Origin of the sequence: Paracraurococcus lichenis, assembly GCF_030657435.1 — a bacterium.
Taxonomy (GTDB): Bacteria; Pseudomonadota; Alphaproteobacteria; order Acetobacterales; family Acetobacteraceae; genus Paracraurococcus; species Paracraurococcus lichenis.
Map to the genome: position 1 here is coordinate 1 of NZ_JAUTWS010000033.1, position 56,608 is coordinate 56,608.

The following is a 56,608-nucleotide window of genomic DNA, read 5'->3' on the forward strand; positions in this document are numbered from 1 at the left end:
AGCTTGCTCTCGATCATGTCCTGCACCAGCAGGCCGATCGGCTGGAGCATGTTGTTGATCTCGTGCGCGACGCCGCCCATCATGCGGCCGAGCGCCTCCATTTTCTGCCTCTGTCGCTCGGCGTCCTGCTGAGCCTGTAGTTCGAGCTTCGCTCGCTGCATGGCGGCGTCGGCAGCCTTCAGCACGTCGAAATTCGTTCGCTGGTCGACGTTCGCCAACGCGACCAGTGTTGAGACATGGAACGGGTCGCCATCGATCTCGAAAGGGGCGGCGATCGCTTCCCTGAGTCGGCTGCCAAGGTCGCCGGCGGCGGTTTCGTCAAGCCAGCGGCACAGCACGACGAAGTGCTCGCCTCCGAGGCGCGCGACCAGATTGTCCGGCCCGGCGACAGCGACCAGCCTTCGGGCGATCTCGACCAGCAGGGCGTCTCCCTCGGCGTATCCCTTGGTGTCGTTGACGGCCTTGGTCCCCATGATGTCGAGGAACAGCAGGACGGGCGTCTCTCCCCCTTCCGCCACTGCTTCCGCCAGCCGAATCTCCAGCAAGCTGCGGTTGGGAAGTCCGGTGAGGGTGTCGTAGTGGCGGCGCCAGGTGAGGTCCGCCTTCGTCTCCCGCAACTGCCTTTCCTGCTCCGCCTGCGCGGTCACGTCCTCGATGACCGCGATGAACGAGATCTGGTCGACGCGGTGGACCGTGAGCGAGAGGTCCGCGCGGTGCTTGCCGGCCATCACGGTGTAGCGCTCGTGATCGACGACGATGCCGGAATCGATGGTGGCGTCGTTCAGGCGGCGGGCAAGGTCGGGCGCGACCGGGGCGAGAGCATGGTAGGCGTTGGACAGATCTCCGTCCGGCACGAGTGGCGTCAGGAGCTGCGCCACCTTGGGATTCGCCAGATCCACAAGCCCGTTCATGTGAAACCGCATCAGCCCGACGGGGACAATGTATAAAAAATCGGTCAGCAGCTCCAGGTCGTCAGGCTCTTGCGCGGGATCCACTTGCTCACCTCCGCTTCACGAGAAGGTACATTCGCTGGGCGTCAGGTCGCTTGAGCGTGCGGAGCCGAACGGGAGTGCTTTTCATGCGAAGGGTGAAGATGTAATCGATGGTTGCGTCGATCTCCGCTTCCGTCTCGAAGCGCTCGGCGATCATGAAGTTGTTGGTGCGGGGCGCGACCGAGGAGAACATGTGGCGCCTGATGACCCGTTCGGGGGGGGGGGGGGAAGGCGAGCACCCTCGGACTCCGCCTTGTTGTACGCCACTACATTGCTATCCGGCGTCATGCCGATGACACCGAACGGTAGGCTGTCGAGGGCTTCCGGTAAGGCCGCCTGCAGCCATTCGAACAGGTTATGGTCGCCGAAGGCGGGCAGCATGGATACGGGTCCCGTTTGAATTCCCCAAGCGCTTATGATCGGTCTTATTCGTGTCTGCATCGTGGACCACTTCGCCTCTCAACGGGAATTTGGATATCCCGGGCGTTGTTCGCAGAAGAGGCGCTTCATCGAGCCGGCCATAATGCTTTCGGATCCAGCCGAGGGCACGGAACGTCGACGCCGCCGGCCCAACATGGTGGCGCAGTTGCGCCGTGCCGCGCCGTCGGCGCGGGATCACGCGACCCTCGAAGCGCTCCGGCGCAGGGGTCGCTCCGACGGCTGGCTGCCTCAGCCTACGGCGCCGGCAGACGGCAGGCCGACCAGGAAGTGGGCCAGGAATGGAGTGGTCGGTGCCGCGACGACGGTCGGGCGCATCACCAGCAGCGTCTGCAGCACCGCCGCATGCATGTGGGTGCAGCCGGAGAGGTCCACCCTGGGACAGGCGGTCGCCCGCAGCCAATCCAGCAGCGTCTCCGCTTCCTCGATCGCGCAATGGGCGTCGAGGATGGCCAGGTCCCCGTTCATGCTTATCGGCATCAGATCAGCTCCGCCACGTCCAGGATCAGCAGCACCCGGCCATCGCCGAGCAGCGTCGTGCCGGCGAAGCCGCGCAGCCCGGCCAGCACGCCCTCCAGCGGGCGGACGATCGCCTCCATGCGTTCGCGGAAGGCGTCGATGACCAGGCCGACCGTCGCCTGCCCGACCCTGAGCACCAGCACCGGCGCGTCCTCGATGGCCTGCGATGCCGCCGCCTCGCCGGGCAGGTCCAGCAGGCGTGCCAGCCGCAGCAGGGGAACGATCCGGTCCCGCAGGACGAAGGCCTCGCGGTCGCGGATGTGATGCACGGCGGAGGCCGGCAACCGCACGCTCTCGACCACCGCGCCCATCGGGATGCCGAAGAGATGCCCGGCGCATTCGATGGTCATGATGCGCGCCACCGCCATGCTGAGCGGCACCGTCACCTGCACCGTCGTGCCACGCCCCACCTGGCTGTCCACCGCGACCCAGCCGCCGGCCTTCTCGACGGCCGAGCGCACCACGTCCATGCCAACCCCGCGACCCGAGAGGTCGGAGATGGTCTCGGCCGTCGAGAAGCCGGGGGCGAAGATCAGCCTCAGCGCCTCCGCGTCGGGCAGCGCCGCGGCTGCCTCGGCATCCAGCATGCCGCGCTCCACGGCCTTCCGCCGCATCCGATCGGGGTCGATGCCGCGGCCGTCGTCGCCGATGGTGACGATGATGCTCTCGTTGACCTGCGCGGCCGTCAGCCGCACCGTGCCATGCGGCGGCTTGCCCGCGGCGATCCGCTCCTCCGGCGGCTCCAGGCCGTGGTCGAGGCTGTTGCGCACCATGTGGATCAGCGGATCCGCCAGCGCCTCGATCATATTCTTGTCGGCCTCGGTCTCCTCGCCCTCCAGCACCAGCTCCACCTGCTTGCCGAGCTTGCGGGCGACGTCCCGCACGAGGCGCGGGAAGCGCTGGAAGACATGACTGACCGGCAGCATGCGGATCGCCATGATGGCGGCCTGCATGTCCTCCGCCAGCCGGTTGACCACGGCCTGCTGGTCCTTGATGTCGCGGGCCAGCTCGCGCGCGCTCGCGCCGGCCTCCGCCTTCCGGGCCAGGTAGGAGAGGCTGTTCTTGGCGACGATGAGCTCCCCGATCAGGTTCATCATCGTGTCGATCTTGGCCTGATCGACCCGCAGGGTCGCCGTCCCTGCGGGACGGACCTCGACGGCGGGGCGCTCCGGGGCATGGACCGCGCCGCCCGTCTCGGGCGCGGGCGGCGGCCTGATCCGGGACCGTTCGAGCAGCGCTGCCAGCGCCTCGGTCCGGCCCGCAGCGGCCTCCTCGCTGGCCTTGGCTAGGACCGCCTCGTCCACCCGCTGGCCGCAGTGCCGGGCAATGCGGCGCAGCACCTCCGCGACCGCCGCAGCGCGCTCCGCGGCGGCATCGGCCTCGGCAGGCTGCCGCAGCAGCGCGAGCTGCGCGTCGAGCACCTCCTGCACCGTCGCGGCATCCGGCGGCACGGCGCCCGGCGGCGCATAGGCCGCGATCTCGACATCCTCGCAGTAGCGGAAGAGATGGCGCAGCTCCTCCGGCGGCGCCGTGGACAGCAGCCGGAACGACAGGACGCAGTCGAAGGGATCGAAGGTGTCGGCGGAAGGCCAGGCGTCCGGCTGCTGGACCTCCAGGGCGTGCACCTCCGGGACCTGCCGCAGGAGATGCAGCGGGTCCTCGCCGCGGAAGAAGCAGGCGGGATCGGGGCGATAGGCGACGGCCACCAGATCGCGGTCGGCGGCGCGGGCGGCGGCCTCGGCGGCGGCCCGCTGCTCCGGCGCGAAGGCCGCGACCCAGCCGCGCATGCCGGCCACGGCGCCGGCATCGACGGCATCGGCCGTGGCCGGCGAGGCGCCGCCGCCGAGCAGGGCGCGCAGCGCAGCTCCGCGCTCGGCGGCGACCGCGGCCGCATCGGCGGGCAGCGCCTCGCTCGCCTCGTAGGTGGTGAGCCAGGCGCGCGTCTGATCCAGGGCGCCGAGCAGCAGGTCCGTCATGGTCCCGGTCAGGGTGAGGTGCTGCGCGCGCACCGCATCGAGCAGGTCCTCGGCGGCGTGCACCAACGTCGTCAGCGGCGCCACCTCGAACAGGCCGGAGGTGCCCTTCAGCGTATGGACGGCGCGGAAGACGGTGTTCACCATCTCCGCGCCGCCATTGCCGCGTTCCATGCGCAATAGGCCCTCGCTCGCCGTGTCGAGCAGCTCGCGGGCCTCGATAAGGAACTGGTCAAGCAAGGGGTTCATGCCGGCTGCATCCCCAGGAGCACGCGGGTGAAGTTGGTCAGCCGCTCCGGCCGCACCGGCTTCTGCAGGTAGAGATTGGCGCCTGCGGCATAGGCCCGCTCCGCCTGGCCGCCCCCGGCCTCGGTCGTGATCATGATGGTCGGGATGGCGCAGAGCGAAGGCTCGCGGCGCAGGGCGCGCAGCGTGCTGTAGCCGTCGAGGACCGGCATGTTCACGTCCAGCAGGATGAGTTGCGGCGGCCTGACAAGCGCCTTCTCCAGACCCTCGGCCCCGTTCCACGCTTCCTCGACGGCACAGCCCATGCCGCCGAGGATCTGGCGGTAGTAGAGCCGCACCGTCGCGGCATCATCCACGACGAGGACGGCCGGCCCCATCGCCGCTTCCTCAGAACGGACGCTGATAGACGATGGCATCGGGGAACTTCCTGGCTTCGAACAGGGAGGACATGCGGCTCATCGATTCGGAATGGCCGAGGCAGATGAAGCCGCCGGGACGGAGCGAATCGAACAGGGCTTCCGTCGCCCGCCGGCGGGATGCCTCATCGAAGTAGATGAGCAGGTTGCGGCAGAAGATCACATCGATATCGCGGTACTGCTGCACATCGGCCACTTCGGTGATGTTGGCGCGGCGGAATTCGATCGAGCGCCGCAGGTTGGCGATGATCCGCCAGTTGCCGTCCCTGGTCGGCGTGAAGTACCGCCTGACGAGATCCTCCGTCAGGTGCTGCAGCGAGCGTGCCTCGTAGATGCCGGCGCGGGCCTGTTCCAGGACGCGCGTGTCGATGTCGCTGGCGAGGATCCTGACATCCCAGTGGTCTACCTCCGGCCAGGACTCGAGCAGGTGGATGGCGATCGAATAGGGCTCCTCGCCCGTCGAGCAGGGCATCGACCAGATCTGCAGCGGATCCCCGCGCCGCCTTCCCTGCACGAGCTGGGGCAGCAGCGCCTCGCTCAGGCACTGGAACTGGTACTTCTCGCGGTAGAAGTAGGTCTCGTTCACCGTCATCACGTTGATGAGGTTCTGCAATTCCTCCGCATTCGGGTCGCGGAACCGCAGCAGCATCAGGTAGTCCTCGAAGGACTTCGAGCCTGTCGCGCTCATGCGTTCGGTGAGGCGGCGGTCCACGAAGTAGCGCTTCGACTCCCCGAAGACGATGCCGGTCTTCTGGTAGAACATCTCCTGGAAGCGCGCGAACTCGCCTGCCTGGACGGCCGGGGCGGACTGGCTCATGCCTTCGGCTCCCCGAGCAGCCGGTCGCGCACCGCCCGCGCGGCGAAGGCCAGGAACGGCTCCGCCGCGAAGCGCCCGGCGAGGCGGTCGAGCGCCGGCGCGGAGGCCGGGCCGCCGATGCGGTCCAATACCTCGATCGCGGTGGCGCAGACATTCACCTCCGTTTCCTGCTCCAGCCGGGCAATGGTCCAGGCTTCCGCCTCCGGGCAACGCAGCCCGGCCAGCGCCAGCAGCGCGGCCATGCGCAGGTCCGGATCCGCGGCATCGAGCACGGCGCGCACCGGCGCCGCGGCCGGGGCGCCGATCTCCTGCAGGGCCGTGAGCGCGGCATTGCGGAGCCAGGCATCCTCGGCGCGCAGCAATCCGAGCATGGCCGCGACAGCATCGGCCGAGGCGATGTCGGTCAGCGCGGCCAGCAGGGCTTCCTGCACGGGCCGCTTCGTCTCGGCCGACAGCGCCGCGCGCAGGGCGGGCACGGCGGCCGGATGCGCGCCGAGCGCCTGCGCGGCGGCACGGCGCAGGCCGGGATCGGCCGCCGCAAGGTCGGCGAGCAGCGCCGCCTCGGTGGGCCGGGCCCGCCCGGGCCGGCTTGCCATGCGCCGTTCGGCGCGTGCCTTCAGGAGCCCCATCGCCGAACCTCAGCACCCGTCCATTGCAGCAGCCGCGCCGCGATGCGGTCGCAGTTCATCACCTCGGTCGCGCCGCCGCGGCGGATCAGCTCGGCGGGCATGCCGAAGACCGCCGCGGTCTCCTCGCTCTCGGCGATGGTGCGGCCGCCGCGCGCGCGCAGCAGGGCCATCGCCTCCGCGCCGTCATCGCCCATGCCGGTGAGCTGCACGCCGATGAGCGTGCCCGCCTGCGCCACCCCGAGCGCGCTGTGGACCAGGCGGTTCACGCTCGGGTGCCAGAGGCTGTCGTCGGCCCGGACCGAGTTCGCGACCAAGCGCCCGAGCCGCCGTTCCACGACGACATCCGCCTCGCCGCGCCCGATATAGACATGGCCCGGAGCGAGGGGGACCGGCCCGTTCACCTCGGTGACCGTCACCTCGCAGATGCCGTCGAGGCGCCTGGCGAAGGAGGCGGTGAAGCCCGCGGGCATGTGCTGCGCCACGACGATCGCCTGCGGGTAGCTTGCCGGCAGTTCGGGCAGGATCTCCTCGAGCGTGCGCGGCCCACCGGTCGAGACGCCGATGAGGGTCAGGCCGAGAGCGCCGCGCGCCATCGCCTTCGCCGCCGCCGCGGCGCGCCGCTGCTCGGCGGCGGCCCGCTCGGCCCGCAGCGTGTCGCGCAGCCGGAGGGCACGGCGCGGCCGCGCCCGGGCCGCGGCCCGCAGCTTGGCCAGCAACTCGTCCCGCATCCGGTCCAGGCCGACCGACACCGTGCCGTCCGGCTTGGCCATCACGTCCACCGCGCCGAGCGCCAGCGCGCGGACCGCCGCGTCCGAGCCCTGCTCCGTGATGGAGGAGACCATCAGCACCGGCCGCGGGGAGTCCCGCATGATGTGGCCGAGGCAAGTGAGGCCGTCCATCTCCGGCATGTTGACGTCGAGCGTGACGACCTGGGGCTGGAAGGCGGCGATCTGCTCCAGCGCTTCGACGCCATTGCGGGCGAGGGCGACCTCGATGTCGCCCTCGGCCTCCAGCATCCGTCGGAGCTGGCGGCGCATCAGCGCCGAATCCTCGACGATCAGGACCTTCAGCATGGTTGCCGGTTCAGAGCGCGCTGACCGCGCCCTGCTCCTCCGTGCTCAACAGGCGCCCGGCCTCGAGGAGCTGGAGCATCCGCTTCTGGCTCTCGAGATTGGCGACCCGGTCGATCAGCAGATGCTGCTCCGCCGAGAGGCGCGGGGCCGGACCGATGGTGGAGCGGGCCACCTTCAGCACCTCCACCACGCTGTCCACGATGAAGCCGGTGCGCGCCTCGCCGACTGTCAGCACCATGATCCGCTGGCGATCGTTGCGCGCCACCTCGGGCAGGCCGAAGCGGCGGCGCTGATCGACCACCGGCAGCACGACGCCGCGCAGGTTCACCACCCCCTCGATGAAGGCCGGCGTCTTCGGCACCCGCGTGAGCTGCTCCGGAACCCGCACGATCTCCTGCACGGTACCGATCGGGACGCCGTATTCCTCGTTGCCGAGGCGGAAGACGACGAACTGCTCCTCGTCGTCGGCGGCCGCCGCATCCTGGACCTGCTGCGCCATCTCTGCTTCCTCCGACGCCGCCGTGGCGGCGGGCTCGGCGCCGAGCAGGCGCTCCCGTTCGCCCTGCGGGAACATCTTCTCCACCGACAGGATCGTCACCAGCCTGTCGCCGCCGTCGAGGCGGCAGATGGCCTCGAGCTCCGTGCCGCCGCCGCCGGTCGCCAGCAGCTGCGGGACCGCCTCGACCAGCGATCGCGCGACCCGCAGCACCTCCTTGACGGCATCCATGACGATGCCGACCGAGACCCGCTCCGCCCCCGCCCCGCCGCCGCGGAGCGAGACGACGACGATGCGGTTGCTCTCGCCGAGGGGCGCCTGCGGCATGCCGAACATGCGACGCAGCGAGACCAGCGGCAGCAGCCGGTTGCGCAACGTCATCACGCCGATGACATGGGACTCGCTGCGCGGGACCGTATTGATGCGCGGCGGCACCTGCACGATCTCCTGCACGTCCTCGATCGGGAAGGCGTATTCCTGGTTGGCCACCTCGAAGCTGACGAGCTGCAGCTCGTCGCCCGCCGCCTGGCCGGTCACCTCGCCGCGCGCCGTCGCCGGCGCGGCCTCGCCGCCCGGCGCGCCGCGCGCGGCATGGTCCTGCGCCGGCACGGCCGCCCCATTGAGGCTGGCCGGGTCCAGCAGCAGGATCATGCCGTCGTCCCGCTTCACGACGCCCTGCAGCAGCTCGGTTCGGACCGTGCTGCCGATGCTGTCGATCGGCTCGATCTCCTGCGCCTCGGTGGTGATGACGCTCGCCATCCGGTCCACCACGAAGCCCGAGAGCGCGCCGTGGTTGATGACCACGACCCGCGTCGCGTCGTCATGCGGCTCGTCCTCCATGGCGAAGACCCGCCGCAGGCTGGTGATCGGCAGCACCGCGCCGCGCAGGTTGGCGATCCCCTCGAGGTTCGCGGAGGCCATGGGCACCCGGACGACGCCGGGCATCCGGATGATCTCCTGCACCTCGGCAAGCGGAACCCCGAAGATCTCGTCCTGCACCCAGAAGGTGACGAACTGCCGTCCGGCCGCGGAACTGGAAGCGTGCGCTTCGCTCATGGGGCCCCACCTGTCATCGTCGGCTCGCAATCGGTCACGGTGCCGTTCAGGCGGCGCTGTTCTGCAGTTCGTCGGCGAGGGAGGCGATCTCCTCGACGGCGGCCGCCAGTTCCTCGGCGCCCTTGGCTTGTTCGCGCGCCGCCTGCGCCGCCTGGCCAGAGGCCTGCGCCGCCTGGTTCGCGGCGGCGGACACCTGCTCGACGCCCGTCTTCACCTCGACCAGGGCGGTCAGGATATCGTTCGCGCTGGCCACGATCTCCCGGCTGCCTTCGAGGATCACCGCCATGTCCGTCTCGACCGCGGCGAGGTTCGCGGTGATCGCCTTGCTCTTCTCCATCTCGGTCGTGGAGGCGGTGGCGATCTCCTCGAGGTCCCGGCGCACCGCCACGATCTGGTCCTGGACTGCCTTCACCAGGTCCTTGATCCGCTCGGCATTCTCGGAGCTGTCGCGGGCCAGGTTGCGGATGTCGGTCGAGACGACCATGAAGCCCTTGCCGAACTCGCCGGCCCTGGCCGCCTCGATCGAGCCGTTCACCGCCAGCATGTTCGTCTGGATGGAAACGGTGGTGATGGCGTCCACGATCTTGTCGATGCGGCGGGCAACCTGCTCCAGCGCATTGATCTGCTCGCGCGAGCGCGCGTTCTCCTCGACCGATTGCTGCACGCCGGCGATGATCTGTTCCACGGCGGTGCGGTTGACGCCGAGCGCCTCGACCATGGCCTGGCTCGTGCTGCGAGCCGAGGTGGCTCGCTCGGACGCGATCTTGGCGCCGCGTTCGATCTGGGTGACGGCGGCGGCCGATTGCTGGGTGGCGGCCGACTGCTGCTGCGCGCCGCGGCTGATCTGGTCGATCGCCGTCATGATCTGCGCGGCGGCGCGGTTGATCTCCTCGACCGCGGCGGAAAGCTCCTCGGAGGCCGCGGCGACCTCCTCGGCGCTCTTGCCGACGTCGCTGCTGTTCTTCAGCTCGTCGGCCATCTCCGACAGTTCGGATGAGGCCTGCTCGCTCTGGGTCAGGGCGCCGGTCTGCTGGTCGACGGTGCGAAGCGCCTCCTGGCAGGCGGAAGACTGCTCCTCGGCCGCGGCGGAGATGGCCTCGGCGCCCTTCTGCGCCTCCCTCGCCGCTTCGCTGGATTGCTCGGCCGCGACCAGGATCTCGCGGGCGCCGCGCAGGATCTCGACCATATCGGTCCGGATCTGCCCGAGCTGGTTGGTGACGATCTGCCCCTTCTCGACTTCGGAGGTCGCGGCCGCGGCCGAGGCATTGATCCCCTCGGCGATGACCTTCACCTCCCGCTGGATCTGGCCGACCAGTTCCTGGATGTCGCGGGCGCTCTTCTCGCTGGTTTCGGCGAGGTTGCGGACCTCGTCGGCAACGACCGCGAATCCTTTGCCATGCTGGCCGGCACGGGCGGCCTCGATGGCGGCGTTGAGGGCGAGCAGGTTGGTCTGGTCGGCGATGCGGGCGACAGCCTTGACGATGTCGCCGATATTCGCCGCCTGCTTCTCGAGCTCCGCCACCATGGTGACCGAGGCTGCCTGCCGCCGGGCGGCATGGCCGATGCTGGCGATGCTGGCGGCGATCTGGGCGGCGACGTTGGCGATCAGCGTCTGCTGCGCTTCGGATTTGGTCTGCGACAGGTCGGCGTTTTCGCGCTGCTTGCCGATGTTGGTGACGACGCGGCCGACCGCACGCATGGACTGCTCGGCGGCGCTCGAGGCCTGCTCGGCGCCGCTGGCGATCTGCTCCATCGACCGCCGCAGTTCCTCGACGGCGGAGCCTGCCTCGGAGATGCCGCTGGCGACCTGGGTGGTCGCGCTGGCCACTCGCTCCGCGGCCTTCTGCTGCCGGGCGAAGGTACGTGCGCGCTTCTGGGCAGGCGCCCTCGGGACGATGCCGGCGGTCGCGGGAGCCGCGGAAGTTCCACGTGCGGGACGTGGCGACACCGTCACGTCCGAACCTCTCTCGGAGTCCTGACGCAACTCGAAAGACTTCACCAGCGCCATCGTACTCACCTGACCTGCGGGTTTGTGTTTCTATCATAAAGTTGTGTGTTCCGGAGAAAATTCGCGCGGGAGGTGTGCCGCAACTCGAATGGTCTGAGCCTGCCTGACCTGTTCAGGTGCGGATTCCGCCGACCGTAGGGTTATTAGGCGCCGTTCGGCCTTGCGGCTCTCAGGCATGGGTGGCCCTCGGTTGCGGTGACCTGACCGCGACCGGCTGTCCCAGCGCAGCACGCCGCACCACGACGTTGACCGATTGGATGTGTAACCGTAAAGGATTCCGACAGGGCCGTTCCGGGCCTAAAAGGGACCTTTCCCAAGGCAGAGGCCGAACAGCAAAGAATACATGAGGATGTATAATATCCCTGGGCCATGCCTTTTGTCGGGGAACTTTACAGATCGCGCCGTGAATGCCGGCGTCCCGGGCGACGCCGAGCCGTAACTCCCTGATACAAAACGTCCCATCACATTTGGCACAAGGCTTGCTCATGTAGCGACTACGGAACGAATTCCCGGCCTCCGGGAGGTTCCGGTCAACTGGTGATCAGCCGCCAAGAGGTTATGGAAACGATGGTCAGCATGCGTGCGCGACAGGCAGGTGCGAGCCTCCGCGCCAGGGCGCTCGGGGCGACATCGCTCATCGGCGTTGCGATGCTGGCGGCGACGGGTGCGCAGGCCGGTACGATCACGACCAATGCAGGGAATAATTCTACTCTCGCTTTCGGCAACGTCCTCGTCGGCAGCACCAATGCCACCAAGACTGTCACGGCGACCCAGGGCGCTCCGATCGGCAGCCGGCAGGTGACGTCGGCGCTGGGCGGTGCCAATGCCAACCAGTTCTCGCAGAACACCGGCCAGCAGACCCTCAATAGCGGCAATCCGTCCCGTACCTGGACCTACACCTTCGCCCCAACGAGCACCGGAGCGAAGACAGCGACCGCCACGTTGAGTGCCTCGGCCGTTGGATCCGACGCGGCCTTCAGTTCGACGCTCACCTTGACGGGCACGGGCGTGGCACCGGCCGCGACCCTCTCGAAGACGGCAGATGCGGGCAAGGTTCTGGTCGGCCAGAGCGGCACGGGCCAGGTGCAGATCACGAACACCGGCAACGGCAACCTGGCCGGCACCGACCCCGGGGGAAATTTCAGCAAGCAGACCTCGACCAACCTGCGGATGTCGGGCATCACGTCGGGCAACAGCGCCTTCAGCGTGGCGACACCCACCACTGCCAGCCTGACGGATGGCAGCAGCACGACCCGCAACGTCATCTTCAGCCCGACGGCCCGGGGTGCGGCGAGCGCCGTGGTCACCGCCAACTTCAACAACGGCATCGGCAATACGAACGGTTCCGGCACGCGGCAAACCACCGTGAACGGCACCGGCGTGGCGCCCGTCATCGGCCAGACCACCGTGACAGACGCCGGCAATGTCCGCGTCGGCACCGTCGGCAGCGGCACGATCACGGTGACCAATGTCGGCGATGGCAACCAGGCCGGGGCGAATACCTCGAGCTATGCCACCTTTGGTACCGGCTTCGCTTCGAACCTGCTCGGACAGGCCAGCGTGTCGACGGCGGGGGCGGGATTCGCCATCACCGGTCCGGACCTCAGCATCGCCGACGGCAGTTCGGGCAGCACGAGTTTCAGCTTTACGCCGACCGCGCGCGGCGCCGCCACGGCCGATGCAACACTCGACTTCAAGAACGGCAGCAGCGACGGCAGGAACACCGCTTTCCAGACGACCGCGGCGCTCACCGGCACCGGCGTCGGGCCCGAGTTCTATTCCGACTACGGCAATGCGCAGGCTGCCAACGACAATGCGACGCTGGATTTCGGATACATTCTCCAGGGCTACTCATCCAGCCTGACCTTCAGCCTCTACAACGTCACGGACGATCCGGACCTCGGCGACCTCACGAAGCTCACCATCTTCGACTCCAGCGGCATTCTGGGTCTGTCGGGCTCGGTCTTTCAGTTGGCGGCCTTCTCGACCACCGCCCTCAATCCATCGGACGCGATGGATCTGACGCTGACCTTCTCGGGGCTGAGCACCGGCACCTTCGACGACATCCTGACGATCCATACCGACCAGGGCGCCGCCTTCGGAGGCCATGGCCTCGATTTCAAGTTCAACCTGCACGGCGTGATTCTGCAGGCCCCGGACCCCACGCCTGCCGTGCCCGAGCCGATGACCCTGACGCTCTTCGGCACCGGCCTCCTCGGCATGGCTCTGGCGCGTCGGGCATCCCGTCGTCGGGGCTGACCCTGGCAGGGCCGACCCATGCGGAGTCGGCCCTCGCTCCCGTGCCGGCGTTTCCCGCGCTTCGCGCCGGGCGCCCGTCCCGGTCGCCACGGGCCGGGGTGACGTGGTCAAGGCCGGGGCGGCCTGAGGCCCTGCCGGCCCACCCCGTGGTGCAAGTCGCCGCTGCCCTGGTGCGCCTGGTGAGGTTGTGGCCGGTGCCGACCGGCGCCCAGGCCTGCCCGACCTGTCCGAGGCCGCGACGCAGGCAGCATCGGAACCTTCGCGCCCCGTCGCTCCGTCCGAGGACGGGCTCGGCAACCCGCTTGCATAATCCGTAACGGCTGCGCCGCAGGGGCAAGCGCGACGCGGCTCGTTTGGCCGCCCCCCTTCATGCATGGGCGGCACGGCGGCTCCGCCTTTTTTCCGCGTCCCGCCCGAAATCGTCCGCCCCTGTCGGAACGGCAGTCGAGGGGTGCTGTTTGGCCGGCTCGACAGCAGCGCCGCAGGCCCCCTCCCGTGTCACCTTCCCCCTCTGTTTCCGCCGATACCGACAGCGCCGGGTCCCAGGCCGACCGCCCTGGCTTGCCACACCTGCAGAGCCTCGCCCAGGCGGCCATGCCGGACTTCCTGCTGCGCCAGCGCTGGTACCCCGCCAAGGATGCGGGCCGGCCCGAGGTCACCGCGGCGGCGGTGCTGCCCTTCGCGGTGCCGGGCCTGCCGGCCGCGGCGGCGATCTGGCAGGTGGTGCCCCCCGGCCGGGACCCGATGCGGCTCTTCGTTCCCTTTGCCCTGGTGCCGGCGGTCGATGCCGCGGAGCCGCAGGTCATCGCCGCCCTCCAGGCGACGGAGGGCGCCGAGCGGCGGCTGGTGGAGGCCTTCTCCGTCGATGCCTTCGTCCGCACCTGGATCGAGGCGATGCTGCGCCCGGACGCACCGCCGGCCACGGCCGGGGCGGGGCGGCTGCGCACGGGCGGGGCGGAGCGGCTGGCGGCGGCCGGACTCGCGCCCGGCGACGGCTTCGCCATCCGCCGCGGCAGCGCCGAGCAGTCGAACACCTCCATCCGCATCGGCGAGGGCGCGATCCTCAAGGTGATCCGCAAGCTCGAGGAAGGCACCCATCCAGAGCTGGAGGTCGGGCGCTTCCTGACCGGCGAGGCCGGCTTCACCGCGACGCCCGCCATGCTCGGTTGGACCGAGTTGGAACGCGCCGGGGGCGCGGGCACCACGACGCTGTCGGTGCTGCAGGCCTTCATCCCCAACGAGGGCGATGGCTGGTCCTGGGTGCTGGAGCGACTGGCCCGGCCGGAGGGCGGCGCGGCGACGCTCGCCTGGCTGCGCCGGCTCGGCCAGCGGACGGCGGAGATGCACAGTGCCTTCGCGACCGACACCCGCGACCCCGCCTTCCGTGCGGAGCCGGTCGCGCCGCGCGACCGCGAGGCCTGGATCGCGGCGGCCGAGGCCATGGCGCGCCGCGCCCTGGATGGCCTGGCCGCGGCGCGGGACCGGCTGGAGCCGGAGGCGCGGCCCCTTGCCGAGGCGCTGCTCGCCCGGCGCGACCTCCTCGATCAGTGGCTGCGGGCCGGGCTCTCGGGCGCGCCCGGCTTCGCCAAGGTCCGGCACCACGGCGACTACCACCTCGGCCAGGTGCTGGTCGCGGAGGGCGACGCGGTGATCGTGGATTTCGAGGGCGAGCCGCTGCGGCCGCTGGCGGAGCGGCGCGCCAAGCATGCGGCGCTGCGCGACGTCGCCGGCATGCTGCGCTCCCTCGCCTATGCGGCGGCGCAGGCCGGGCGCAGCCATCCGGAAGCGCATGCCGCGGCCTGGGAGGCGGAGGCCTCGCGCGCCTATCTCGACGCCTATCTGGAGGCCGGGGGCGACGGCGCCTTCCTCCCCGCGGGCCGCGCCGGGGCCGAGAAGGTGCTGCGCTTCTTCATGCTGGAGAAGGCGCTCTACGAGGTGGCCTACGAGCTGGCGAACCGGCCGGACTGGGTCGCCATCCCGCTGCGCGGCGTCCTCGCGCTGCTCGATGCGCCGCCGGAGGGGCAGCCCCGCGCCGCGACCGAAGGCACCGCGCTGGACGCGCTGGCCGCGCGGATGGGCATCGAGCCCGAATTCCGCGACGCCCGCGGCAAGCTGGTGCGTGCCTCCACCGGGACCAAGCGCAGCCTGCTCGCCGCCATGGGTGTCGAGGCGGCGGACGAGGCGGCGGCGCGCGCCGCGCTGGAGGCGCTCGAGGCGGCGGAATGGACGCGCCCCCTGCCGCCCGTCGCGGTGCTGCACGCGGGTGTCGCCCCGCTCGCCGTCGAGCTTGCCCTGCCGGCCGGCACCGGCGAACTCGCCTGGCGCCTGGCGCTGGAGGAGGGCGGCGAGGTCACGGGCCGGGCGAGCTTCGGCAGCCTGCCCCTGATCGCCGAGCGGAGCCTCGAGGGCCGTCCATTGCAGCGCCGCCGCCTGGTGCTGCAGGGCGACATCCCCTGGGGCTATCACCGCCTCACCCTCGATCCCGGCGGCGCGGCGACGACCCTGGTGGTCTCGCCCGGGCGCTGCTGGCTGCCGACGGCCATCGCCGAAGGCCGGCGGCTCTGGGGCATCGCGGCGCAGCTCTACCTCCTGCGCTCGGCGACCGACTGGGGCATCGGCGACTATGGCGACCTGCGCAGCCTGGTGGAGCTGAGCGCCGCCCGCGGCGCCGCGGTGATCGGCCTCAACCCGCTGCATGCCATGTTCAACGACAACCCGGAGCATGCGAGCCCCTATTCGCCGGCCAGCCGCCTGCTGCTGAACACGCTGAACATCGACGTTCTCGCCGTGCCGGAGCTGCTGGACTGCCCGGAGATGCGGGATCTCGTCGCCTCCGACGCCTTCCGCGCCCGGCTCGAGGCCTGCCGCGCCGCGCCGCTGGTGAACTATGCCGAGGTCGCGGACATCAAGCTCTCGGTGCTCGGGCGGCTGTTCGAATCCTGCCGCGGCGCCGCTGACGGGCCGCGCTGGCAGGCCTTCGAGGCCTTCCGGCGCGCGCGCGGGCCGGTGCTGGAGCGGAACTGCCTCTTCCTCGCGCTGCGCGAGCATTTCGCCGGCCGCGACCCGGCGCAGGCGGACTGGCATGCCTGGCCGGAGGAGGTCCGCGACCCCGACTCCCCCGCCGTGGCCGCCTTCGCCGCGGCGAACCGCGAGCGGGTCGACTTCCTCGCCTGGCTGCAATGGATCGCCGACACGCAGCTCGAGGCAGCGGCGGAGGCGGCGGCCGCGCGCGGCATGGCGGTCGGCCTCTACCGCGACCTCGCCGTGGGCGCCGACCGCGCCGGCGCCGAGACCTGGGCGGATGCGGCGGCCGTCGTCTCCGGCGCGCAGGTCGGGGCGCCGCCCGACATCTACAACCCCGCCGGCCAGGACTGGGGCCTGCCGCCCTTCCATCCGCGGGCCCTGCGGGAGGAGGGCTACCGCAGCTTCATCGAGCTGGTCCGGGCCAATATGCGCCATGCCGGCGGCCTCCGGATCGACCATGTCATGGGGCTGCAGCACCTCTACTGGGTGCCGCAGGGGAAGACCGCGGCCGAGGGCGCCTATGTCGCCTACCCGATCGAGGACCTGGTCGGGATCCTGGCGCTCGAGAGCCACCGGCAGCGCTGCCTCGTCGTCGGCGAGGACCTCGGGACCGTGCCCAAGGGCTTCCGCGAGCGCATGACGGCGGCGAACATCCTCTCCTACCGCGTGCTCTTCTTCGAGCAGGAGGGCGAGACCGGCGCCTTCCTGCCCGCCGAAGCCTATCCGCCCCTGGCGCTCGCCGTCGTCGGCAGCCACGACCTGCCGACGCTGCGCGGCTGGTGGGAGGGGCGCGACATCGTCCTGAAGGAGCGGCTCGGCCTCTACCCCGAGCCGGCGGAGGCGGGACGCCAGCGCGAGGCGCGGCAGCGCGACAAGGCGCAGCTCCTGGCCGCGCTGCGGCAGGAGGCGCTGCTGCCCGGGGATGCGGAGCCCGACATCCCGCAGCTCGCCCGGGCGGCGCATGCCTTCCTCGCCCGCACGCCCTCCGTCCTCGCCATGGCGCAGATCGACGACCTGACCGACGAGGCCGACCCGGTGAACGTGCCGGCCACCTCGGACGAGCACCCGAACTGGCGCCGCCGCCTTTCGATGACGCTGGAGGAACTCGCGGCGCGTCCGCGCTTCATCGACATCGCCGAGATCTTCCGCGCCGAGCGCGGCGCCCCGCAGCCCGAAGGACCCCCGGACCATGCCTGAAGCCGGCCCGCCGCCGATCCCGCGCGCCACCTACCGCCTGCAATTCCACGAGGGGTTCCGCTTCTCCGACGCGGCGGCGCTCGCGCCCTACCTCGCCCGGCTCGGCATCAGCCATGTCTATGCCTCCCCCTACCTGAAGGCGCGGCCCGGCTCCTCGCATGGCTACGACATCGTCGACCATGGCCGGCTGAACCCCGAGCTGGGGGACGAGGCGGCGTTCCGCGCCATGGTCGCGGCCTTCCGGGAGAACGGCCTCGGCCAGGTGCTCGACTTCGTGCCGAACCACATGGGCGTCGGCGGCGCCGACAATCCCTGGTGGCTCGACGTGCTGGAATGGGGGCCGGACAGCGACTACGCTGGCTGGTTCGACATCGACTGGGACCCGGACCGCCGCTACCTGCAGGGCAAGCTGCTGGTGCCCTTCCTCGGCGAGCAGTACGGCGCGGTGCTGGAGGCCGGCCAGATCGAGCTGCGCTTCGACCCGGAGGAGGGCGGCTTCGCCGTCTGGGCCTACGGCACCCACAAGCTGCCGATCTGCCCGCTGCACTACGAGCGCGTGCTGGGCCACGAGCATCCGGAGCTGGAGCGGCTGGGTGATGCCTTCTCCGGCCTGCCCAACTGGCGCCCGCGCGTGCATGCCCGCGCCCGCGACCTGCAGGCCGAGCTGGCCGGCCTGGTGCGCGAGCGGCAGGACGTGCGGGAGGCGGTGGAGGCCGCCGTCGCGCGGCTGAACGGCCGGCCCGGGCGGCTCGAGACCTGGCGCGACCTCGACGCGCTGATCCGGGAGCAGAACTGGCGCACCGCGCATTTCCGCGTCGCGGCGGACGACATCAACTACCGCCGCTTCTTCAACATCAACGAGCTCGCCGGCCTGCGCATGGAGCTGCCGGAGCTCTTCGACCATGCGCACCGCTTCGTCTTCTCGCTGCTCGAGGACGGGACGCTGGAGGGCCTGCGCATCGACCATGTCGATGGCCTGCTCGACCCGAAAGGCTACCTGCAGCGGCTGCGGGAGGCGGCGCCGCGCCCCTTCTACCTCGTCGTCGAGAAGATCCTGTCGCGGCACGAGGCGCTGCGCGAGGACTGGCCGGTCCAGGGCACCACGGGCTACGAATTCGCCAACCTCGTGCTCGGCCTGCTGGTGGACCCGGCGGGGGAGGAAGGCTTCAGCCGCACCTATGCGGAGTTCATCCGCGGCGCCGAGCCTTTCGCCGAGACGGTGCGCGACTGCAAGCTGCGCATCATGCTGAACGAGATGGCGAGCGAGCTGAACACCCTCGCCCGCGACGCGGCGCGGGTGGGGCGCCAGAACCCGCGCACGGCCGACTTCACCCGCAACATCCTGCAGCGGGCGCTGAAGGAGATCGTCGCCTGCTTCCCGGTCTACCGCACCTATGTGGACGGCACGGTCTCCCCCACCGAGGCCGACCGGCGCGACATCGACTGGGCCATCGCCCAGGCGCGGCGGAACGAGACCGACCTCGACCCCAGCGTCTTCGATTTCCTGCACCGGCTGCTGACGACCGACCTGGTGGCGGAGCCGCGCAGCGGCTTCAGCCGGCACAGCGTGGTGCGCTTCGCCATGCGGGTGCAGCAGTACAGCGGCCCGGTGATGGCCAAGGGCCTCGAGGACACCGCCTTCTACCGCTACAACCGCTTCGTCGCGCTGAACGAGGTGGGCGGGCACCCCGATCATTTCGGCGTCTCCCTGCCCGCCTTCCACAAGGCGAATGCGCAGCGCGCCCAGCGCTGGCCGCATGCCATGCTCGGCACCTCCACCCACGACACCAAGCGCGGCGAGGATACGCGGGCGCGGCTCGCGGTGCTCTCGGAGATGCCGGAGGACTGGGCGCGCCAGGTCCAGACCTGGAGCCGCATCCTGCGCGCCCGCCGCGGCGACGTGGAGGGCACCGCGCCGCCCGACCGCAACGACGAGTACCTCTTCTACCAGCTCCTGCTCGGCGCCTGGCCGGCGGAGCTGACCGGCGCCGGCATGCCGGAGGCCGCGGCGCTGCGCGACTTCGCCGGGCGCATGGAAGGCGCCATGGTGAAGTCGATGCGCGAGGCCAAGCGGCACACCACCTGGGCCGCCCCGAATACCGCCTATGAGGAGGGCATGCTCGGCTTCCTGCGCGAGGCGCTCGACCCCTCCCGCTCCGGCGCCTTCCTCGAAGCCTTCCTGCCCTTCCAGGAACGCGTGGCGCGGCTCGGCTTCCGCAACGGCCTGGTGCAGACGGCGCTGAAGCTGACCCTGCCGGGCATGCCGGACATCTACCAGGGGTGCGAGCTCTGGGACCTCAGCCTGGTCGATCCCGACAATCGCCGTCCCGTGGACTACGATCTCCGGCGCCGGGTGCTCGAGGAGTTGGACACGGCCCTGGCGCGGGACCGGCGCGCGGCGATGCTCGGCATGCTGGAGGGCTGGCATGACGGTCGGGCCAAGCTCGCCCTGACGGCGACGCTGCTGGCGCACCGGCGGGCGCGGCCGGCGCTCTTCGCCGAGGGCGGCTACGAGCCCCTGGCCGCGACGGGCGCGAAGGCCGACCAGCTCTGCGCCTTCCTGCGCAGCAGTGGCGAGGAGCGGCTGCTGGTGGTCGCGTCCCGCTTCCCCGCCCGGCATGAAGCGGATCCGGCCTGGGGCGACACGGCCGTCGATGCGCCGCTGCCGGCGGGCGCCGGCGCCTGGCGCGACCTGCTGACCGGGCGGAGCCTCGGTGGCGGCACGCTCACGGCGGAGGCGGTGCTGGCGGACCTGCCCGTCGCCCTGCTGGTGCCGGAGACGGCGCGCGGCGGCTGAGGCGCGGGCCCGGCCGGGGCCGCCCGGTGCCGGCGCGCCCACGGCGGTGACCTGTCCGCCCGGGCGGGGCGCCAAGCCATCCGGCGCGCGTCACGGCGCGTGCCGGACCGTCCGGCGCGTCAGCGCGCGCGCCAGCCCGGCCATCGCCCGCGCCAGGTGGCGCCGCAGGCGGTCCCGCGCCATCGAGGTCCGGGACGCCGGCCGCAGCATCGCCTGCGCCTCGGCATGGCCGGCCGCCGCGGCCCGTTGCAGCCAGGACCGCGCGGCCTCGGCCTCGCCCGAATCCCGCAGCGCCATGGCATAGGCGAAAGCGTCCGCGGCCTCGCCGCCCTCGCAGCAGCGCGCCAGGGCACGCAGGCGGATCGCCTGGAATTCCGGCTCCGGCGCCTGTTCCAGCGCGCGGGCCATGCTGCGCAGGAAGCCCCGTGTGCCGCCGGCGACCGCGTGGCCGAACCATGTCGCCGCCTCCGCGACGCGTCCCTGCCGGGCGAGGAGGGTCCCGTGGTTGAACTGGCCGCGGAAGTCGCCGCCTTCCGCGGCGCGCCGGTACCAGAGCGCCGCGGCGCCCGGGTCCGGCGGCACCTCCCAGCCTTCCTCAAGGAAGCGCCCGATCAGGTTCGCCGACTTCGCATGCCCCTGCGCCGCGGCGCGCCGGTACCAGAGCAGCGCCTGGCCCCGGTCCTGCGGCAGGCCGGCGCCGCGGGCCAGGAGATTGGCCAGGTTGTACTGCGCCCAGTCGTAGCCGCGTTCCGCCGCGTCGCGGTAGAAGGGCGCCGCCGCGGCGGCGTCGGCCGGGACGCCCCAGCCATTCTCGTGGCAGCGGCCGACCATGTTCGTCGCCTCGACCGATCCGGCCCCGGCCGCGACGGAGAACCAGGCGAAGGCCGCCGTCGCGTCGCGCGCCACGCCGCGTCCGTCCAGCAGCAATTGCGCATAGGCGGTCTGGGCCTCGACGACGCCGTAGCGCGCCGCCGCGCCCAGCCAACGCGCCGCCTCCTGCGGGTCGCCCCTCAGCATGGCGTCGAGGTCGTCCGGCGTCAGGCTGCGGCAGGCCTGGTAGGAGATGTCGGACGGGGCGGCAGGCTCTCGGCGGGGCATCGCGCTCCTCGGGTCTTCGGTCTGTGCAGGGTTGTCCGGCGGCGCGGATGGAGGCGGTCTGCCGCCGGACGGCGGCACGGCGTCCTGACCGGCCGCTCGCCGTCGCGGCGGAATCAGCGGTACATCGCCGCGCCGGGCGCCTGGATGGCACCTCGACCACCGGCAGTCCCGGAGCATCCGCTCGGGGGCAGGTCGTGCAGCGGGCCTGCCGGGTCCCCGATCCGGCGTGCCGGGCCACTCGGGGCACCCGACAGGCCGCCATCCCTCACCGCAGCGCGAAGCGCACCGGGACGGTGAGTTCGATGGTCTCGCCGGCGAGGTCGGCCGGCGGGGCCGGCAGCGGCGAGGCGCGCTGGATCATGGCCAGCACCGCCTCGTCCAGCGCCTGGTCGCCGGCGCTGCGCTCGAGCCGGAAGCCGATGACCGTCCCGTCCCGCCGCATGCGGAAGCGCAGCATGGCGACGCCCTGGGCGCGGCGGCCGCGGGCCTCCTGCGGATAGGCCTTGTGCCGCTCGAGTGCGGCGAAGAGGCGCGAGACGTAGTCGGGCGAGGGCGCCGCCGCGACGGCGGCGGCCGGCGCCGGAGCGGCCGGTGCCGCGGGCATGGCGGGCGCGGCGGGCGCGGCCTCCGCCAGGGCGGGGCGCGGCGGCGCGGGGCGGCGAGGCACGGCGGGCGGATGCGGCGCGGGCGGCGTGGCGACCGGCGGCGGCGGCAGGGGCAGGTCGGCCTCGGCCTGGGGCGGCTCGGGGGACGGCTCGGGTGGGGGCGGCAGCGGCTCGGGCTCCGGCGGAGCGGGCGGCGCCTCGGCCAGCATGGGCTCGGGCGGCGGGGGCGGCGTCTCGGGCTCGGGCGGGGCCGTGACCTCGGGCGGGGGTGGCGCGGCCTCAGCCACGGGCTGCGGCGGTGCCGGCGCCTCGGCCGGCATCGGCGGCTCCGGCGCCGGGGTCGCCGGCTCGGCCGCCGGCATCTCCAGCATGATCACCGGCATGGGCTCCGGCGCCCGGTCCGGCAGGCCGAGCAGCAGCAGGGCGCCGGCGACGAGGTGCAGCCCGGCCGAGCCGGCCCAGGCGAGGCGCCGGGCGGAGGGCGCCCGGCCCGGCGCCGCCGCGGGCGGGGGCGGCTCCATCGGCACGGGGCGGGGCAACGGCTGAGCCACGCTCAGCGCCCCGCGGCCGGCGGCTGGGCGACCAGCGCCACCCGGCTGATGCCGGCGCCCTGCACCAGGGCCATGACCCGCAGCACCTCGCCATATTCGATGCCGCGGTCGGCGCGCAGGTGCAGCGCCCGCTCGGGGGCGCGCGCATGCTCGGCCGAGAGCCGCTCGGCCAGCGCCGCCTCCTCGATCGCCTCCTTGCCGAGGAACAGCCCGCCCTCGCGGGTCAGGCCGAGCTCGAGCGGCGGCTCCGGCGGGGCGAGCCTCGCCGCCGCGGCGCGCGGCAGGTCGACGGGGACGCCCATGCTCAGCATCGGCGCGGTCACCATGAAGATCACCAGCAGCACCAGCATCACGTCGACCAGCGGCGTGACGTTGATGTCGGCGACGGGGCGGGCTTCGTCCCCGTCATCGCCGCCCGGCAGCAGCATCGCCATGGCGGCTACTCCGCCGCGGCCCGGCCGCCGGCGAAGACGCGCGGCTGGCGGGCGAGGCGATGGGCGATGGCGGTGGCGGCGGCCAGTGCCTCCTGCCGGATGCGCGACAGGCGGGTGGCGCAGCGGTTGTAGGCGATGGTCGCCGGGATTGCGGCGACGAGCCCGACGGCGGTGGCGAACAGCGCCTCGGCGATGCCCGGTGCGACGGTGGCCAGGCTGGTGTCGCCCTGGGCTGCGATGCCGGCGAAGCTGTGCATGATGCCCCAGACCGTGCCGAAGAGGCCGATGAAGGGGCTGACCGAGCCGATCGTCGCCAGCAGCGGCAGGCCCGGCTCCGCCCCGCGCAGCCGCGCCGCGACGCTCGCGCGCATGGCGTGCTCGATCCGGGCGCGGAACTCGCCGGCGGTCTCGGCCGCCTCGCGCCCCTCGCGCCATTCCGCCTGACCGGCGCGCATGGCGGCGGCGGCCAGGCCCTCGCCCCCGGGCGGCGGCTGGTCGGGCTGCGCGGCCTGGGCGGCGAGGCGCCGCGCCTCCCGCGCCAGGCCGCGTAGCGCCACGGCCTTCTCCAGGATCACCGCCCAGCCGGCGAGCGAGGCGAGCAGCAGCAGCGCCATCACCCCCTGCACGACCGGGTCGGCCTGCAGGACGAGGGCGAGGGGCGAGAGGTCGGGCGCGTCTGTCATGCGGGCTTGCCTTGCAGGAGGGCGAGGCGGCGGCGGTTGCGCCGGCGGAGCAGCCAGGCCGCGAGGCCGGTGACGAAGAAGAGCGGCATGGCCAGGCCGGAGAGGAAGACCAGGATCCGGCCGGGCCAGCCGAGCAGCGCGCCGCCATGCAGCCAGCGCTGCAGCGCCAGCGCCTCCTCCGCCGGGCCGCGGGTGCGCGGCCCGCGCTCCTGCAGCACGGCGCCGGAGGCGGCGTCGAGGCTCAGCAGGGTCCGGGCGCGCACCTCCGGGTCGGTGCCCGCCGGCCGCAGCGTCACGGTCCAGCCCTGGCCCGGGCGGGCGGGCGGCGAGAGGCCGGTGACCTCCTGCCCCGGCAGATGCGCCAGCGCGGCCGCGACGATCGCATCCGCATCCGGCCCGGCCGGGGCGCGGGGCCGCTCCTGGCCACCGGCCGGTCGGCTGCCGGCGCGCTCGGGTGCCGGGCCGGCAGCGGGACCGAAGCCCGGGCCGGGCGCGGCGATGCCGAGCAGCGGGCGGAACCAGCCGGGGAAGACGATGGCGACGCCGGAGAAGGCGACCACGGCCAGCACCAGGACCGTCCAGACGCCCACCAGCCGGTGCAGGTCGAGGTTCAGCAGCAGCGCCGGCCGGCGGCGCAGCGTGACGAGCGCGCGGCCCAGGCCGCCCTGCCGCGGCCACCAGAGCCAGAGGCCGGTACCGCAGAAGAGCAGCGTCAGCACGCCGAGCCAGCCGACGATCTCCCGCCCGCCCTGCTCGCGCAGCAGCAGCACCTCGTGGAACTGCCGCACGGTGCCGACGAAGCCGGCACGGGTATCCCACTCGCCGAGCAGCGCCCCCGTCGCCGGGTCGTAGGTGCCGGTCAGCCCGCCGCGCGCGCCCCGCGGCGGCGAGACGATCCAGACCGGCCAGACCGCATCGGGCGGGCGGATGCCGCCCACCGGGCGGCCGGCGGCCTCGGCCGCCCGCATGATGGCGGCATAGCCGATCTCCGGGCTGGCCGGCCCGCTGGCGGTGAAGAGCGCCGGGTGCAGCGCCGCGTCGATCTCGCGCTGGAAGGAGAGGATGCTGCCGCTCGCGCCCAGCAACGCGAGCACCAGGCCGAGAACCAGGCCGATCCAGCGATGGCCGAGCAGCAGGGCGCGGCGGGCGGTCATGCGTCCGCCCAGCGGCGCAGCAGATTGTGGTACACCGCGGTCAGCTCCGTCAGCGACCCGTGCCCGGGCAAGAGGTCGGCGCGGGCGCGGTTGATGGCCATGTCGAGGTCGAAGAGCAGGCTGCGCTGGCCGTCGTCGCGCACCATGCTCTGGATCCAGAAGAAGCTGGCGAGGCGCGAGCCGCGGGTGACCGGCGCGACGCGGTGCAGGCTGGTCGAGGGGTAGACCACCGCATCCCCGGCGGCGAGCTTGACGCTGTGCGCGCCATAGCTGTCCTCGACGATCAACTCGCCGCCGTCGTAGCTCTCCGGATCGGCCAGGAACAGCGTGCAGGAGACATCGGTGCGGATGCGCCCGCCGCCGCCGGACAGCAGCCGGATGGCGTTGTCGACATGCGCGCCGAAGGTCATGCCCGCGTCGTAGCGGTTGAACAGCGGCGGGAAGACCTTGAGCGGCAGCACGGCGGTGAGGAACAGCGCCGAGCGTTCGAGCGCGCCGAGCACGAGACCGCCGAGCGCCCGGTGCTCCGGGCTGCCCTCGGGGATCTGCAGGTTGTCCTTCACCTGCGCCGACTGGTGGCCGGCGGTCACCCGCCCGTCCACCCAGGGCGCGCGCGCCAGCAGCGCCTGCGCCTCGGCGAGTTCCGCCGCGTCGAGCAATCCGGCGATGCGGACCAGCATCGGCTCAGTACCTCGCCGCGACGGTGAAGAGGAAGGTGCGGCCGGCGCCCGGCGTCACGTTGCCCTGGTAGACGCCCTCGTAGAACCGCTTGTCCGTGAGGTTGAGGGCATTGACGCGGAGCTGCACCTTCTCGGTGACCGACCAGGCGAGGGCGGCATCGAAGCGGGTATAGGCCGGCACGCGGACGGTATTGGTGTTGTTGCCATAGCGCGCGTCGATGTAGCTGAGGCCGCCGCCGAGCTGGACGCCGTAGGGCAGGTCGTAGCTGGTCCAGAGCGTCGCCGTGTTGCGCGGCGTGTTCAGCAACTGCCTGCCGCGCTCGGCGGGGTTGTTCGACTTGGTGATCTCGCCGTCGATGTAGGTATAGCCGGCGATCACGTTCCAGTCCCGGGTGATGCGGCCGGCGGCCGAGACCTCGAAGCCGTCCGAGCGCTGCTCGCCGTCCAGCACGTTGAGCGTGCCGTTGGTCGGGTCAGGCGTGCGGGCATTGGTCTTCTCGATGCGGAAGAGCGCGCCGCGGATCGCCAGGTCCTGGGTGACGTCCCAGCTCGCCCCCAACTCGAAGGAGCGGTTGCGCTCGGGATCGAGGTTGGCGGTATTGGCCGCCAGCGTCAGCGCCTCGGCCGAGGGGTTGAAGGAGGTGCCGGCGGCGAAGTAGGTGCGCACGCTGGTCCAGGGCTTGAACACCAGGGCGCCGCGCCAACTGAACATGTTGTCGGTGCGGTTGAAGTTGGTGCTTACCCGCGTCGCGGCGGCGAGCTGCGTGTATTCGGCATTGAACATGTCGTAGCGGCCGCCGACCAGCACCTCGAAATACTCGCCGAGCTGCATCTGGTCGACGAGGAAGGCGCCGACCGTATAGGCGGTGGTCTCGGTATTGGTGTTGAGGGTACGGATCTCGGTGAAGGGCTGGTAGAAATCCGGCGCGAAGAGGTTCGCGGCCGGCCGCGCATTGGTGGTGAAGCGGGCAAGCTGCGCGGTCTCGCGCCCGGCCTCGAGCCCGGCGACGATCTGGTGCCGCACCGGCCCGGTATTGGCGACGACGCGCAGCTCGGTCTGGTTCTGCAGGATGGTGTCGACGCCGTTGCGCACCTGCGGCTGCCGGTTGACCAGGACATTGGCGAGGTTGGTCGACGGCGTGACGGTGCCGATCAGCCGCGGCGCGGTCGCGTCGATGTCGCGCGTGTAGTTGCCGTAGCGGGTGGTGTTGCGCAGGCTGATGCCGTCGGCGAAGCGGTGCCGCATGGTCGCCGTCACCACGTCGGTCTCGGTCCGCTCGCGGTCGAGGTTGTTGAGGCCGTAGAAGGCGCCGCGGCTCACCGGCACCGGAAGGCCATTGGCGAAGGGCACGCCGAAATCGGGGACGTTGTCCTCCGACTGGTGCAGGTAGTGCAGCGAGAGCTGGGTATTGGTGCCGAGCCCCCAGGTGGCGGAGGGCGCGACGCCCCAACGCTCGTTGTTCACGCGCGTCCGGCCGCTCTGGTCCTGGGTATGGGCCATGGCATTCAGCCGCACCGCGACATCGCCGGCCGCGAGGTTGACGTCGGCGGTCGAGCGCAGGCCGAAGGGGGTCATCCCGGTCAGCGTCAGCTCCCCGGAATTGCCCTGCTTCGGCATCCGGGTCGTGAGGTTGATGGCGCCGCCGGTCGAGCCGCGGCCAAACATGATGGAGGACGGGCCCTTCAGGACCTCGACGCTGTCGAGGAAGAAGGGATCGCGGGTGTACTGCGCGGAGTCGCGGATGCCGTCGATGAAGAAGTCGTTGCGGGCGGAGAAGCCGCGCAGCGTCAGGTTGTCGCCGGAGAAGCCGCCCTCGCCGGCGGCGAGGCTGATGCCGGTCACGTTGCGCAGCGCTTCCCGCAGGCTGGTCGCGCCGCGCTCCTCGATCAGCGCGCGGGGCACCACGGTGATGCTCTGCGGCGCCTCCCGCACATCGGTGGGCATGCGGACGACGGGCGTCTCGTCGGCACGGTAGCGCGGCGGGGTCGGCGCCTGGACGTTCAACTCGGGCAGGGCAAGCGTGGCCGGCGGGGTCTGCGCCGCGGCGGGCAAGGCGGCCAGCACGCCGAGGCCGGTCAGGCCCAGGCTCGGCTGGAGTGCGGCGGGGGTCGGGCGCAGGGACATAGGCGGGTCGATCCGGCAGTGGGCCTGACCCTGTTACCGCAAGTAAGAATCAGTCGCAATAGCGCCTGCAAATCATTCGCAACCATGCCGTCGATCGCCGGCCCTGTCAGGCCCCCGCCTCCCCCTATCCCGCATGCGCCCCGACGCCTCGGTGCGGCCTGGCAGCGGGCGCGCCGCCCGAGGCGGGACTGCGCCGCATACCAATCGCGGCGGACCGGGACCTCCGGCACCGCCGCGCGCAGCCGCGACATGGGTTGCTGAACGAGGCCGTGCGGGATGCAGGCCCGCCGCGGGGTGGCGGTCGGGACCTGCAGCGCCGAACGGCGCCCAGGAGTGCGATGCCGTCAGGGCCGTGGTCGCGGCGCGCCCACCGGATGCGACGGCCATCGTGTCGCCGGCCCGGCCCTGGCCGCCGGGGCGGTGGCCAGGGCGCGGAGGCCGGCACCGCAATCGATGTCGGTGGAACCGGCGATCCCGATGCGACGCAGCGGTCCGGTCAGGCCACGCTGCCGGCGAGTCGCTCCGCGTATTCGATGGCCTCGATCAGGCTGGTCTCGCTGGCGATCCCCTTGCCGGCGATGTCGAAGGCGGTGCCGTGGTCCACCGAGGTGCGGATCACCGGCAGGCCGAGGGTGATGTTGACACCCGAGAGCGCTTCCCATCGACCCGTCGCAGGATCCACCTGGAAGCCGAGCAGCTTGACCGGGATGTGCCCCTGGTCGTGGTACATCGCCACCACCGCGTCGAACTGCCCGGCGCGCAGCTTGACGAAGACCGTATCGCCCGGCACCGGGCCGGTCACGCGCATCCCCTCGGCCACCGCGGCGGCGATGGTCGGCGCCACCACCTCGATATCCTGCCGGCCGAAGAGGCCGCCCTCCCCGGCATGCGGGTTCAGCGCCGCGACGGCGATGTGCGGCCGCGCGATGCCGAGGCGCCTCAGCGCGTCATGCGTCAGGTCCAGCACCAGCCGGATGCGCTCCGGCGTCACCCGCTTCGGCACCTCCTCCAGGGCGACATGCGTGGTGACGTGGCTGACGCGCATGTTGCCATGCGCCAGCATCATCACGCTGCCGCGGCGGCCGGTCAGCGCCGCCAGCATCTCGGTATGGCCGGCATAGTGGTGGCCGGCATCGTTCAGCGCCTCCTTGTTCAGCGGCGCCGTCACCAGCGCGGCGACGCGGCCGGACTGGGCGAGGCGCACGCCCTGCTCGATCGCGAGATAGGCGAAGCGCCCGGCCTCCGGCGAAAGCTGGCCGGGCGCGATCGGCGCGCGCTCCTCCCCGGCGGGGAGGAAGGCGAGCGGCGGCCAGTCGTCGCCGGCGGCCACCGCGGGGATCTCGACCTCCGGCGCGAAGGCGGCCCGGGCCTGGTGCAGCGCCGTGCCATGGCCGATGACCAGCAGCTTCAGCGCGCCGGCGGCCAGCCGCGGCGCCAGCGCCCGGCAGGCCTTGACGATGATCTCGGGCCCGATCCCGGCAGGATCGCCCATGGTGATGGCAAGATGCGCGGTCATGCGCGGTGGTCCTTCCGGGGCAGGTGGTTGGCGGCCAGCAGGTCGCGCCACAGCGCGGCATCCCCGAAGGCGCCGGATTTCGAGACGACGGGCAGCCCGTCCCAGGCGCCGCCCTGCAGACGGGAGCGCGGGACGCCGGGCCGCACGAGGCCGGTGGCGAGCAGGCCCTGCGCGCCGAGCGCGGCGCAGACGGCGCGCAGCGTCTCACCGCCCGCGACGACGAGCGTGCCGGGACGCGGCAGGGCGCGCAGCAGCGCGGCAAATTCGGCGGCGATGCGCGCGGCGGCCGTATCGCGCGGCAGGCCGGCGGGCAGGGCGAGGCTGACCAGCGCGGCGCCCACCCCGTCCAGGTGCCGCGCCACGCGCGGCGCCTCGGCGGCCTCCGCGAGGGGCAGCCAGGCCTCGCCGCAGGCGGCCAATTGCCGCGCGGTCGCCGCCTGGTCGGAGCCGAAGAGGCCGAGCACCGGCGGCCGCAACGCCGTCTCCGGCACCACGCCGGCGGTGCCGGCCAGGGCGCGGGCGAGGCCGCCGCTGCCGCACCACAGCACCGGCCCCTGGGCCGCGCGGCCGAGCGCGGCGATGCGGGCGAGGTCCGCATCCGTCTCCGCGTCGAACCAGGCGATGCCGGGCGGCAGCGGCGCGTCCGGGCGGCCCGGCCGGACCTCCAGCCCCTCGGCCGCCCAGGCCGGCATGGGGATGGGCGCCCAGCCGCCCTCCGCCGTGCCGGCCAGCGCCTGGCCGCCGCGGGCGATGCGCCGCTGTGCCGGGAAGGCCGGGGCGATGATGGCGTGCCGCCAGGCCCCGCTGGCCCAGCAGGCCGCGAGTTCCGTCGCGACGTTGCCGCGCAGCAGGCTGTCCAGCTTGCGGTAGGCGATGCCCGCGCCCGCCAGCGCCGGCGCCAGGGCCCGCACCGCGGCGATGGCGGCCTCGCGCGGCGCCTCCCGCGTGTCGCTCGAGAGCGCGAGGCTGCCCTCGGCCGGCGCGGCATCCCACCGCACCGGCACCGGGCCGCAGAGCGCGGAGAACTCCGCCGCCGTGTCCAGCGCGCCGGTCAGGTCGTCCGCCAGCAACCGCAGGACCGGCCGGGTCATCGCGGCACCTGCCAAGGGCCGGTCGCCCCGTGCGAGCGGCGGGCCGCCGCCACCTGCGCGCGGGGCGCGGCCAGGTCGCGCGAGGCAAGGCTGGGCCCGAGGCCTGTCCGCGCCAGCCGGACGCGGCGCCCGCCGGGTGCGGCGCGCAGGCTGCCGGGGTCGCGCAGGGTATGGATCAGGTGAAGGGCGGTGCCATGGTCAAGCCCGACGCGCATCGCCGCCTCGGCGACCGTCAAAGCCGGCAGGCCGGGCCCGAAGGCGCCCAGCACGGCGAAGGGCGTGGCGAAGGACCGCACCTGGTTCTTCGGGTTGTCGGCCGGGCGGTCCTCCCGCTTCGGCGCCGTCGCCTCGCCCATGCCCGCCTCGTGATCGGAGTGCGAACACCTGCTCGATGTGCTCGGCACTGCTAAGCCGGCCGCCGCGACGGCGTCAACCGCCCCCCCCTGGCGGATGCGCGCCGTCCGCCCAGGCCCATGCCGTGATGAAGGGCAGACGCCGGCCGGAGATCCCGATCGGCGGCGCGGGCCTGCAGGCGGCGACGGCCGGGGCCGCCAGCCGGGGCCTATGCCTCGACCGGTTCAGATTGCCGGGGGAGGTGCGGCTTCGTCGGGCGACCCCGAAGGACGGTCGGGCGCGCCTTCGCCCGGACCATCTGCGTCCACGGCCGGTCCGCGATGACGGGCGCTTGCCCGTCCCCGGCTTCCACCGCGTCGCCTTCGCCCCCTGCCCGAGCAGCCAGCCCCAACCGGCGGCAGAACCGCACGGCCCCGCGACCGTTCCTCCCCGCAGCCGGCCGCCTCCCCCCCGCATTCCCCCGGGCGGCCAGGACGGGAGACGCTTCATGCACCGGATCAACCGGAGACTGACCCTGCTCGCCGGCGCGGCCCTCGCGGCCGGCCCGGCCCTGGCCCAGACCGAGCAGCAGCGTGCCCAGGCCGTCCAGGGCCAGGTCGGCGGCGCCGGGCAGGCCGGCACGCCCGCGCCGGCCGCCACCGGCGCCCGCGCCGAGGTGGTGACCACGCCGGAGTTCATCCGCCTCGCCACCATGAGCGACCGCTTCGAGATCGCCAGCAGTCGGCTGGCCGGCGAGAAGTCACAGAATGCGCAGGTGAAGGAATTCGCCCAGCACATGATCCGCGACCACGAGAAGACGACGAAGGAGCGGCTGACCCTCGCGCAGCAGATCCCGGGCTCCGGCACCGGCGCTGATGTCCCGCTGCCGAACGGCCGCGAGTCGCAGGGCAATGCGCAGAGCGGCCCGATCACCAATGCCCAGGGCGGCCCGCAGCCCGAGGGGCTGGACCAGCAGCATACCGCGCTGCTGCAGCAGCTCCAGCAGGCGAGCGGCGCGGAGCTCGACCGGCTCTATGCCCGTCAGCAGGTCACGGCGCACCAGCAGGCCGTCGACATGTTCCGCAATTACGGCCAGTCCGGCGACAATCCGCAGCTCAAGCAATGGGTGCAGAAGACCCTGCCGGATCTCGAGCAGCACCTGCAGCTCGCGCAGCGGCTGCAGCAGGGCCTGCAGGGCTGAGCATCCTGCCCGGCGGATGAACCCGCCGGGCATCCGCTTGGCGCGGCGGCGCGGCCGGGCGAGGCTTCCGCCATGCCTCGCTGTCACGCCAGATGAACCCGCCCGCCGCACCGGCCCCTGCGGAGGCCACCCGCACCGCCCTGATCCTCGGCACCGCGCAGACCCTGGCCTGGGCGGTCAGCTACTACCTGCCGGCTGTGGTCGCGCCGGTCGTCGTCGAGGAATCCGGCGGGGACCGGACGCTGGTCTATGGCGCCTTCTCCCTCGCCCTGTTGATCTCGGGACTCTGCGCGCCACGGGTCGGCGCGGCGATCGCGCAGCGGGGCGGCCGGCCGGTGCTGCTCGCCTCCGCCCTGGTGCTGGCCTGCGGCCTCGCGCTGCTCGGCCTGCTGCCCGGGCTCTGGGGCTGGGCGCTGGGCTGGATGGTGCTCGGCCTCGGCATGGCCCTGGGGCTCTACGAGGCCGCCTTCGCCACCCTCGGCGTGCTCTATGGCCGCGCGGCGCGGCGGCCGATCACCACCGTCACCTTGCTCGCCGGCTTCGCCAGCACCCTCGGCTGGCCGATGAGCGCGGCGCTGGTGCCATGGCTGGGCTGGCGGGGCACCTGCCTCGCCTATGCTGCGCTGGTGCTGTTCGTCGTTCTGCCGCTCTACCTGCTGGTGCCGCGCGCGGCGGCGCCGGCCGAGGCTGCGCCGGGCGCGGCGGCGGAGCCCGGGGACCCGCCGCCGCCCGCCGCCTGGGTGCGGCGGAGCTTCCTGCTGCTCGCGGTCTTCTTCACGCTGCGCGCCGTCATCAGCGCCACGCTCTCGGTGCACATCATCGCGGTGCTGGGCGGGCTCGGCCTCTCGGCCGCGGCGGCGGTCGGGGCGGCGGCGCTGCAGGGGCCGTCGCAGGTCGGCGGGCGGCTGCTGGAGTTCACGCTGGGCCGGGCGGCGCATCCGCTGACCGCGGCAAGGCTCGGCGGCGCGCTGCTGCCGGCGGGCGCCCTGCTGCTGGTGCTGGCGGGGCCTGCCGCGGCGGTGCCCTTCGTCGTGCTCTACGGCGCGAGCAACGGGATCCTCACCATCAGCCGCGGCGCGGTGCCGCTCGCGCTCTTCGGCCCGAAGGGCTACCCGGTGCTGATGGGCCGGCTGGCGCTGCCGATCCTGCTGGCCCAGGCCGGCGCGCCGACCGTGACGGCGCCGCTGGTCGCGGCGCTGCCGGCGGTCGCGGTGCTCGGCCTCGGCGGGCTGCTCGCGCTGCTCGCCCTCGCCTGCCTGCTGCCGCTGCGGCCGGCGCCGTCCTGAGGCGCGCCGATGACCGAAGGGCCGGATGGCCCGGAGGTCTGAATCGGCGCGCCCAACATACAAGGCGGGTCGTGTGGCCGGCGGAACCCTGGGAACGCGCGCCGCCACACGGCTGTTGGGGGGCCTGATCCTCTGGGAAACAGGCTCATGTCCTCGACCGCCTCGCAGCCGCTCGCCGTCGTCACCGGCGCCTCCTCCGGCATCGGCCGCGAACTCGCCAGGATCTGCGCCCGCAACGGCTTCGACCTGCTGATCGCCGCCGACGAGCCGGAGATCGAGCAGGTCGCGACCGAGATCCGGAGCCTCGGCGCGCAGGTCGATGCCGTGCAGGCCGATCTCTCGACGACCGAGGGCGTGGACAGGCTCACCGGCGCGCTGCGCGGCCGCCCGGTCGAGGCGCTGCTGGCCAATGCCGGCCGCGGCCTCGGCAAGGGCTTCCTCGACCAGGACTGGAAGGAGGTCCGGCACGTCATCGACACCAACGTCACCGGCACGCTCTACCTGATCCAGCAGGTCGGGCGCGGCATGCGGCAGCGCGGGCAGGGCCGGATCCTGATCACCGGCTCCATCGCCGGCTTCATGCCGGGCACCTACCAGGCGGTCTACAACGCCTCCAAGGCCTTCCTCGACAGCTTCTCCTTCGCGCTGCGGCACGAGGTGAAGGAGGATGGCATCAGCGTGACCGTGCTGATGCCAGGCGCGACCGAGACCGAGTTCTTCGAGCGCGCCGACATGCTCGACACCAAGATCGGCACGGCGAAGAAGGACGACCCGGCGATGGTCGCCGAGACCGGCTTCAAGGCCATGATGCGCGGCGACGGCGACGTGGTCAGCGGCTGGCACAACAAGCTGCAGACCGCGATCGCCTCCATCACCCCGGCCGGCATGGCGGCCAAGGCGCATGCGAAGATGGCGGCGCCCGGCACCGGCAAGCCGCAGCAGGAGCCCTCGCCGGGCCGCTGAGCCAGGGCCGGACCGGTCCGGCGGGCGGCGGTCCACGGAAGCCGGGGCTTTCGCGGGCGTGCCTCACCCGACCCGCCGATAGGCCAGGCCGCGGGCGAGCCAGCAGCCGAGGGTGATGCCCTCGGCCCGGCCGGCGGCATCACGCCGCACCGCGATCGTCCAGTCGCCCGGCGGCGTGTGGTCCAGCGCCCGGGGGCAGGGCAGCGCCCAGAGATCGGGGCCGATCGGGTCCAGCAGTTCCATCCGCCCCCGGCCGAGGAAGCCCGATAACCCGCCGTAGAGCGCGTCGCCGGCATCGGCGACGGTGAGTTCCGCATCGAGTTCCTCGCAGCGGTAGCGCCCGGCGATGTCGGGCCGGGGCTCGCCGTTGCGGGGATCGAGCCGGCTCGACTGGTTCTCCTGCGGCCGGTCCATCCAGAGCCCCTCGGCGGCGGGACGCAGCCGCGTGCGGCCATTGCCCGCGCTGCCGTCGGGCTGCAGGTCCAGCCGTTCGGCGGAATGGCCGAAGCGCAGGCGGAGCTGCCCGGGTGCGGCGAGGTCGATGCGGGCTGCGAGCCCCGTCTCCGGCTCGCGCCAGGCGCCGAGCCAGGCGGGCGGCGGCAGGGTGGCATCGGGCTGCGGCCGCGCCTCGCCCAGCACCGCCGCCAGCGCGTCGAGCGCCGCGGCCGAGGCATCCGCGAGGTGGTTGAACAGCACCACGACCGAGACGCGCTCCGACGGGACATAGAGCCGGTGGCTGCGCCAGCCCCGCAGCGCGCCGCCATGGCCGATGACGGCGCGGCCGAACTCCGTCCCGCGGGAGAGGCCGAAGCCATAGGCCGCCGGATTGCCGTCGGCGAAGGCGACGGGCGCCGAGAGGCGGCGCGGCAGCGACTCCGCCTCGTCGCGCGTCGCGTCGATATGCCGCTCCCAGGCGATCATGTCGTCGAGGCTGGCGCCGAGCCCGGCATCGCCGGTCCAGAGGATGCGGTTCTCGGCGGCGCGGAAGCCGCTGGCCTGGCTGCCCTCGTAGCCCTCCGTCCCGTCCGGCATGGCGCGCGTGTCGGCGGCGAGCAGCGCCGTGCCCATGCCGATGCGCTCGAAGAGGCGGCTGCGCAGCAGCTCGGCGAGGCTGCGGCCGGTCTGTTCCTCCAGCGCCTCCGAGAGCAGGCGGAAATTCTGGTTGGCGTAGGAATAGCGGCTGCCCGGCGCGAATTGCAGCGTCCGGGTGCCGGCGATGACCCGCGCCGCCTCCGCCGCGCCGAAGGCCGATTCGGCCGGCGCGCCGTGCAGCATGGCGACCGCCCAGTAGTCGCGCAGGCCGGACTGGTTGTGCATGAGGTGCAGCGCCGTCGGCGCCGGCCCCTCCAGATGCGGCAGGCGGGCGCGGAGGAGCGGGCCGAGCGCCATAGGGTCCGGGCAGGCATCCAGCACCAGGGCGCAGGTGAACTGCTTGGTGACGGAGCACATCCGGAACAGCGTCCGCGGCGTGAAGGGAATGCGCCGCTCGGCATTGGCATAGCCCCAGGCACGCCGCGCCAGCACCTCGCCCCGGCGCAGCACCGCGATGGCGCCGCCCGGCCCGGGGTAGAGGCGCGGCAGGTCGCGCAGCAGGCGGTCCAGCCGCCCGGCCTCAGGCGGCAACACGGCGGTATTTCTGCAGGCAGCGCACGCCCTCGGGCGGCGGCGGCCTGCCGTCGTGGTAGCGCGGCCAGGCGGTGAAGCTGACCTCGGCGACATAGAGGTCGCCCCGGCTGTCGACGCAGAGCCCGTGCGGCGACCAGAACTGGCCGGGCCCGCCGCCGAGCTCGCCGAAGCGCGACAGCACCTTGCCCTCCATGTCGAGGACCGAGATGCGCGGGCCGAGATTGGGAAAGTCGCGGTTGACGGGAAGCTGCGGTCCCAGTTCGCCCACATAGCAGCAGGGGCAGCGCCCCTTGCCGAGGAAGAGCGAGCAGGGTCGGTGGACATTGGTCCATTGCCCCTGGTAGCGGCCATTCCCGTCGAAGATCTGGACCCGGTGGCTCTCCCGGTCCGCGACATAGACCAGGCCCGCATCGTCGCAGACGATGTTGTGCGGCAGGTTGAACTCGCCGGGCTCCATGCCCGGCCGGCCCCAGGAGAGGAGGTGCCGGCCCTGCGGCGAATATTTGTGCACGGCGGCATTGCCGTAGCCGTCGGAGACATAGATGTCGCCCTCGGGCGAGAGCGCGGTATGGGTGCAGCGATTGAAGGGCCGGCCCGACATGAAGGGCGCGGGCTGCCGCGGCAGGCCGATGGTCAGCAGCACGCGGCCGTCGAGGGTGCATTTGCGCACGGTGTGGTCGCCATCGTCGGTGCACCACAGGATGTCGTCCGGGCCCATGTGCAGCCCATGCGCGCGGCTGAAGAGGCCCTCGCCCCAGCTCGTCAGGAATTTGCCGTCCCTGTCGAAGACGACGATGGGGTGCTCGCCGCGGCTGAAGGCATAGACGCGGTCCTGGCTGTCCACCGCGACGGCGGCGACCTCCTTCAGCGACCAGCCCTCGGGCAATTGCCCCCAGCCCTCCACCGCCTCGTAGCGGAACTCGCCGGTGCCGAATGTCCCGGTCATGGTTGTTCCCTCCCCCCGTGCATCAGAACAGCAGGCCCTTCTTCAGCAGGCCATGCACGCCCTTCTCGCCATTCACCGTCTGCGTCACGTGGAAATCGACGGCGAGCGAGCAGAAGGCATAGGCCTGCTCGCGCGAGAGATTGGTGCGGCCGCAGATGAAGGCGATCATCTCCCGGACCGCCTGCTTCATCGCCTGGTCCAGGTCCTCGTTGATGCCCATGGCGATCCAGTGGGTCGGCGTCTCGGCCCGCGGCATGGCCTGGCCGGTGCGCTTGTGCAGGCGGAAGGTGAAGGTGCCGGTCAGGCACATCTCGAGCGCGCTGACGCAGACCTCGCCATCGCCCTGCACGCCATGGCCGTCGCCGACCGAGAAATTGGCGCCCGGCACGTGCACCGGCAGGAACAGGCTCGAGCCGACCTGCAATTCCTTGTTGTCGAGGTTGCCGCCATGGATGCGCGGCGCGATGGAGGTGATGGTCCCGAAGGCCGGCGGTGGCGCAACGCCCATGACGCCGAAGAAGGGGGCGAGGGCCAGTTCCGTACCCCAGGGCAGCCGGCAGACCCGGCGCTCCCGGTCCACCGGGATGTGCATCAGGTGGGTCTCGTGGAAATCCTCGGGCAGCGTGCCGGCCAGCGGGCGGATCACGTTGTAGCCCCAGTCCGCGCCCGGCTCGATGCGGTCGATCGAGACCTCGAGCGTGTCGCCCGGCTCGGCGCCCGCGACGGCGATCGGGCCGGTCATGATGTGGCCGAGCCAGGGCTCGCGGTTGGCCTCGACGACGGATTTCAGCGCGGGCGGGATGGCGAGGCCGCTGCCCTCGGGCGGCAGCACGGAGGGGCGGCCGGAGACGCACTCGACCTCCACCGTGTCGCCGGACGCGATGCGCAGCACCGGCGGGAAGCCAGCGTCGAAGACGCCGATGCGCGTCGTCTCAGGCGTGGCGGGCAGCGAGTGGAAGGCCATGGCGCGACCGGCTCCTCGGGCAGGGTCGCGCGATGATGCGGTCGGCCGGCGCCGCCGGCCAGAGGGGCGGGACGAACGGGGCAGAACTGCTGGGGACGGGACGGCTGGCGTCAGAAGGGCTGGCGGCTGTCCCGGCGCATGCGGGCGAGGGCGATGACGGCGCCGGCGGTCGCCACGAGCAATGTCGATGCGGCGGCCCAGACCAGGCAATACAGCGCCACGCGCGCCAGCATCTCCGCCGAGACGAGATCGAGCCAGAGGATGGTCGAGAGGGCGACAAAGCCCAGGATGCCGTGACGGATCGCCAGCGCCCGCATGATGTTCGCTCCCTCCCGGCCTGGATGGATCCTTGACCGAAACGCAACACGTTGGATCGGATCGTATACCACACGTCCATGTGAAGCAAGTATGAGTCCTAGCGCACATCGGAGTCCCGCCCGGCGCCCGGCGTGGTCCCGAAGGCGGCCCGGAAGGCCGCGCCGAAGGCCGGCGCGCTGGCATAGCCGACCGCCGCGGCCGCCCGCGCCGGCGGCACGCCCTGCGCCAGCAGCGCCGCGGCCTCCGACAGGCGCAGCATCTGCCGCCAGCGGCCGAAGCTCATCCCCGTCTCGCGCCGGAACAGCCGCGTCAGCGTCCGCGGGCTCGCGCCGCAGGCCGCCGCCCAGGACTCCATGTCCGCATCCCGCGCCGGGTCGGCCCGCAGCGCCTCGGCCAAGCGCAGCAGGCGCGGGTCGCGCAGCGCCGGCACGCCGAGCGGCAGGGCCGGGGCGCGCGCCATCTCGTCGAGGATCAGCGCCGTGAGGTGCCGGCCGCGCCCGGCCTCGTCCCATTCCAGCGGCTCGGAGCAGGCGGCGAGGATCAGTTCCCGCAGCAGCGGCGAGACGGCCAGCACCGCGACGCCCGCCGGCCCCGCCTGCGCCGCATCGGCCCGCAGGAAGAGCGCCCGCATCGCGACCGGCCCCTGCATGGCGGTCACGTGCGGCATCCCTGCCGGGACCCATAGCGCGCGGCCGGGCGGCACCACATAGGCCGCCGCATCGGTCGTGATGCGCATGATGCCGCGCGTGGCGTAGAGCAATTGCGCCCGGGCATGCGCATGACGCGGGACCTGCTCGCCATCCACATAGTCCCGAGTGAAGCCGGAGAGCGGCCGGTCCACCGCATCCTGCGGCAGGCGGCGGGTGGGCGCGGGCGGCAAATGGCCGGATGGCGACATGGCTTGGCCGGACGTCTGTTTCCGGCCAGCCTAGGATGGCTGCCAAACAGCCGCCAAGACCCGAGGATCGCCCGATGCAGGACCCGGCGACGCGCCAGATCGTCTTCATCAACGCCGCCCATACGCTCACCCATTACGGGCTGCTGATCCTGGCGACCGCGGTGCTCGGCATCGTGCAGCAAGCGCCGGAGGCCTTCGGGCGGGAGTTCGGCCCGGTGCTGGCCCTCGGCACCGGGATGTTCGTGCTCTACGGCGCAGGGTCGCTGCCCATGGGCTGGCTGGCCGAGCGCTTCGGGCGCAAGGCGCTGATGGCGGCCTTCTTCCTCGGCGCGGGCGGGGCGATGGTGATGGCCGGGCTGGCGACCACGCCGCTGCTCCTCGGCCTCTCGCTCGCCGTCATGGGCGCCTTCTCCGCCATCTACCATCCGATCGGCACCGCGATGCTGGTCGAGGCGGCGGGGCAGCGCGTCGGCCGCGCGGTCGGCATCAACGGCGTCTTCGGCAATCTCGGCGTCGCGCTCGCGCCGGTGGTCACCGCGCTGCTCGCGGCGCGGCTCGGCTGGCATGCCGCCTTCGTCGCGCCGGGCGTCATCTCCATCGCGCTCGGCCTGCTCTACCTGCGCGAGCCGGCCTTCGACACCGCCAAGGCCGCCGGGCCGCAGAAGCCCTTCCCGGCGATCCCGCCGGCCGTAGTCCGCCGCGCCGTCGCGGTGCTGCTGACCATCGCCGCCGTCTCCGGCCTGGTGTTCAACGCCTTCACCCTGCTGCTGCCGAAGCTGATGGAGGAGCGGCTGGCCTCCTCGCCCGACCTGCTGCCGGTGGTCGGGCTGCTCGCCTTCCTCGCCACGCTCTGCGGCGGGCTGACGCAGTTCACGGTCGGCCACCTGATCGACCGGCGGACGCTGAAGTCGATCTTCCTGCCGCTCGCCATGGTGCTGGTGCCGGCCATGGCGCTGCTCGCGGTCGCCGAGGGCTGGGTGGTGCTGCCGCTCGCCGCCCTCATCGCCGCCTCGGTCTTCGGGCAGGTGACGGTGAACGAGACCATGACGGCGCGCTATGTCGCGCCGGCGCTGCGCACCAAGCTCTATTCCATCCGCTTCGCCATCGGCTTCCTCGGCGCCGCCGCGGCCTCGCCCCTCATCGGCTTCCTGCACGAGGCGACCGGCGGCCTGACGACGCCCATGCTGGTGCTGGCCGGCTTCGGCACGCTGACCTTCCTCTGCGCCCTGGTCTTCCCAAACCGGGAGGAGGAGCTGAAGCCAGAGCTCTGGACGCGGCACGCGGCGGCGGCGGCGGCACCGGCCGAGTAGCCCGGGGGGAAGGGAGAGAACGTTCGGCGCAGTGCGCCGAACCCCCCCGATACCCCCACAACCCTCCTTTTTCTCTGAATCCGCTGTTGCAGCCTGCGGACTCATAGAAAAAGGTGGGGTGGGTGCGGGAGGGGAGTTCCCTCCCCTCCCGCCCATGACGCGGTGCATGGGCCGTGCCGGGACAAGTTTGGTGCTTTATCGGTCCGGTGCCTTTCAACCGCCGCCGGCAAGGGCAATTCTGTCGTCCGATGCCGAAGCCAGCCGCCCCCCTGCCCGGATCCGAAACGCCCGCGCCGCACGGGGACCTGGCCGCGCTCATCCGCGACCTCGACGGCGCCGGCACGCCGCTCGGCAGCCCCTCGGCCTGGCCGCGCAGCCTCGCCGCCACGGTCGACCTCATGCTGGCGGCCAGGGCGCAGATCGTCCTGTTCTGGGGGCCGGAATTCGTCGCCCTCTACAACGACGCCTATGCACCGACGATCGGCGACAAGCATCCCCGCGCCCTCGGCCGCCCGGCGCGCGAGAACTGGGCCGAGCTCTGGGACGACCTCGAGCCGCTGCTGCGCGGCGTGCGCGAGACGGGCGAGACCTTCCACGCCAGCGACCGGCCCTTCTACATCGAGCGGCACGGCTACGGCGAGACGGTGTATTTCGACGTTTCCTATTCCGCCGTCCGCGACGAGGCCGGCGGGGTCGGCGGCGTGCTCTGCATCGTCTCCGAGACGACCGGGCGCGTGCTGGCGGCGCAGCGGCAGGCCTTCCGCCTGGCGCTGGCGCAGCGGCTGCGCGACCTCTCGGAGCCGCAGGCCGTCATGGAGGCAAGCGTCGAGCTGCTCGGCCGCCACCTTGGCGCGAACCGCGTCGGCTACGGGGAGGTGCAGCCGGACGACGCGACGGTCATCCTGCATACCTGCTGGACGGATGGGGTCGGGCCGCTGCAGGGCGCCTGGCCGCTCGACGGCTTCGGCCGGCATTCCATCGCGGAGCAGCGGCGGGGCCTGACCCAGTGGTCCGCGGACCTCGCCCGGGATCCGGACCAGGATCCGGCCCTCTGGGCCGCGCTGGAGACGCGGGCCGCCGCCTCGGTCCCGCTCATCCGCGGCGGCCGCTTCGCCGCCTCGCTCTACGTCAACTTCCGGGCGCCGCATCCCTGGACGCCGGAGGAGATCGCCCTCATCGAGGAGGTGGCCGCGCGCACCTGGGCCGAGGTCGAGCGGGCGCGCGTCGAGCGGCAGCAGGCGCTGATCCTGACCGAGCTGAACCACCGGGTGAAGAACATCCTCGCCACCACCCAGGGGATCGCGGCGACGACGCTGAAGGCCGCGGGCGGCGACCCGGCCCGCTTCGCCGAGCAGTTCGGGGCGCGGCTGCGCACCCTGGCCCGGGCGCATGACATGCTCACCGCCCGCCAATGGGAGCCGGCCGGGGTCGAGACGACGATCCGCACGGCGCTCTCGCCCTGGATCGAGACGACCCGGGCGGTGCAGATCGCCATTGCCGGCGAAGCCCGGACCATCGCCGTCTCGCCGCGCCAGGCCCAGGCCCTGGTGCTCGCCTTCCACGAGCTTGCCACGAATGCGGTGAAATACGGCGCGCTGTCGCAGCCGGCCGGCCAGGTCACGATCCGCTGCGAGGCCGGGCCGGGCGGGAGCGTGCGGCTCCGCTGGACGGAGGCGGGCGGCCCGCCGCTATCGGGACCGCCGGGCCGTCGCGGCTTCGGCACGCGCCTGCTGGAGCGCGGGCTGGCCAGCGACCTGGGCCGGGGCAGCCTGGTCGAGCTTCGCTTCGCGCCGGCGGGCCTCGAGGCGGACATCGCCTTCGTCCCGGACCGGCCGGACCGGTGGGAGCGGGCGGGCGGCGCCTGAGCCGGGCCCGTGCCCGCCGCCGCGGCGGGCTGCCGGAGCAGGAGTCCGCGGGTGGGCCCGCATGTCCTGCGGCCCGGATCGCCGAGGCGCAAGCCTGCCCGGGATTCCGTGACGGCGCATATCGGGGCGCTTGCCGGGGGTGGCGCGGGACCGGCTGCGGGCACGGCTGTCCGGAAGGTGTTCCTGCCGGCACGGCGGCAGGAACACCTTCCGGACAGCGGCTGTTGCGCATCGCCTGGTTAATGTGACCTTGGCAAGATGGACCAGCCTGTGACGATCGCTGCGGGTGTGCCGGGGGCATCGGGCCCGCAGGCTTGCCCATCGGATGCCCTGTCCCTCGGGGTGCCGCTCGCCGCCGCCCCGAGGCTGCCGGGCTGGCGCGAGGCGTCGCCAGGTATCCCGACCGTTTGGGCGGCGGCGGCGGCCGCGATCGACGGCGCCCTGGTGGGAGGCGCCATGGCCCGGGTGCGCGTCATCCGGGCAAGGCTGCTGCAGCGGGCAACCCGGTCCCTGATCGCGCGGTCACGGGCGGCCCGCGCCGAGCGGCAGGCGGACCGCGCCGAGCGGCCGCGGGCGGGGTGGAACGTGTCCGCCTGAGCGGGCGCCCCAGGGTCCGCGCCGCGGACGGTCCCTGGCGGACCTCCATCCCGGGGAGCCTGGCCGCAAGGCGGGTCGGGCTCAGCGCGTCACGGCATGGCCGCGGCCGGGCGACCCGCCCCGGGTCAGGCGCCCCCCGGACCGGCGCCGTTCAGCGCGACGATCATCTCCGCCTTGACCTCGTCGGCCCGCTCATTGGGCACCTGGCAGGTTCCCGCGGCGCGGTGGCCGCCGCCGCCATACCCGAGGCAGACCGTCCCGACATCGATCGGCGAGGAGCGGTCGAGGATGGACTTGCCGATCGCGAAGACGGTGTTCTGCCGCTTGAAGCCCCAGATGACATGCGCCGAGATGTCGCATTGCGGGAACAGGGCATAGACCATGAAGCGGTTGCCCGCGTAGATGGTCTCCTCGCCGCGCAGGTCGATCAGCGCGAGCCTGCCGTGCACGGTGGTGCAGCGGCGCAGTTGCGCGACGAAGGGCTCCCGGTGCGCCTCGTAGAGATCGATTCGCTCGCGCACGTCCGGCAGCGCGAGGACCTCGTCGATCCCGTGGGTGCGGCATTCCTCGATCAGCCGCATCATCAGGTCGTAGTTCGAGATCCTGAAGTCGCGGAACCGGCCGAGGCCGGTGCGGCTGTCCATGAGGAAGTTCAGCAGCGTCCAGCCCTTGGGATCGAGGATGTCCTCGCGGCTGTACCGGGCGGAATCCGCCTGGTCCACGGCGGCCATGAGGTCGAGGCCGACCTGCGGGAAGGCTGCGGCGCCGCCGTAGTATTCGTAGACGACGCGGGCGGCGGAGGGCGCCGCCGGGTCGATGACGTGGTTCTCGCGCACCTGCCCGGCGCAGCGCGTCAGCTCGCTGGCATGGTGGTCGAAGGAGAGGTGGCAGCCCTCGACATAGGGCAGGTTGGTGACGATGTCCCGGTCGGTGACCGGGATCGCCCCGTCCTGCATGTCCTTGGGATGGACGAACTTGACCTCGTCGATGAGGTCGAGCTCGCGCAGCAGCATGCCGCAGACGAGTCCGTCGAAGTCGCTGCGCGTGATGAGCCTGTACTTGCCTGTGGCCATGATGGTGTGCCCGCTGGTGGGATCTGCCGTCTCGGACCGACGGTATCCCACCGCTCCGCCTCCCCCGCATCGGCCCGGGTGCCTCATCGCTGCAACGGCAGCAGGGCGCGCGGATCGACAGCGTGCAACGGAATGGGGGTCTCGAAGGGGGGCCTCGCCCCCTTCGCGGGGTCCGGGGCAGCGCCCCGGAATTCCCCCCGCGCGCCGGAGGCCCATTGACCTCCCCGCCCCGCCGGCGCTTCACAGTCGCATGTCCCTGCTCTCCGGCCATGCCCGCCTCGCCGGCATCCTCGGCTGGCCCGTCTCGCACTCCCGCTCGCCGCGGCTGCACGGCCACTGGCTCGCCCGCCATGGCGTGGACGGCGCCTATGTCCCCCTGCCGGTGCGGCCGGAGCGATTCGCCGATGCGGTCCGCGCCCTCGCCGATCTCGGCTTCCGCGGCGCCAACGTGACCATCCCGCACAAGGAGGCCGCCTTCGCCGTCTGCACCTCGGTCGATGCCACCGCCCACCGCGCCGGGGCGGTGAACACCCTGGTCTTCCGCGACGGCGGGATCGAGGGGTCGAACACCGATGGCTGGGGCTTCCTGCGCAATTGCGAGGAGGCCGCGCCGGGCTGGGCGCCGGCCGCCGGGCCGGTGGTCATCCTCGGCGCCGGCGGCTCGGCGCGGGCGGTCGCCGCCGCCCTGCTCGATGCCGGCTGCCCGCGCGTGACGCTGGTGAACCGGACGCCGGCGCGGGCCGATGCGCTGGCGCGCGCCCTCGGCGGCCCGATCGAGGTGGCGGACCGGCCGCCGCTGGAGGACGCGGCAATGCTGGTGAACACCACCTCGCTCGGCATGCAGGGCCAGCCGGGGCTGGAGATCGACCTCGCGCCGCTGCCGGCGGGGGCGGTGGTCGCCGACATCGTCTATGTCCCGCGGGAGACGCCGCTGCTGGCCGCCGCCCGGGCGCGCGGCCTCGCCGCGGTCGAGGGGCTCGGGATGCTGCTGCACCAGGCGCGGCCCGGCTTCGCGGCCTGGTTCGGCGTGACGCCGCAGGTGGATGCGGACCTGCGCGCTGTCGTGGGCGGGGATATCCCGGCCCGATGAAGGTCATCGGCCTCACCGGCGGCATCGGCATGGGCAAGTCCACCGCCGCCGACAGCTTCCGCCGGCTGCGCGTGCCGGTCTTCGACGCGGATGCCATGGTGCACCGGCTGCAGGGCCCGGGCGGGCGCGCCGTCGCGCCCATCGCCGCCGCCTTCCCCGGCACGGTGCGCGAGGGCCGCGGCGGCAGGCTGGTGGACCGGGAGGCGCTGCGTCGGGCCGTGCTCGGCCAGCCCGAGGCGATGCGGCGGCTCGAGCGCATCGTCCACCCGCTGGTCCGGGCGGAGGAGCAGCGCTTCCTCGCCGCCGCCCGGCGGCGGGCGACGCCGATGGTGGTGCTCGACATCCCCCTGCTCTTCGAGACGAAGGGCGAGGGCCGCTGCGACCTGGTGGTGGTGGTCACTGCCCCGGCGGCGGTGCAGCGCTGGCGCGTGCTGCGCCGGCCGGGGATGACGGAGGAGCGACTGCGCTACATCCTCTCCCGCCAGGTGCCGGACCGGGAGAAACGCCGCCGCGCCGATGTCCTGGTGCGGACCGGCCTGTCGCGCCATGCGGCGCAGCGGGCGATCCGGAAACTCGTGCGGGAGACGCGGCCATGAGGCAATTGGTGCTGGATACCGAGACCACCGGCCTCGATCCCGCCACCGGCGACCGGGTGATCGAGATCGCGGCGATCGAGATCGTCAACCTGATCCCGACCGGGCAGCACTGGCACGTGCTGCTGGACCCCGAGCGCGACGTGCCGGAGGAGAGCACCCGGGTGCACGGCTTCACCGCCGAGCACCTGCGCGGCAAGCCGAAATTCGCGGAGGTGGCGGAGGCGTTCCTCGGCTTCCTCGGCGATGCGCCGATCATCGCCCACAACGCACCCTTCGATTTCGGCTTCCTCGATGCCGAGCTGGTGCGGGCGGGCTGGCCGCCGCTCGACCGGGGGCGGATGGTGGACAGCCTGGCGGTCGCCAAGAAGCGCTTCCCCGGCCTGCCCAACAGCCTGGACGCGCTCTGCCGCCGGCTCGGCGTCGACAACTCCATGCGCACCAGCCACAACGCGCTGCTCGACGTGAAGCTGCTGGCCCAGGTCTATCTGGAGCTGATGGGCGGCAAGCAGCCCGGCCTGACGCTGGCGCAGCAGGTGGCGGTGCCGATGGTCTCGCTGGGCGGCCTGACCAAGGTGCGGACGCCGCGGCCGATCCTCCCCGGCGCGGCGGAGCTTGAGGCGCATGCGGCCTTCCTCAAGAAGATCAAGGACCCGCTCTGGCTGAAGCCGCCCTTCGCGGAGCCCCCGGCCGAGGGAACCTGAGGCGTCACGGCGGCTTGAGGCGGGCTGGATCCGATCCGGGAGCAGCCCCGCATGCCCAGCCTCCAGAACGCCGTCACCGTCATCACCGGCGCCTCCTCCGGCATCGGCAAGGCGAGCGCCCTGGCCTTCGCCCGTGCCGGCGCCCGGCTGGTCCTTGCCGCACGGCGGGCCGAGCCGCTGGAGGAGACGGCGCGGGAATGCCGCCAGCTCGGCGCCGAGGCCATCGCCGTCGTTACCGACGTGACGGATGAGGTCGCGGTGCAGGCGCTGGCCCAGGCCGCCATCGAGGCGCATGGCCGGATCGACGTGTGGTTCAACAATGTCGGCACCGGCGTGGTCGGGCCCTATTGGGAAGCGCTGCTCGACCTGCAGAAGCGGGTGGTCGAGACCAACCTGATGGGCACGCTGCACGGCGCCCATGCCGTGCTGCCGCATTTCCTCCGCGAGCGCCGCGGCGTGCTGGTGAACATGGTCTCCATGGGCGGCTGGTCGCCGACGCCCTTCGCCGCGACCTATGCCGCGAGCAAGTACGGCATCCGCGGGTTCAGCGCGTCCCTGCGGCAGGAGCTGACGGGCTACCCGGACATCCATGTCTGCGGCGTCTTCCCCGCGCTGGTGGACACGCCCGGCTTGGCGCACGGCGCCAATTTTTCCGGCCGCGCCATCGACCCGCCCGGCCCCTTCCTGACGCCCGAGCACGTGGCCGAGGTGGTGGTGGGCCTGGTCCGGCGGCCGCGGGCGGAGGTGGCGGTCGGCCTGCCCGCCACCGCGGCGCGCATCGCCTATGGGATCGCGCCGGTGCTGACCGAGCGTGGCGTCGGCGCGGCCATGCGCGCGGCGCTGCGCCGGGCGCGGCCGGACACGCGCAGCGAGGGCGCGGTGGCGCGGACGGTCCCGACCGGCACGGGCACGCGCAGCGGCAAGCCGGTCTGGCATGTGCGAGGGCCGTCGCTGGGCGGCGTGGCGCTGGGCGGGCTCGGCCTGCTGGTCGGAGCGGAGCTGCTCGCCGGGGTCCTGACGCGGCGCGGCTGACCGGACGGCTTCACGTCTCCGGGCGTTTCCGCCCCGCGGCGATCTGCTCTAGCCTCCCGCCCGCAGGAAAGAAGCAGGAGGAAGCATGGGCCAGGTCCAGGGAAAGGTCGCGCTCGTCACCGGCGGCGCGGCCGGCATCGGTGCCGCCATCGCCACCACGCTGGGGCGGGAGGGGGCGACGGTCGTCCTCACCGATCTCGACACGCGCCGCGGCGAGGAGACCGCGGCCGGAATCCGCGCTGCGGGCGGGGAAGCGCTGTTCCTGCCGCAGGACGTGACCGAGGAGGAGCGCTGGCGCGAGATCATCGCCGAGATCGACCAGCGCCACGGCCGGCTGGACGTGCTGGTCGCCAATGCCGGCATCGCCATCATCGCCCCGATCACCGAGATGTCGCTGGCCGACTGGCGGAAGCAGACGGCGGTGAACATCGACGGCGTGTTCCTCTCGGCCAAGCACGGCATCCCGCTGATGCGGAAGTCGGGCCAGGGCGGCTCCATCGTCATGATCTCCTCGGTCGCCGGGCTGCGCGGCTCGGCGGGCCTCGCCGGCTATTCGGCGACCAAGGGCGCGGTGCGGCTGTTTTCCAAGTCGGTCGCGCTGGAATGCGCCGGGGCGCGGGACGGCATCCGCTGCAACAGCATCCATCCCGGCATCATCGGCACCGAGATCTGGGAGAAGATGCCGGCCGGCGCCGCCGATGCCAGGCGGAACGCGCCGATCGACCCGCGGGTCCTGGCGGAGGCGGGCGTGCCCACGGGCCAGCTCGGCACGCCGCAGGACGTGGCCAATGCGGTGCTTTTCCTTGCCTCCGACGCGTCCGGCTACGTCAACGGCTCGGAGATCGTGGTCGATGCCGGGATGATGGCCGGGCGCGTCGGGAACCTGGCGGCCAGATAATAGCGGTGGCACACCGGCGTCAGTTCGGATATACAGCTTGTATATCCGCACTGGCAGGCGCCGGATGACCGTGACGAGACTCTTCCGCAGCAACCGCTCCCAGGCCGTCAGGCTGCCGAAGGAGGTCGCCTTTCCGGCCTCCGTGCAGGAGGTGACGATCATCCGTGACGGCGCGAAGCGGGTGATCCTGCCCGCCGACGCCGCCTGGGACGACTTCTTCGCCGCGCCCGGCATCGACCTGCCGGAGCGCGCGCAGCCGGAGCACCAGGCCCGCGAGGGCTTCTGATGCTCCGGCACATGCTGGACACCAATCTCTGCATCCGCGTGCTGCGCGACCGGCCGCAGGGCCTGCGGCCGCGCTTCAATGCGGAGGCGGAGACGCTCTGCATCTCCACCATCACGCTGACGGAACTGCTGCACGGCGCGGCAAAGTCGGCGAAGCCCGTGGAGAACCGGCGGGAGGTGGAAGGCTTCGCGGCGCGCCTGGCCGTGCTGCCCTTCGACGAGGAGGCTGCGGCGCATGCCGGCGACATCACCGCGGTGCTGGAGCGGCAGGGCCGCCTGATCGGTCCCTATGACCTGCTGATCGCCGGCCATGCCCGCAGCCGCGGCCTCGTGGTCGTCACCGGCAACCTCGGCGAGTTCCGCCGGGTGGAGGGCCTGCGCGCCGAGGACTGGCTGGCGCCTGCCTGAGCCGATGCAGGCCTCCGGGCGTTTCCACGCGGCGGCGCTTTCCCTACCCCACCCCCATCCGCCGCAGCCCCGCCACCCCCTCGGCCAGCGCCTGTTGCAGCAGCCAGGCATCGCCGCCCCAGGCGATCACCCGGAAGCCGTCCGCGAGCGCCCGGCGCGCCTCCGCCTCCCCGGTCACCAGCCGCCCCAGCCCCTTCCCGTGCCGTCGCGCCGCCTCGCAGATCCGCCGCGTCGCGTCGCGGAAGGCCGGATGGTCGAACTGCCCGGGGATGCCGAGCGAGGCCGAGAGGTCGAAATGCCCGAGCCAGAGCGCATCGACGCCGTCGAGCGCCGCGATCGCCTCGGCATTCTCGACCCCCTCCGCCGTCTCGATCATCAGCACCAGCGCGGTGCGGTCATTGGCGGCGGCCAGCGCCTCGGCCGGCGGCGCCGCGCGGTAGTTGTCGTGCGCGATGCGCAGCGCGACGCCGCGCCGGCCCATCGGCGGGTATTTCAGCGCGGCGATGGCGGCCCGCGCGACCTCGACGCTGCCGACCAGCGGCAGCATCACGCCCTCCGCCCCGACATCGGCGATGCGGGCGATGTCATGCGCCTCGCGCGAGGGGATGCGGACCAGGGTCGGGATGCCGCCGGCCTCGAGGAAGCGCAGCCCGGCCTTCACCGTCTCCTCGGAGAAGCCGCTGTGCTCCATGTCGAGGAAGGCGAAGTCGCAGCCGGCGCCGGCCAGGATATGGCCGATGCCGGGCGTGACGAATTCCACGAGGAAGGCGCCGGCGGCGAGGTCGCCGGAACCGAGCATCTGTTTCAGTGATTTGCGCATGTTTTCCTCCCAATCGATCGTGGAACCCGCGGCATGCGCGGGCATTTGCCCGCATCATCCCACCGTGCCTAACTGCTGCGGAAGTCCACGGGGGAACAGAACAGCCGATGCCGGAAGCGCCGACGCCGACGCGCCCGCAGCCGCCACCCGACCCGCGCGTCGACTATTCCGCCCCCGTCGGCGACACGGTGAAGACCACCACCTGCTACATGTGCGCCTGCCGCTGCGGCATCCGGGTGCACCTGAAGGACGGGCGGATCCGCTACATCGAGGGCAACCCGGACCACCCCGTCAATCGCGGCGTGATCTGCGGCAAGGGCAGCGCCGGGATCATGACGCAATACGCGCCGGCACGGCTCTCGGCGCCCCTGCTGCGCGTCGGCGAGCGCGGGTCCGGCGAGTTCCGCGAGATCTCCTGGCCCGAGGCCATGGACATCGCCACCGGCTGGCTGAAATCGGTGCGGGAGACGGCGCCGGAACGGCTCGCCTTCTTCACGGGCCGCGACCAGTCGCAGAGCCTGACCGGCTTCTGGGCCGCGCAATTCGGCACGCCCAATTTCGCCGCCCATGGCGGCTTCTGCTCGGTCAACATGGCGGCCGGCGGGCTCTATTCCATCGGCGGCAGCTTCTGGGAATTCGGCGAGCCGGACTGGGACCGCGCGAAATACGTCCTCATGTTCGGCGTCGCCGAGGACCACGACAGCAACCCGATCAAGCTCGGCCTTTCCCGCGTCAAGGCGCGCGGGGCGAAGTTCGTCTCGGTCAATCCGGTGCGGACGGGCTATTCCGCCATCGCCGACGAATGGGTCGGCATCCGCCCGGGCACCGACGGGCTCTTCGTGCTGGCGCTGGTGCACGAGCTGCTGCGCAACGACAAAGTCGATCTCGACTTCCTCGCCCGCTACACCAATGCCGCCTGGCTGGTGGTGCGCAACCCGGGCGGGGCGGATGACGGGCTCTTCGCCCGCGACGAGGATGGCTGCCCGCTGGCCTGGGACCGCGCGCGCGGCGCCATGAACGCCAAGGCGGCCGACCTCTCGCCGGTCATGGTCGGCGACTACACCCTGCCGGATGGCAGGACGGCGCAGCCGGTCTTCCACCTGCTCGCCGAGCGTTACCTCGCCGAGGAGTATGCGCCGGAGACGGTGGCGGCGCGCTGCGGCCTGGACGCCGCGCGCATCCGCCGCATCGCCGCCGAGATCGCCGATGTCGCCTTCAACCAGGCGATCACGCTGGACCAGCCCTGGACCGATGTCTGGGGCCGCACCCATGCGCAGACCACGGGCCGCCCGGTCGCCTTCCACGCCATGCGCGGGATCTCCGCGCACAGCAACGGCTTCCACACCTGCCGCGCGCTGCACCTGCTGCAGATGCTGCTCGGCGCCGTCGATACCCCCGGCTCATGGCGCTACAAGTCGCCCTTCCCGCGGCCGATCCCGCCCGGCCCGCCGCCGGCCGGCAAGGGCGCGAAGCCCAACACGCCGCTGCAGGGCAATATCCTCTCCTTCCCGCACGGGCCGGACGACCTGCTGGTGGACGATGCCGGCAATCCGCTCCGCATCGACAAGGCCTTCTCCTGGGAGGCGCCGCTCGCGCTCCATGGGATGATGCACACCGTCATCGGCAATGCCGGGGCGGGCGATCCCTATCCGATCGACACGCTGTTCATGTTCATGGCGAACATGGCCTGGAACAGCGCCATGAACCCGGGCGAGGTGATCCGCATCCTGACGGAGAAGCGCGAGAGCGGCGACTACGTCATCCCGCACGTCATCTACTCGGACGCCTATTTCTCCGAGACGGTGCCCTATGCCGACCTGATCCTGCCGGACACGACATACCTCGAGCGCTGGGACTGCATCTCGGTGCTCGACCGCCCCATCGGCAGCGCGCATGGCGCGGGCGATGCCATCCGCCAGCCCGTCATCACGCCGGACCGGGACGTGCGGCCCTTCCAAGAGGTGCTGATCGAACTCGGCGCGCGGCTCGGCCTGCCGGCCTTCGTGACGGAGGATGGCAGCCCGCGCTTCAAGGACTATCCGGACTACATCGTGAACCACCAGCGCGCCCCGGGCGTCGGGCCGCTGGCCGGCTTCCGCGGCGCGGACGGGTCGAAGAAGGGCCTCGGCGAGCCGAACCCGGACCAGCTCCGGCGCTATATCGAGAATGGCTGCTTCTGGCGCGACCACCTGCCGTCCGAGCAGTCCTGGTACAAGCACGCCAACCAAGCCTATCTCGACGGCGCCAAGGCCATGGGTTTCATCCCCCGGCCCGAGCAGATCGTGCTGCAGCTCTGGTCGGAGCCGCTGCAGAAATTCCGGCTGGCCGCCGAGGGCCATGGCGAGCGGCAGCCGCCGGAGCACCTGCGCGCGCGCGTCCGCACCTACTGCGACCCGCTGCCGATCTGGTACCCGCCGCTGGAGCAGCAGGGCGCCGACCTGGAGCGCTTCGAGCTGTCCGCCGTCACCCAACGGCCGATGGCGATGTACCATTCCTGGGGCTCCATGAATGCCTGGCTGCGGCAGATCCATGGCGCCAACAAGCTCTACATGGCGCGGGAACGCGCCGCGGCGATGGGCCTCGTCCAGGACGACTGGGCCTGGGTGGAGAGCCGCAATGGCAGGCTCAAATGCCAGGTCTCGCTGATGGAGGGGGTGAACCCCGACACCGTCTGGACCTGGAACGCCATCGGCAAGCGCGCCGGCGCCTGGGGCCTCTCGGAGGACAGCCCGGAAGCCCTGCGCGGCTTTCTGCTGAATCACGTCATCTCCGAATGGCTGCCGGCGCAGGAGGGTTTCCGGGGTGCGAATGCCGACCCGGTGACGGGCCAGGCCGCCTGGTATGATCTCCGCGTGCGGGTGACCAAGGCCGAGAGCGCGGGCCAGACGGAGCCGCATTTCTCCACGCTGCACGACCGTCCCGGCGCGCCGCCGCGGCCGGACATCCTGAAGTACACGGTGAAGACCCGCGCATGACCTGCCTGCCCAACCCGGTGCCCGGCGCGAAGAAGCTCGGCCTCGTCATCGACCTCGACACCTGCGTCGGCTGCCAGGGCTGCGCGACGAGTTGCAAGGAGTGGAACGCCTCCGGCCATTCGGCGCCGCTGCCGGACTACCGGCCCTATTCGGCCGGCGCCGAGGGCGTCTGGTTCAACCGCGTCCACAGCTACGAGGCCGGCGAGGGCGCGGCGGGCCGCACGGTCCACTTCCCCCGCTCCTGCCTGCATTGCGAGAATGCGGCCTGCGTCACCGTCTGCCCCACCGGCGCGAGCTACAAGCGCGCCGAGGACGGCATCGTCCTGGTCAACCACGACACCTGCATCGGCTGCGGGCTCTGCGCCTGGGCCTGCCCCTATGGCGCGCGGGAGATGGACGAGGACCAGGGGGTGATGAAGAAATGCACCCTCTGCGTGGACCGCATCTACAACGAGACGATCCCCGAGGCGCAACGCCAGCCCGCCTGCGTGCTGGCCTGCCCGACCAAGGCGCGGCATTTCGGCGATCTCGGCGACCCCGACAGCGCCGTCAGCCAGTTGGTGCGCGAGCGCGGCGGCCAGCCGCTGATGCCGGAGCTCGGCTACAAGCCGGTCAACAGCTACCTGCCGCCGCGGCGCCGGCCGGACCCCGTCCCTGTCGAGGACGCGCCGACGCAGATGGATATCAAGAACCCGCTGCTGCGCTGGATGGACCGGGTGCTGAGCCGCGCCGAGGGTTGAGCCCGCCATGAACCCCGCCCCCTCCATCGTCTTCTTCACCACCGCCTCGGGCGCCGGCTACGGGCTGCTCTTCTGGCTCGGCCTGCTGCGGCCGCTGGGGCTGGTGCCGGCGGTGCCCGGCTTCGCCCTGCTCTGCCTCGCCGTCGCGCTGGTGCTGGTCACGGCCGGCCTCGCCTCCTCCCTGCTGCATCTCGGCAACCCGCAGCGGGCCTGGCGGGCGCTGACGCAGTGGCGCTCCTCCTGGCTGTCGCGGGAGGGCGTCTCGGCCACCGTCACCTATGTCCCGGCGCTGCTCTTCGGCTACGGGCTTTGGGCCGGCCTGCCGGGCCTCGCCACGGCCGCCGGGCTGCTTGCCGCCCTCGGCGCCGCGGCGACGGTCTGGTGCACGGGGATGATCTACGCCTCCCTCCGGCCCATCCCGCAATGGCACCACCCGCTGGTGGCGCCGGGCTACCTGCTGCTCTCGGCCTATTCGGGGATGGCGCTGATCGCGGCCGTCTCGGCCCTCGGCGGCGTGGTGGGCGGGCCTGCGAGCTTCATCGTCACCCTCGGCATCGCCGGCGTGGTGCTCAAGCTCGCCTACTGGAACATGATCGACGACCTGCGCCCGGCGGCGACGGCCGAGAGCGCGACGAGCCTCGGCTTCATCGGCCACGTCCGCACCCTCGACCCGCCGCATACCGAGACGAACTACCTGCTGCGCGAGATGGGCTTCCGCGTCGCCCGCAAGCATGCCGGCCGGCTGCGGCGCATTGCGCTGGCCTTGGGCTTCGGCGCGCCGGTCCTGCTGGCGCTGCTGGCCGCGCAACTCGGCGGCGGGGTGGCGCCGGCGGCGCTGCTGCTCGCGGCGCTGCTCGCCCTCGCCGGCCTGCTCATCGAGCGCTGGCTGATGTTCGCCGAGGCGACGCATACCGTCACCCTCTACTACCCCGGGGGCTGAGGGCTCAGGCCGGCCGGCATGGATGCTAACCGGCCTGGGTGTTGGCTGCCGCGATGCCGGCCGGCGGACGTCAGGACGCCTGCCGGGCGGGATTACCCCGGCCCGATCCCCGCCTCCTCCCGCCGGCGCCGGTCGATCTCCTCGCCGTAGCGCCGCAGCAGATGCGCCTCGGTCAGCAGGCCGAGGACGCGGCGGTTAGGCCCGTCCACCACCGCCAGTGCCTCGGCCTCCGAGGCCTCGAACATCGCCATCGCCTCCCGCGCATTGGTGCCGGGCAGCAGCATGCGGTCGCGCTGCCGCGCCAGCATGGCGAGGGTCGCGGTCTCGGGCGGCGCGGCATGCACCTCCGGCACCGAGACCAATCCGGCATAGCGGCCCTGCTCGTCCAGCAGCACGGCATGGGTCGCGGCGCCGAGCGGCACCGCCTGGCGGAAGGCCGCGGGCGTCATGCCGGCCGGCACGCTGCGCGGGTCGCGCCGCATCAGCCGCCCCGCCGTCAGGTCGTTGATCCAGCCCACGTCATGCGCGCTGCGGATCGCCTCGCCGCGCAGGTGGAAGCGCCAGGTGGCGAAATTGTAGCCGAAGAGCCGCCGCACGATCAGCCCGGCCACGGCGACCGCCGCCAGCACCAGCCCGGCGACGGCGAGGCTGCCGGTCGTCTCCAGCGCCAGGAAGGTCATGGCCAGCGGCGCGCCGATGACGGCGGCGCCGAAGGCGCTCATCCCCACCAGCGACAGCACCAGCGGGTCCGGCCCCGGCGGCAGCACCAGCGCCACCAGCCCGGCGAAGAGCTTGCCGCCCAGCGCGCCGATGAGGAGGGAGGCGAAGAACAGCCCGCCGCGAAAGCCACTGGCGACCGAGATCATGGAGGCGGCCGCCTTCACCAGCATCAGCAGCAGGACGAGGCGCGCCGGGGTCTCCGTCACGAAGGCGAGGTGCAGCGCGCCATGGCCGGCCGAGAGCGCGACGGTCGAGACCATCGCCAGCCCGCCGACGCAGAGCCCGCCCAGCATCAGCCGCAGCCAGGCCGGGGGAATGGCGCGGGCCAGCAGCCCCTCGGTCAGCGCCACCCCGCGCATCAGCAGGATGGCCGAGAGGCCGCAGAGCAGGCCGACCAGCAGGGCGAGCGGGTAGAGCTCGTTGCCGACCGGCCCGGTGGCGAGCGTCTCCACGGCATAGGTCCCGGCCTCGAGCGCGCGGGCGACCAGCACGGCGGTGACCGCGGAGGCGACCACGGGGAACAGCGCGGCGACGCCGTAGGAGCCGATGACGAGCTCGAAGGCGTAGAAGGCGCCGGTCAGCGGCGCGTCGAAGGCGGCGCCGATCGCGCCCGCGGTGCCGGCGCCGACCAGCACCCGCAGGTCGCCCCGGCGGAGCGCGAAGAAGAGGCCGAGGCGGGAGGCGAAGCCGCCCCCGGCCTGGGCATAGCCGGCCTCGAGCCCCACCGAGGCGCCGACGCCGTTGGAGAGGATGGTCTGCGCCCCGACGACCGCCGCATCGGTCAGCGAGAGCCGGCCGCCATGCATGGCATTGGCCTCGATGGGATCGACCGGTGGTTTCGGCCGCCAGCGGCGGAGCAGGTTGTTGAGGCCATAGAGGGCGAGGCCGCCGAGCGCCGGCACCAGCAGCAGCCGCCAGTCGGCCACGAAGAAGGCGGCGGAGAGCCGGATCTCCGGCCCGATGCCGTAGAGCAGGATGTGCAGCACGCGCGCCGCCGTGCCCATGCCCCAGGCGAGCAGCCCGGCGACGGCGCCGGTGAGCACGGCGAGGGCGACGACCGCCACCTCGCTGGTGCGGACCATGGCGCGCAGCGCGGCGGCCCGGCGGGCCTGGTGGCGCAGCAGTCGGAAGCGATGGCGGGCGATGGCGCGCATGGGCCTTCGTGCTTGCCGCAGCGGGGCTGGGCTGGCGAGACACCTTCCGGTGCCCCGCCGCCCGGCCGCGCTACTCCGCGCGGATGTTGTTCGCCCGCACCACCTCGCCCCAGCGGGCATGGTCGCGCTGCATGATCCCGCCCAGTTCCTCCGGCGTGCCGCCGCCCGGCATGTCGCCCCGGCTGGTGATATTCTGGCGGACCGCCGGGTCCTGGCAGGCCTGGTTCACCGCCGCATTGGCGCGCTGGATGATCTCCGGCGGCGTGCCCTTCGGGGCAAAGAGGCCGATCCAGGCCAGCACGGTGAAGTCGTCGAGGCCGGCCTCGGCCGCGGTCGGGATGTCGGGGAAGGCCGGGATGCGCTCGGCCGTGGTCGCCATCAGGGCGCGGAGCTGGTTCGCCTGGATGAAGGGCGCGATGACGCTGGCGCCGTCGCACATGATCTGGAAGCGGCCGGCGATGAAGTCCTGCATGGCTGGCCCGCTGCCGCGATACGGGACATGCGTCATCTCCGGCCCGCCGATCCGGGCGCGGAACAGCTCCATCGCGACATGCGAGAGGCTGCCGGCGCTGGCCGAGCCATAGTCCACGTCGCCCTTCTTCGATTTCGCCCAGGCGGCGAATTCCGGCACGGTCTTCGCGGGGACGGAGGGATGCACGGCGAAGATCAGCCCGCTGGTGAGCATCATCCCGATGGGCTCGAGCTCCAGCGGGTTGAACTTCATGGACGGCATGGTGTGCGGGTTGATCACCAGCGGGTTGGCATTGCCGACCAGCAGGGTGTAGCCGTCCGGCCGGGCGCGCAGCACCGTCTCGGTCCCCAGGTTGCCGCCGGCGCCGCCGCGGTTGTCGATCACCACCGGCTGGCCGAGCGCCTGCTGCAGCCCATTCTGCAGCACGCGCGCGGCGAAATCGGTCTGCCCGCCCGGCGGGAAGCCGACCACGAGGGTGACGGGGCGGTTCGGCCAGGGGGATTGGGCGAGCGCGGGCGCG

Annotated in this window: 48 protein-coding genes (1 of these 48 cut by a window edge); 19 read left to right on the forward strand and 29 right to left on the reverse strand. The window is 72.6% G+C overall.

Going from position 1 to position 56,608, the window contains the following annotated elements:
* The 10 genes from Q7A36_RS25290 to Q7A36_RS25335 form a co-directional block, all read right to left on the reverse strand.
* On the reverse strand, positions 1-995 hold a 995-nt coding region (locus tag Q7A36_RS25290), incomplete at its 3' end, for a diguanylate cyclase domain-containing protein (protein WP_305106543.1).
* Between the two features lie 4 nt (positions 996-999).
* Complete coding sequence (locus Q7A36_RS25295; protein WP_305106544.1) at positions 1,000-1,185, reverse strand: hypothetical protein; 186 nt, start codon at positions 1,183-1,185, stop codon at positions 1,000-1,002.
* A gap of 476 nt (positions 1,186-1,661) precedes the next feature.
* Positions 1,662-1,910 carry a hypothetical protein gene (locus Q7A36_RS25300; protein WP_305106545.1) on the reverse strand — a complete coding sequence of 83 codons (249 nt, stop codon included), beginning with the start codon at positions 1,908-1,910 and terminating at the stop codon, positions 1,662-1,664.
* Complete coding sequence (locus tag Q7A36_RS25305) at positions 1,910-4,171, reverse strand: chemotaxis protein CheA (protein ID WP_305106546.1); 2,262 nt, start codon at positions 4,169-4,171, stop codon at positions 1,910-1,912. Before Q7A36_RS25305 ends, Q7A36_RS25300 begins: the two co-directional genes overlap by 1 nt.
* Positions 4,168-4,545 carry a response regulator gene (locus Q7A36_RS25310; protein ID WP_305106547.1) on the reverse strand — a complete coding sequence of 126 codons (378 nt, stop codon included), beginning with the start codon at positions 4,543-4,545 and terminating at the stop codon, positions 4,168-4,170. The genes Q7A36_RS25305 and Q7A36_RS25310 overlap by 4 nt, the downstream gene beginning before the upstream one ends.
* A gap of 10 nt (positions 4,546-4,555) precedes the next feature.
* Positions 4,556-5,401 carry a CheR family methyltransferase gene (locus Q7A36_RS25315; protein ID WP_305106548.1) on the reverse strand — a complete coding sequence of 282 codons (846 nt, stop codon included), beginning with the start codon at positions 5,399-5,401 and terminating at the stop codon, positions 4,556-4,558.
* Positions 5,398-5,997 carry a HEAT repeat domain-containing protein gene (locus Q7A36_RS25320; RefSeq protein WP_305106549.1) on the reverse strand — a complete coding sequence of 200 codons (600 nt, stop codon included), beginning with the start codon at positions 5,995-5,997 and terminating at the stop codon, positions 5,398-5,400. Before Q7A36_RS25320 ends, Q7A36_RS25315 begins: the two co-directional genes overlap by 4 nt.
* A 20-nt stretch (positions 5,998-6,017) precedes the next feature.
* Complete coding sequence (gene cheB / locus Q7A36_RS25325; protein ID WP_305106550.1) at positions 6,018-7,103, reverse strand: chemotaxis-specific protein-glutamate methyltransferase CheB; 1,086 nt, start codon at positions 7,101-7,103, stop codon at positions 6,018-6,020.
* A 10-nt stretch (positions 7,104-7,113) separates the two neighbouring features.
* Positions 7,114-8,655, reverse strand: coding sequence for a chemotaxis protein CheW (locus tag Q7A36_RS25330; protein WP_305106551.1), 1,542 nt, complete (start codon positions 8,653-8,655; stop codon positions 7,114-7,116).
* Between the two features lie 46 nt (positions 8,656-8,701).
* The gene (locus Q7A36_RS25335; protein WP_370655707.1) at positions 8,702-10,483 is read right to left on the reverse strand and encodes a methyl-accepting chemotaxis protein; all 1,782 of its coding nucleotides are present in this window, start codon (positions 10,481-10,483) and stop codon (positions 8,702-8,704) included.
* 738 nt (positions 10,484-11,221) lie between these two features.
* Here Q7A36_RS25335 and Q7A36_RS25340 point away from each other — a divergent pair.
* The 3 genes from Q7A36_RS25340 to treY all read left to right on the forward strand — a co-directional run bounded on the left by Q7A36_RS25340 (position 11,222) and on the right by treY (position 19,940).
* Positions 11,222-12,922 (forward strand): choice-of-anchor D domain-containing protein, encoded by a 1,701-nt coding sequence (locus Q7A36_RS25340; protein WP_305106553.1) that lies wholly within the window; start codon positions 11,222-11,224, stop codon positions 12,920-12,922.
* A gap of 561 nt (positions 12,923-13,483) precedes the next feature.
* Positions 13,484-17,143 (forward strand): 4-alpha-glucanotransferase, encoded by a 3,660-nt coding sequence (malQ, locus tag Q7A36_RS25345; RefSeq protein ID WP_305106554.1) that lies wholly within the window; start codon positions 13,484-13,486, stop codon positions 17,141-17,143.
* Entirely contained in the window at positions 17,136-19,940 is a 2,805-nt protein-coding gene (treY, locus tag Q7A36_RS25350; RefSeq protein WP_305106555.1) for a malto-oligosyltrehalose synthase, read from the forward strand. Before malQ ends, treY begins: the two co-directional genes overlap by 8 nt.
* 90 nt (positions 19,941-20,030) lie before the next feature.
* Here treY and Q7A36_RS25355 read toward each other — a convergent pair whose 3' ends face one another.
* The 10 genes from Q7A36_RS25355 to Q7A36_RS25400 all read right to left on the reverse strand — a co-directional run bounded on the left by Q7A36_RS25355 (position 20,031) and on the right by Q7A36_RS25400 (position 30,233).
* Positions 20,031-21,038: a tetratricopeptide repeat protein gene (locus Q7A36_RS25355; RefSeq protein WP_305106556.1), complete on the reverse strand. Its 1,008-nt coding sequence runs from the start codon at positions 21,036-21,038 to the stop codon at positions 20,031-20,033.
* A gap of 265 nt (positions 21,039-21,303) precedes the next feature.
* Positions 21,304-22,194 (reverse strand): energy transducer TonB family protein, encoded by an 891-nt coding sequence (locus tag Q7A36_RS25360; protein ID WP_305106557.1) that lies wholly within the window; start codon positions 22,192-22,194, stop codon positions 21,304-21,306.
* A gap of 2 nt (positions 22,195-22,196) precedes the next feature.
* Positions 22,197-22,628, reverse strand: coding sequence for a biopolymer transporter ExbD (locus tag Q7A36_RS25365; protein WP_305106558.1), 432 nt, complete (start codon positions 22,626-22,628; stop codon positions 22,197-22,199).
* Positions 22,629-22,633: 5 nt separating this feature from the next.
* Positions 22,634-23,311, reverse strand: coding sequence for a MotA/TolQ/ExbB proton channel family protein (locus Q7A36_RS25370; RefSeq protein WP_305106559.1), 678 nt, complete (start codon positions 23,309-23,311; stop codon positions 22,634-22,636).
* On the reverse strand, positions 23,308-24,465 hold the full coding sequence (locus tag Q7A36_RS25375) for a PepSY-associated TM helix domain-containing protein (protein WP_305106560.1): 1,158 nt from the start codon (positions 24,463-24,465) through the stop codon (positions 23,308-23,310). Before Q7A36_RS25375 ends, Q7A36_RS25370 begins: the two co-directional genes overlap by 4 nt.
* Complete coding sequence (locus tag Q7A36_RS25380; RefSeq protein WP_305106561.1) at positions 24,462-25,145, reverse strand: Fe2+-dependent dioxygenase; 684 nt, start codon at positions 25,143-25,145, stop codon at positions 24,462-24,464. Before Q7A36_RS25380 ends, Q7A36_RS25375 begins: the two co-directional genes overlap by 4 nt.
* A gap of 4 nt (positions 25,146-25,149) precedes the next feature.
* Positions 25,150-27,270 (reverse strand): TonB-dependent receptor, encoded by a 2,121-nt coding sequence (locus Q7A36_RS25385; RefSeq protein WP_305106562.1) that lies wholly within the window; start codon positions 27,268-27,270, stop codon positions 25,150-25,152.
* A gap of 496 nt (positions 27,271-27,766) precedes the next feature.
* Positions 27,767-28,786 carry a 4-hydroxythreonine-4-phosphate dehydrogenase PdxA gene (gene pdxA, locus Q7A36_RS25390; protein WP_305106563.1) on the reverse strand — a complete coding sequence of 340 codons (1,020 nt, stop codon included), beginning with the start codon at positions 28,784-28,786 and terminating at the stop codon, positions 27,767-27,769.
* On the reverse strand, positions 28,783-29,877 hold the full coding sequence (locus Q7A36_RS25395; RefSeq protein WP_305106564.1) for a four-carbon acid sugar kinase family protein: 1,095 nt from the start codon (positions 29,875-29,877) through the stop codon (positions 28,783-28,785). Before Q7A36_RS25395 ends, pdxA begins: the two co-directional genes overlap by 4 nt.
* Complete coding sequence (locus Q7A36_RS25400) at positions 29,874-30,233, reverse strand: helix-turn-helix domain-containing protein (RefSeq protein ID WP_305106565.1); 360 nt, start codon at positions 30,231-30,233, stop codon at positions 29,874-29,876. The genes Q7A36_RS25395 and Q7A36_RS25400 overlap by 4 nt, the downstream gene beginning before the upstream one ends.
* 485 nt (positions 30,234-30,718) lie before the next feature.
* Between Q7A36_RS25400 and Q7A36_RS25405 the strand changes: the two genes are divergently transcribed.
* The 3 genes from Q7A36_RS25405 (at position 30,719) to Q7A36_RS25415 (ending at position 33,660) form a co-directional block, all read left to right on the forward strand.
* Positions 30,719-31,411 (forward strand): DUF4142 domain-containing protein, encoded by a 693-nt coding sequence (locus Q7A36_RS25405; protein ID WP_305106566.1) that lies wholly within the window; start codon positions 30,719-30,721, stop codon positions 31,409-31,411.
* A 92-nt stretch (positions 31,412-31,503) separates the two neighbouring features.
* Positions 31,504-32,697, forward strand: a complete 1,194-nt coding sequence (locus Q7A36_RS25410; RefSeq protein WP_305106567.1) for an MFS transporter — start codon at positions 31,504-31,506, stop codon at positions 32,695-32,697.
* Positions 32,698-32,844: 147 nt separating this feature from the next.
* Positions 32,845-33,660 carry an SDR family NAD(P)-dependent oxidoreductase gene (locus Q7A36_RS25415; RefSeq protein WP_305106568.1) on the forward strand — a complete coding sequence of 272 codons (816 nt, stop codon included), beginning with the start codon at positions 32,845-32,847 and terminating at the stop codon, positions 33,658-33,660.
* 63 nt (positions 33,661-33,723) lie between these two features.
* Here Q7A36_RS25415 and Q7A36_RS25420 read toward each other — a convergent pair whose 3' ends face one another.
* The 5 genes from Q7A36_RS25420 to Q7A36_RS25440 all read right to left on the reverse strand — a co-directional run bounded on the left by Q7A36_RS25420 (position 33,724) and on the right by Q7A36_RS25440 (position 38,412).
* Positions 33,724-35,286 (reverse strand): D-aminopeptidase, encoded by a 1,563-nt coding sequence (locus Q7A36_RS25420; protein WP_305106569.1) that lies wholly within the window; start codon positions 35,284-35,286, stop codon positions 33,724-33,726.
* On the reverse strand, positions 35,273-36,232 hold the full coding sequence (locus tag Q7A36_RS25425) for a peptidyl-alpha-hydroxyglycine alpha-amidating lyase family protein (RefSeq protein WP_305106570.1): 960 nt from the start codon (positions 36,230-36,232) through the stop codon (positions 35,273-35,275). The genes Q7A36_RS25420 and Q7A36_RS25425 overlap by 14 nt, the downstream gene beginning before the upstream one ends.
* Before the next feature lie 22 nt (positions 36,233-36,254).
* Positions 36,255-37,196, reverse strand: coding sequence for an acetamidase/formamidase family protein (locus Q7A36_RS25430; RefSeq protein ID WP_305106571.1), 942 nt, complete (start codon positions 37,194-37,196; stop codon positions 36,255-36,257).
* 110 nt (positions 37,197-37,306) lie between these two features.
* On the reverse strand, positions 37,307-37,513 hold the full coding sequence (locus Q7A36_RS25435) for a hypothetical protein (RefSeq protein ID WP_305106572.1): 207 nt from the start codon (positions 37,511-37,513) through the stop codon (positions 37,307-37,309).
* 98 nt (positions 37,514-37,611) lie between these two features.
* On the reverse strand, positions 37,612-38,412 hold the full coding sequence (locus Q7A36_RS25440) for a helix-turn-helix domain-containing protein (protein ID WP_305106573.1): 801 nt from the start codon (positions 38,410-38,412) through the stop codon (positions 37,612-37,614).
* A 74-nt stretch (positions 38,413-38,486) separates the two neighbouring features.
* Between Q7A36_RS25440 and Q7A36_RS25445 the strand changes: the two genes are divergently transcribed.
* The 3 genes from Q7A36_RS25445 (at position 38,487) to Q7A36_RS25455 (ending at position 42,184) form a co-directional block, all read left to right on the forward strand.
* Positions 38,487-39,722, forward strand: coding sequence for an MFS transporter (locus tag Q7A36_RS25445; protein WP_305106574.1), 1,236 nt, complete (start codon positions 38,487-38,489; stop codon positions 39,720-39,722).
* 248 nt (positions 39,723-39,970) lie between these two features.
* A complete protein-coding gene (locus Q7A36_RS25450) occupies positions 39,971-41,587 on the forward strand; it encodes a sensor histidine kinase (RefSeq protein WP_305106575.1) in 1,617 nt (538 codons plus the stop codon).
* A gap of 342 nt (positions 41,588-41,929) precedes the next feature.
* On the forward strand, positions 41,930-42,184 hold the full coding sequence (locus tag Q7A36_RS25455) for a hypothetical protein (RefSeq protein ID WP_305106576.1): 255 nt from the start codon (positions 41,930-41,932) through the stop codon (positions 42,182-42,184).
* A 125-nt stretch (positions 42,185-42,309) separates the two neighbouring features.
* Here the strand turns inward: Q7A36_RS25455 and Q7A36_RS25460 are convergent, their stop codons facing one another.
* Positions 42,310-43,257 (reverse strand): exopolyphosphatase, encoded by a 948-nt coding sequence (locus Q7A36_RS25460; protein ID WP_305106577.1) that lies wholly within the window; start codon positions 43,255-43,257, stop codon positions 42,310-42,312.
* Positions 43,258-43,507: 250 nt separating this feature from the next.
* Here Q7A36_RS25460 and Q7A36_RS25465 point away from each other — a divergent pair, with 250 nt between their 5' ends.
* The 7 genes from Q7A36_RS25465 to vapC all read left to right on the forward strand — a co-directional run bounded on the left by Q7A36_RS25465 (position 43,508) and on the right by vapC (position 48,267).
* On the forward strand, positions 43,508-44,347 hold the full coding sequence (locus tag Q7A36_RS25465; RefSeq protein ID WP_305106578.1) for a shikimate dehydrogenase: 840 nt from the start codon (positions 43,508-43,510) through the stop codon (positions 44,345-44,347).
* Entirely contained in the window at positions 44,344-44,943 is a 600-nt protein-coding gene (gene coaE / locus Q7A36_RS25470; protein WP_305106579.1) for a dephospho-CoA kinase, read from the forward strand. Before Q7A36_RS25465 ends, coaE begins: the two co-directional genes overlap by 4 nt.
* Complete coding sequence (dnaQ, locus tag Q7A36_RS25475) at positions 44,940-45,644, forward strand: DNA polymerase III subunit epsilon (RefSeq protein ID WP_305106580.1); 705 nt, start codon at positions 44,940-44,942, stop codon at positions 45,642-45,644. The genes coaE and dnaQ overlap by 4 nt, the downstream gene beginning before the upstream one ends.
* 51 nt (positions 45,645-45,695) lie before the next feature.
* Entirely contained in the window at positions 45,696-46,676 is a 981-nt protein-coding gene (locus Q7A36_RS25480) for an SDR family oxidoreductase (RefSeq protein WP_305106581.1), read from the forward strand.
* Positions 46,677-46,761: 85 nt separating this feature from the next.
* Positions 46,762-47,574 carry an SDR family NAD(P)-dependent oxidoreductase gene (locus Q7A36_RS25485; protein ID WP_305106582.1) on the forward strand — a complete coding sequence of 271 codons (813 nt, stop codon included), beginning with the start codon at positions 46,762-46,764 and terminating at the stop codon, positions 47,572-47,574.
* Positions 47,575-47,638: 64 nt separating this feature from the next.
* Positions 47,639-47,860 carry a type II toxin-antitoxin system VapB family antitoxin gene (vapB, locus tag Q7A36_RS25490; RefSeq protein ID WP_305106583.1) on the forward strand — a complete coding sequence of 74 codons (222 nt, stop codon included), beginning with the start codon at positions 47,639-47,641 and terminating at the stop codon, positions 47,858-47,860.
* Positions 47,860-48,267, forward strand: a complete 408-nt coding sequence (gene vapC / locus Q7A36_RS25495; RefSeq protein ID WP_305106584.1) for a type II toxin-antitoxin system tRNA(fMet)-specific endonuclease VapC — start codon at positions 47,860-47,862, stop codon at positions 48,265-48,267. Before vapB ends, vapC begins: the two co-directional genes overlap by 1 nt.
* Before the next feature lie 43 nt (positions 48,268-48,310).
* Here the strand turns inward: vapC and Q7A36_RS25500 are convergent, their stop codons facing one another.
* Positions 48,311-49,087 carry an HpcH/HpaI aldolase family protein gene (locus tag Q7A36_RS25500; RefSeq protein ID WP_305106585.1) on the reverse strand — a complete coding sequence of 259 codons (777 nt, stop codon included), beginning with the start codon at positions 49,085-49,087 and terminating at the stop codon, positions 48,311-48,313.
* Positions 49,088-49,194: 107 nt separating this feature from the next.
* Between Q7A36_RS25500 and Q7A36_RS25505 the strand changes: the two genes are divergently transcribed.
* From Q7A36_RS25505 to Q7A36_RS25515, 3 genes are read left to right on the forward strand one after another with little or no spacing between them, the layout of a single operon-like run.
* Positions 49,195-52,062, forward strand: coding sequence for a molybdopterin oxidoreductase family protein (locus Q7A36_RS25505; RefSeq protein WP_305106586.1), 2,868 nt, complete (start codon positions 49,195-49,197; stop codon positions 52,060-52,062).
* Positions 52,059-52,802, forward strand: a complete 744-nt coding sequence (locus Q7A36_RS25510) for a 4Fe-4S dicluster domain-containing protein (protein WP_305106587.1) — start codon at positions 52,059-52,061, stop codon at positions 52,800-52,802. Before Q7A36_RS25505 ends, Q7A36_RS25510 begins: the two co-directional genes overlap by 4 nt.
* Positions 52,803-52,809: 7 nt before the next feature.
* Entirely contained in the window at positions 52,810-53,742 is a 933-nt protein-coding gene (locus Q7A36_RS25515) for a dimethyl sulfoxide reductase anchor subunit family protein (protein ID WP_305106588.1), read from the forward strand.
* Positions 53,743-53,834: 92 nt separating this feature from the next.
* Here Q7A36_RS25515 and Q7A36_RS25520 read toward each other — a convergent pair whose 3' ends face one another.
* On the reverse strand, positions 53,835-55,616 hold the full coding sequence (locus tag Q7A36_RS25520) for a chloride channel protein (RefSeq protein WP_305106589.1): 1,782 nt from the start codon (positions 55,614-55,616) through the stop codon (positions 53,835-53,837).
* A 70-nt stretch (positions 55,617-55,686) separates the two neighbouring features.
* A protein-coding gene (locus tag Q7A36_RS25525; RefSeq protein ID WP_305106590.1) for a Bug family tripartite tricarboxylate transporter substrate binding protein crosses the window boundary here: on the reverse strand, positions 55,687-56,608 show its 3' portion. It continues 68 nt past the right edge of the window; only the last 922 of its 990 coding nucleotides appear in the window; its start codon lies beyond the right edge, outside the window; the stop codon is at positions 55,687-55,689.

Bases quoted from the DNA above. Each gene is read 5' to 3' on its own strand.
- Q7A36_RS25395 (WP_305106564.1), bottom strand. From the start codon at position 29,877: ATGACCCGGCCGGTCCTGCGGTTGCTGGCGGACGACCTGACCGGCGCG.
- Q7A36_RS25385 (WP_305106562.1), bottom strand. From the start codon at position 27,270: ATGTCCCTGCGCCCGACCCCCGCCGCACTCCAGCCGAGCCTGGGCCTG.
- Q7A36_RS25520 (WP_305106589.1), bottom strand. From the start codon at position 55,616: ATGCGCGCCATCGCCCGCCATCGCTTCCGACTGCTGCGCCACCAGGCC.
- Q7A36_RS25440 (WP_305106573.1), bottom strand. From the start codon at position 38,412: ATGTCGCCATCCGGCCATTTGCCGCCCGCGCCCACCCGCCGCCTGCCG.
- Q7A36_RS25320 (WP_305106549.1), bottom strand. From the start codon at position 5,997: ATGGCAAGCCGGCCCGGGCGGGCCCGGCCCACCGAGGCGGCGCTGCTC.
- Q7A36_RS25410 (WP_305106567.1), top strand. From the start codon at position 31,504: ATGAACCCGCCCGCCGCACCGGCCCCTGCGGAGGCCACCCGCACCGCC.
- Q7A36_RS25405 (WP_305106566.1), top strand. From the start codon at position 30,719: ATGCACCGGATCAACCGGAGACTGACCCTGCTCGCCGGCGCGGCCCTC.
- pdxA (WP_305106563.1), bottom strand. From the start codon at position 28,786: ATGACCGCGCATCTTGCCATCACCATGGGCGATCCTGCCGGGATCGGG.
- Q7A36_RS25465 (WP_305106578.1), top strand. From the start codon at position 43,508: ATGTCCCTGCTCTCCGGCCATGCCCGCCTCGCCGGCATCCTCGGCTGG.
- Q7A36_RS25370 (WP_305106559.1), bottom strand. From the start codon at position 23,311: ATGACAGACGCGCCCGACCTCTCGCCCCTCGCCCTCGTCCTGCAGGCC.
- Q7A36_RS25315 (WP_305106548.1), bottom strand. From the start codon at position 5,401: ATGAGCCAGTCCGCCCCGGCCGTCCAGGCAGGCGAGTTCGCGCGCTTC.
- Q7A36_RS25445 (WP_305106574.1), top strand. From the start codon at position 38,487: ATGCAGGACCCGGCGACGCGCCAGATCGTCTTCATCAACGCCGCCCAT.
- Q7A36_RS25435 (WP_305106572.1), bottom strand. From the start codon at position 37,513: ATGCGGGCGCTGGCGATCCGTCACGGCATCCTGGGCTTTGTCGCCCTC.
- Q7A36_RS25300 (WP_305106545.1), bottom strand. From the start codon at position 1,910: ATGCCGATAAGCATGAACGGGGACCTGGCCATCCTCGACGCCCATTGC.
- Q7A36_RS25305 (WP_305106546.1), bottom strand. From the start codon at position 4,171: ATGAACCCCTTGCTTGACCAGTTCCTTATCGAGGCCCGCGAGCTGCTC.
- Q7A36_RS25415 (WP_305106568.1), top strand. From the start codon at position 32,845: ATGTCCTCGACCGCCTCGCAGCCGCTCGCCGTCGTCACCGGCGCCTCC.
- cheB (WP_305106550.1), bottom strand. From the start codon at position 7,103: ATGCTGAAGGTCCTGATCGTCGAGGATTCGGCGCTGATGCGCCGCCAG.
- Q7A36_RS25380 (WP_305106561.1), bottom strand. From the start codon at position 25,145: ATGCTGGTCCGCATCGCCGGATTGCTCGACGCGGCGGAACTCGCCGAG.
- Q7A36_RS25400 (WP_305106565.1), bottom strand. From the start codon at position 30,233: ATGGGCGAGGCGACGGCGCCGAAGCGGGAGGACCGCCCGGCCGACAAC.
- Q7A36_RS25295 (WP_305106544.1), bottom strand. From the start codon at position 1,185: ATGTTCTCCTCGGTCGCGCCCCGCACCAACAACTTCATGATCGCCGAG.
- Q7A36_RS25515 (WP_305106588.1), top strand. From the start codon at position 52,810: ATGAACCCCGCCCCCTCCATCGTCTTCTTCACCACCGCCTCGGGCGCC.
- Q7A36_RS25310 (WP_305106547.1), bottom strand. From the start codon at position 4,545: ATGGGGCCGGCCGTCCTCGTCGTGGATGATGCCGCGACGGTGCGGCTC.
- Q7A36_RS25425 (WP_305106570.1), bottom strand. From the start codon at position 36,232: ATGACCGGGACATTCGGCACCGGCGAGTTCCGCTACGAGGCGGTGGAG.
- Q7A36_RS25340 (WP_305106553.1), top strand. From the start codon at position 11,222: ATGGAAACGATGGTCAGCATGCGTGCGCGACAGGCAGGTGCGAGCCTC.
- dnaQ (WP_305106580.1), top strand. From the start codon at position 44,940: ATGAGGCAATTGGTGCTGGATACCGAGACCACCGGCCTCGATCCCGCC.
- Q7A36_RS25460 (WP_305106577.1), bottom strand. From the start codon at position 43,257: ATGGCCACAGGCAAGTACAGGCTCATCACGCGCAGCGACTTCGACGGA.
- Q7A36_RS25510 (WP_305106587.1), top strand. From the start codon at position 52,059: ATGACCTGCCTGCCCAACCCGGTGCCCGGCGCGAAGAAGCTCGGCCTC.
- coaE (WP_305106579.1), top strand. From the start codon at position 44,344: ATGAAGGTCATCGGCCTCACCGGCGGCATCGGCATGGGCAAGTCCACC.
- Q7A36_RS25430 (WP_305106571.1), bottom strand. From the start codon at position 37,196: ATGGCCTTCCACTCGCTGCCCGCCACGCCTGAGACGACGCGCATCGGC.
- Q7A36_RS25450 (WP_305106575.1), top strand. From the start codon at position 39,971: ATGCCGAAGCCAGCCGCCCCCCTGCCCGGATCCGAAACGCCCGCGCCG.
- Q7A36_RS25480 (WP_305106581.1), top strand. From the start codon at position 45,696: ATGCCCAGCCTCCAGAACGCCGTCACCGTCATCACCGGCGCCTCCTCC.
- Q7A36_RS25505 (WP_305106586.1), top strand. From the start codon at position 49,195: ATGCCGGAAGCGCCGACGCCGACGCGCCCGCAGCCGCCACCCGACCCG.
- Q7A36_RS25500 (WP_305106585.1), bottom strand. From the start codon at position 49,087: ATGCGCAAATCACTGAAACAGATGCTCGGTTCCGGCGACCTCGCCGCC.
- treY (WP_305106555.1), top strand. From the start codon at position 17,136: ATGCCTGAAGCCGGCCCGCCGCCGATCCCGCGCGCCACCTACCGCCTG.
- vapB (WP_305106583.1), top strand. From the start codon at position 47,639: ATGACCGTGACGAGACTCTTCCGCAGCAACCGCTCCCAGGCCGTCAGG.
- Q7A36_RS25330 (WP_305106551.1), bottom strand. From the start codon at position 8,655: ATGAGCGAAGCGCACGCTTCCAGTTCCGCGGCCGGACGGCAGTTCGTC.
- Q7A36_RS25375 (WP_305106560.1), bottom strand. From the start codon at position 24,465: ATGACCGCCCGCCGCGCCCTGCTGCTCGGCCATCGCTGGATCGGCCTG.
- Q7A36_RS25355 (WP_305106556.1), bottom strand. From the start codon at position 21,038: ATGCCCCGCCGAGAGCCTGCCGCCCCGTCCGACATCTCCTACCAGGCC.
- vapC (WP_305106584.1), top strand. From the start codon at position 47,860: ATGCTCCGGCACATGCTGGACACCAATCTCTGCATCCGCGTGCTGCGC.
- Q7A36_RS25485 (WP_305106582.1), top strand. From the start codon at position 46,762: ATGGGCCAGGTCCAGGGAAAGGTCGCGCTCGTCACCGGCGGCGCGGCC.
- Q7A36_RS25365 (WP_305106558.1), bottom strand. From the start codon at position 22,628: ATGGCGATGCTGCTGCCGGGCGGCGATGACGGGGACGAAGCCCGCCCC.